Source organism: Tateyamaria sp. Alg231-49 (genome assembly GCF_900143535.1).
Lineage (GTDB): Bacteria > Pseudomonadota > Alphaproteobacteria > Rhodobacterales > Rhodobacteraceae > Tateyamaria.
The window spans coordinates 1-57,671 of record NZ_FRFA01000013.1; the positions used below are offsets into that span (position 1 = coordinate 1).

Genomic DNA, 57,671 nt, shown 5'->3' on the forward strand with positions numbered 1-57,671 from the left:
GTCTTGCCTGACCCGCCCTTGAAGTTGATCACGGTGATCACTTGCAGGTGGTTGTCGTCCCGACGGCCGGGCAGATAGGTGCCGGGGGATTTTGCCCCTTTTTCGAGCATTTGCCGCAAGCTGAGGATATCCTGCGGCGTGTAGTGCCGCCGCCCGCCTGCGCGAATTTCAGGTTCGGGGCCACGGCCATCCAGGTGCAGTTTGCGCAGGTATGCGTCCTTGACCCCGAGAAGGTCCGCGACCTCACCCGAGGTGAAAGTGCGCAGGGTGCGCTGTGCGTCGGGCGGAAAAAGTTGTTCGCGGTGCGCTTGCAACCGTTCAGAGAGCCACGCGGCATGCGCGCCGACAAGGGTGTCGATGCGAGTATCGATGGGTGTGACATGCTTTTGCATGCGTCTCCTGCCTGTTCCTGTCTGGTTCGGATTTGGTCCGAACACCTGCCGTGTTTGGGCGTTTTGCCGCCCTTTTGTTATTGTGCAGGTTTCCCTGCGGTGCCAGTGTTCCAGTGCCCGCATCCGCACGTTTAGCATCGGTTGGATTGCGTGAGTTACGCTGGAAGGCGTTTTATTCAGTCTCTAGCGTAAATGGTTTACGGGTTTTTACAATTCCCGCAAGGGTTTTCTAAATGTTGTGTTTTGACCCTGTGTTGCCCTTAGGGCAGCCAGTCCACACGCTAAACGGGTGCACATGCTCAAAGGTCACAGTTTAAATGGTTTTCTTGCCGCGAGGGACGTAAAAGATTTGCGACAAAGGGCCCAACATGGTTCTCTGCATTTAACTGAATTCTAATCAAATCCATATGGGTATTATAATGGCCAAGTTTGACTCCGATCTGATCCAAGCCGGTATTCGCCAACGCAGCCTGCGCAAACACTGTAGGGTGGGCCGGGCGACCGAACTGGTGTTTGTGTTGGCGACAGGGGTGATGCTGGCTGTTGGTGGAGGTGCGCAGGCGCAGGATTGGGACGGCTCTGTCAGTAATAACTTCGCAAACGCCAACAATTGGAGCACCAACACGGTGCCTGATTCATCGGGAATTGTGACCATTACCAACAATACGACTAACAGTACCCGTATTTCCACTGCCGAAGATGTGGACACAACAACGATTAGCGGGACAGGCGACCTAACCATCGCCAACTCTGGCTCGCTCGATTCAAGCACAACCGTTCAGGGCGGCTCTTTAACGGTGGCGGGCACCCACACAGGCAGCGTTACCGTTGAGACAGTTGGGACTGCCACCGTCAATGCAGCTGGGGTCGTAACCGACACGGTGAATAACTCTGGCACAGGAAGCAACGCGGGCGTCATCAACGCGTTGGACAATGATGGCGGCACCTTCACCAACTCCGGCACTGTGACCACGACCACCACGGTTGGCGGCGGCACGGTGACCAACACCGGCACTCTGACCGGAGCAACGACGGTGAGCGGCGGTACTCTGGACGTTGACGGCGGCACAGTCGGTTCAGTGATTGTGGACTCCGGCAACCTTGATGTGGACGGCGGCACCATTGCATCTTTGGATGTGAACGGCGGCACGCTCAACTCGGTTGCGGGTACGGCACAGGTGATCGGTGCGACGACAATTGACAATGCAACTTTGTTCCATTCGGGCGGTGCTACTCTAGGCGCCGTGACAGTTGGTGCGTCTGGCGGGGCGGGCTTGTACGACTTTGGCGACGGGACGGCGGCAACATTGAATATCCTGACCGGCGCAAATGCCCTTTTAGGTGTTAACGCCGATGTGACGGGCAGTGTGACAAACGCCGGCAGTCTGAGCTTTGGCCAAACTATGATGGGCTCTCTCGACAATAATACCGGCGGGGTTGTGACCGTTTTAACCGGTGGCACTGTTGACACTGGCGTGACAAACGCCGGTACCATAAATATCAACGGGGGCACGTTGACCGTAACGGCCGGCGGCACCACAAACGAAAGCGGCGGTGTCTTAACCATCGCCGACGGTGCGACCCTCGCCTCAGACACCACCAACCAGGCGGGCGGCGATCTGAATGTAGACGGCACGCTCACCGGCGACCTGAACACGGCGGGCGATGCGGATGTGGGGGCCTCTGGCTCTGTCTCTGGCACAGTGACCAACTCGGGCACCGGGTCCAGCAACGCGGGCACCATCAACGCGTTGGACAATGATGGCGGCACGTTCGACAACTCCAGCACTGTGACCACCACGACGACCGTCGATGGCGGCACCGTCACCAACACAGGCACGATGACCGGACTTGCCACCGTGAACGGTGGTACTCTTTCTTCCTCCGGTGCGTTGACGGCAGGCGCCAATAATAATGGTAGCGGCACGCTGAACATCACCGGCGGCACATCCGGCGCAATAGGAAACGCGGGCACTCTGGAACTGTCCGGCGGCACTACGGCATCCGTAACGCAACTCGCGGGCACCACCACAGCGTTTGGCAACGCAATTGTCTCTGGCGCAACCGCCATCAACGGGGGATCTCTGGAAGTTAACGGGACGTTTACGTCGAACACGGTAACCACCGCCGGCAATGTGAACATCATCGGTGGCGGCAACCTGATAGCGGCGACGACAGTCCAGAGCGGCGGTAATCTCTCCATTTCAAGCATCAGCACACACACGGGCAATGTGGTCGTCGAGTCAGGTGGCATATTTGGCACTTTTGGCACCATGGATGGAACCGTGGACAACAGCGGTACCGCGAGAATTGAAGGCGGTACGTCCGGCGACGTGACCAACGCGGGCAGTCTTGAACTGTCTGGCGGCACCACGGATTCGGTGACGCAAAGCGCGGGATCCACCACAGTGACCGGCGCCGCAACCGTCGCTGGCCTGACCGACATTACCGCAGGCTCACTGACCGTCAATGCGGGGCAAACTCTGACCGCAACCGGCGGCCTCAACATCGACAACGGTGCGACAGGCGCCATCAACGGCACCGTCGATATTGGAGCTTCGTCAATCATCGCCGGTGACGTAACAGGCACCGGCACATTGAATGTGGTCGGCGGCGGCACCACCATCGACGGGACCGTGACTGGCACCAACATGACCATTGCGCTGCTCGCGTCATCCACCAACAATGGGACTGTCGCCGCAGTCGGCAACGCAGGTGTCTTTATCAACAACGGCACTGCAGGTGCTGTGACAAACACCGGGGATCTCATCCTCAACGCCAGCACGACCGATAGCGTGACGCAGAATACATCAGGTGCCGCAACGACAACTGTGAACGGTGACGCGACAGTGAACGGCACGACGAACATCGACACTGGGTCGCTGACCGTGAGAGGCCCGAACACGCTGACCGCGACAGGTGGCGTGGACATCGCAGCCGCCGCCGCGCTGACCGTCCAAGCTGGAGCGACAATCGCTTCGGGTACAATTACCAATGCCAGCACCGCAGGTTCCACCAATGACGGGACCGTGGGTGCGGTCACCAACACAGGAACATTCACCAACACCAACATCGCCGGTGCTGTGAGCAACTCGGGCACGTTCGGGAACACCGGAACCGTGGCGTCGCTGATCAACTCGGGCGGCGAGTTCACCAACACCGGTGGAACCATCACAGGCACGGCAAGTGTCACGGGCGGCACGCTGGACATGGACGGTGGCGCAGCGGGTGCAACGACCAACTCAGGCGGCGTTGTGGAACTGTCAGGTGGCGCAGTTATGGCGAGCCTCACTCAGTCTGGTGGCGCGTTGACCACGATTGATGGTCCAGCCACAGTGAACGGTCTGACCAACATAACCACCGGCACTCTGGATGTTCAGAGTGGCCAGACCCTGATCGCATCGGGCGGGGTGGACATGGCGGGTGGCACCACATTGAACCTGCCCGGGACCATCACCGGCAATGTGACCAGCGCCGGTACAATCAATGCGACAGCGGGGGCCCCTACCGTCGCTGGCGACCTGACAAGTAGCGGCCAACTGAACCTGAGTGGGTCGTCAGCTAACTCAATCAGGGTAGACAACAATGCGGTGCTCGGGGGCAATATTACGATTGCTGCGGGTCCGGGCGCTGTGGTGAGCGGCCTCGATGTGGGCGGCAATATCAGCGGGAACGTTGCACTGACACTGGGCAGCAACGCTGGTGCAACCAGCCTCGACAACGCCGTGTTTGCTAACTTTGGCGGTGCAAGCAGCCTCAACGTCAATTCGCTAAACAATTTCCAAAGCGTCATTGGCGCTGGTCTGGATCTTGCAGTGATCGACAATGGTGCCGGGCAGTTGGTCTTCTCGGAAACTGTCAGTAACTCGGTCAACAGTGTTGCGGCGACTGTCGGCCTGACGCAAACGCTGGTCAACACGGTCGTGAACAGGCCTACCAGCCCATTTGTGGCGGACCTCGCGGCTGGAGCCGAAGAAGACCCTTGTGGCCCTGGTGTATGGACCCGTATCACCGGTGGTACTGCAGAAGCAGATGGTTCGTTTATCGACGTTGAAGCGGACGAAGCCGGAGAATCTCCGGTTAAACTGGACTACTATGGCCTGCAGTTCGGTGGTGACTTTGCCTGCTTTGGCGGTCACTACAACGGCTGGGACCTCGCCTTTGGCGGCATTGGTGGTTTCAACATCGGTGACAGCACAAGTACGGCCTTTGACAACAACGGTAATCTGGAAGGCACTCTGTCGAGCGACTTTACGCAACGATATGCAGGCGTCTACATGACTGCGGCGCGCGGTCGCTTTTTTGCAGACCTCCAGTATCGCTACGAAGACACGGAGCTTGAAAGCTCGAACGTTTCAAATGGCGGCAGTTTGGGTGACTTTAGCACAGAGTATGACAACAAGGGACAAACCCTGTCTGGCGCGGTCGGGTATTCTTGGCAGGTTGCGGATAACCCAGGCCTGACGTTTGTCTCGTCTGCTGGGTTCTCGTTGTCCAGAAACGAGACGGACGACGTTGATTTGGGAGGTGGCAACATCCTCACCTTTGAAGACGGCGACAGCCAGGTAGGTTTCCTTAGTGCGTCGATTGCGAACACAGTTATTCGTCCAGATGAAATCAGTCTGCTCAGCTATTTTGGCACTGCAACAGTTTACAATGACTTTGCCAGTGACAGGATAGCATCCTTTGGCGGTCGCGAGATTGCGATTGAAAACCTAGGCGCCTACGGCGAAGTCAGCCTCGGCGTGAACTACCTCACATTGCTGAGCCCCGGTCAGGCGGGCAATGCGCGTCAGTTGAACGCGTCGCTCCGTGTGGATGCGCGGTTCAGCAGCGACATCGAAAGCTATGGCCTCACAGGTCAGCTGCGCCTGCAGTGGTGATCAAACGACCATTGAGACAAAAGCGGGGCGTCCAGACAGGGCGCCCCGTTTTTTGTTGGCGACGGCATCGACCGAACTGATCATGGCCAAATTGAAGAACGGAGGGCATAGCGACCTTGAGGTTGATAAAGTGACCAAATCCCAATGCGGATTGCGCGCCCCGCAAGTAAGAGAAACGCGATAACTGTGGCTGAGGATTTCAAGTGATTCAGCTTTATGCTGCCATTTGGCGGGTCAGTGGGCCACGCCAGATCGTTCTTATCCTTCTTTCAGTGGCCATTGCAGCGCTTGCCGCTGCGCCATTGAAGTTTCAGCAGGATATCGTGAACCTTCTGACATATGGACCGTTTGAGACATCGAAGCTGTTTCTTCTTGGTGGCGGTATGATGGCCGTGATTTTGGTCAGCTTGGGTCTGAAGTGGGTCATGGGATATCGGTCTCAATTGCTTGGTGAGGATGTTATTCGTCTCATTCGGAGCAGGCTTCTTATCGGCGCGGCCAATGAAGAAAAATCGAGCGGCCGAATTCGCACCGGTACTTTGTCCACAGCCATTTCGGCAGAGGCTGAAGAACTTGGGAAATTCACGGGCGGAGCCTTTTCCGAACCTGTGATGCAAGTTGGCACTTTGATCAGTGTTATTGGGTTTGTTGCCTCCACCCAGCCCGGCCTAGGCTTGGTCGCGCTGTCGATGATCGCGCCTCAGGTCATTATCGTGCTTTTGACCCAGCGCAAGGTAAACGCTTTGCTGGCCGAACGCGTTCGTATTCTGCGTTGTGCGACGGACCAGATCACGGCGACTGAACTAAAAGACGCTGTACAGACCGTTCTTGGGGAATTTGATCAAATCTACAATGTCCGAAGAACAATGTTCAGGTGGAAGGTATCGACCAAGTTTCTTCTCAGTTCTATCAACGGAGCAGGTACTGTTCTTGTCTTCATGCTGGGTGGAGCGATGGTCATTGACGGAAAAACGGACGTCGGAACTGTTGTCGCCGCCACCTTGGGGCTTTCCAGACTTCAGGGTCCAACGACATATCTTATTTCTTTTTACCGGGAAGTCAGTTCAAACCGGGTCAAATTTGAACTTCTGAGGGGACTGAACTTGCATCAAGAATGATCCTCCCGCTTCATTCTGTAAGGCGGGGCCTGTAACCGGACAGGTATAGAACCATGATGGCGCTCGGCTGATCTGGCCTTGACCTAGAGCGAGTCCAGCGCCTGCGCGTAACGCCGCGAAAACGCATCAATGAAAGCATCCAGCATCCCGTTTTCGCCTTGCGCGGCGCGGGCAGCCCAGCGTTTTTCGTACTCTTCCCAAGACTTGCGTGCCCCGCTGCCCAAACGGCCGCCGCCCGCGTCTTTTTCGATTTCCTTTGGTGCCAGCCCTTCGAGCATGTCCGCGAGCGCGGGTTGGATCGCGGCCATCATTGCCTTTTGGTGCTGGCGGATGTCGGCGAGCGCGTTGTCGAACCCGTCGGGACCTGTCTGATAGCCATCACGCGGCTGCACGAACAGCGCCAGAAACGCTTCATCCGGGTCCGCCATGAACTTCATCGGGTTGTTGCCGCTGGCAATCCGCATGGTCCGGTCATCGTTGGCCACAAAGAGTTTCACCGCCGAGCGGTCCTGCAGCATGTGCATCATTTCCTGCGTGCCCATTCGCGCGCATTTGCCCAGCATCACGCCAAGGTCGTGAAGGTCAAATCCAAGCTGGTCGGCGTCAGGAATCCCGGCGCCTTCAAGGAACCCCTCAAGCAGTGCGTTGGTCGCAGGCTCTGGAGCGGGGGCCGGAACGGGTTCTGGTTTCGCTTCTACTGGGACGGGGGCCGGTGGCTCAGCCGCGATTGGGGCAGGGCGGGGTGCTGCGGTTTCGGCAAAGCGTTCACCCAACCCGCGCGGCGTCAGATCTGTGCGTTCGACAACAGGCTGGACCGGCGTCTCGACCGGATCCGGAAGAACGACCGGCGCGGCCGTGGGATCTGTGGGCAGAAAGGGGCTGGTCCGTTCAGGCGCGGGCGCTTCGCCTGTGGGCGTTGGCGCGGGGCCGGTTTGGGGCACCGGAGGGGCCTCGAACGCGGGAGCTTCATTGACCTGCGCCGGGGTTGGCGGCACAACGCCCGCGTCAACCGGAGCGGCGGCAGGCGGTGTGGGTTCCGGGGCGGCGGCTGGTTCTGCCTTGTCCGCTGTAGCCCCACCGGTCAAGCCCAGCAGATCATCATCAAAGTCGTCAGGGATCGGAGAGGCGGACGGGGCCGGGTTTGCCATAGGTGGCAATGACATCCCCGGTCTCTGCACACCGGCTGCACCCGTGCTTCCTCCCTGAAATCTGGAAAAGTCCGGGGCCTGAGCGCCGCTGCGTCCCGGTGGTGTGGATGAGGCCGCAGGTACATTGCGTGGTGGCATAGATGTCGCGGCGGGCACATTTCGTGGACCCGGGGTCGGCGGCATGCTCACCCCACCGCCACCTGTGGGCGGGGCCTGCACGCCTTGCGCGCCAGTGATCTGCGGTATCGATACTTCTTCGGTCGCGATATCAACTGCCACGATGTAGCTGCCGATACGGATGGTGTCGCCATTTTCCAGCGCGCGTTTGCCTTCGATCCTGGCCGTGGTCCCGTTTATGAAGGTGCCGTTTGTCGACACATCTTCAATCATGTAGCCCTCGCCTTCATAGGTGATGCTTACATGGCGGCCCGAGATAAAGCGGGTGTTGTCGGGCAGCGACCAGTCGTTTTCCTTTTTGCGCCCAATGCTGATGCCTTTGCCGAGGACAGAAATGTCTTCGGGCAAGTCCCCTGCCGCATCCGACCGGTTTTCGATTCGCAACGTCAGCCTGTCCATCGGGTGGTCGTATCCTTTGTGACGGGTGCGCGGGCCATGGCCTGCGTTAGTTGAGGCGGAACAGCCCTGCGGCTCGGTCCAGCACGAAATCAAGGCTTTCGGCCCGGTGTTCTGTGCGCATCTGCCCAACAGCACGCATCACGGCTGAACTGATTGCACGGGGCCCGCGCCAGGCTGGGACAGTGACCAGATCATTGGGCGCAAGCGGCCCGCCGGACCACCCCACACCAAGGCCCAGATACACAACCGGGGACCGGCGCGGGGCGAACATGGCCAGCTGCAGCGCGTTCCAGCGGTTTTCAGAACTGCCGTCGGCAACCCAGTCTGAAACAAGATTCATCAGTTTTGTGTCTTCGGGCGCCATGTCGGGGATCAGCGAACTCACGCATTCCATCCCCCATTTGACCCCAGCCTTGGCATCCAGCGCAAAGGCGGTGAATGTCACCGCTTCTTCCGGAGTGCTTGAGGCGCGCAGGCGTTCAAGAAACCCGCGATAGCCTTCGTCCGCTTCGGGTGCCGTTTCGATAAACTTGGCGATCTCTGGCATTTCTGCAAAGAGATCCCCCACCCTATCAAAGCGAATGGCCCGTGCCGGAGGCAAGGTTTGTTCAGAATTCAGATCGTCCATCGCGGCCGTCATATGAAATATTGCTTAATCACAAAGACAACTGTGCGATGCGCGCGGGCGCAGGTCAATGTTTTGAACACCGATTTGCCGATCAAAAGACAAGGAATGTGTTCAATCAGGCGGTTCACGCAGCATTGTTACATAGGAACGCCCCAAACGCATTAAAAGGTATGAAATACCCCCATAAGATTACACGTCCTTTCCCTAGCCATATCGATTTTCTGTGATAAGCTGTTTCTTGCTCAGATACTTATGAGCACAAATATTCACAACGGCTCGAGTGACGCTGGGGGATTTATGGACTTAGACGCGCTTCTTCAAAGTCATGGAGACGACGCACCGAGCGGCGAAGATCTGGAGTATGATCCGGTCTTTACCGAGTTAGAGATCGCGGCAACCCACGGCGAAGAACGTCAGATGGGCGACGAGATTCTTCCGCCCGAAGACCCCGACTATAAAGAAGTCGCCGCCAAGGCGCTTGAGATCATGGAACGCAGCCATGATCTGCGCGCCGGCATTTTTCTGGCCGAGGCGCAATTGCGTCTCAAAGGCTTTCCCGGCTTTGCTGATGCGACATCTTATGTTGCGCGCTGTCTGGATGAATACTGGTCGTCGTGCCATCCGCAACTGGACCCTGATGACGATGATGATCCCACCATGCGGATCAACGCCATCCTGACCCTGATTGACGACGCTCGCATCCTGCGCGGAGTGCGCCGCGCGCCTTTGACCCAAAGCCGCACCTTTGGCGCCATCAGTCTGCGCGAGATTGCGGTCGCCGATGGCGAGTCTACTCCGACTTCGGATATGGAAAACGTTGTCGATTCGGGCCAGGTCTCGGCTGCTTTTCAGGACACCGACGAAGATGTGCTGCGCGGCATTTCTGAAGCAGTCGGTCGCGCGTTGTCTAATGTCACCGCAATCAGCGCCAAGTTTGATGAAATGACACCGGGGCAGGGCCCGGATATCGACCCCCTTATCAAGTTGCTCAAGAAGGCCAACGGCAAGATTGCTGGCGCATTGGGCGAGCCTGCTGGTGATATGGGCAGCGAAGAAGAAGGCGACATGGATGCAGGCGGCGGTGGCGGCGGCCCTGCCCAACCTGTGAGCAGCGGCGGAACGGGTGCTATTAACACCCCTACCGATGTTCAGAATGCGCTTGACCGCATAATCAGTTACTATGAGCGTGCAGAACCATCGAGTCCTGTCCCGCTTTTGCTGGAACGTGCGAAAAAACTTGTCGGCGCGGATTTTATGACCATCGTGCGCGATATGGCCTATGACAGCGTAGATCGTGTCAACATGATCGGTGGGATCAGCGACGACGAATAGAGACGAATTGAACTGAATAAAACTTTGAACCCCGGTGTTAAGGGTTCAAGCAAAGCAAGAAGTTTGCGAAGGAGAAACGGGACATGGCGAGTTCACAGAAATTCATTGCGCGCAACCGCGCGCCCAGGGTTCAGATCGAATATGATGTTGAACTGTATGGTGCAGAGAAGAAGGTGCAGCTGCCTTTCGTGATGGGCGTCATGTCCGATCTTGCGGGCAAGTCCGAAGTGCCACAACCCGGCATTGCCGATCGCAAATTCCTTGAGATCGACGTCGACAACTTTGACGAGCGTATGAAGTCCATGGCCCCTCGTGCCGCATTCACCGTTCCCAACACGCTGAGCGGCGAAGGAAATATGGCTGTCGACATGACCTTTGAGTCCATGGACGATTTCAGCCCAGCCGCCATCGCGGCCAAGGTTGAGCCCCTTGCAGAACTGCTGGATGCGCGCACACAGCTGAGTAACCTTATGACATACATGGATGGCAAATCCGGAGCCGAAGACCTGATCGCCAAGATCACCCAGGACCCTGCTCTGCTCAAAACCCTTGCCGCCCAACCCGCCCCCAAGGCGGACAGCGAAGATCAGGAGTAAACGATGGCCGAACTTGAAACAGAAGCAGCCGGTGGTGAAGAGGCGACGGCCTTTGGTTCCTCCGACTTTGAGAATCTGCTGAAGAAAGAATTCCGTCCCAAGTCCGATCAGGCAAAGACGGCTGTGGAACAAGCGGTCAAAACGCTGGCCGAGCAGGCGCTGGCCAACACGGCCTTGGTTTCGGACGACGCCCTGCGCACCATCGAAAGCATCGTCGCCCAGATCGACCAGAAGCTGACCGAACAGGTCAACGAAATCCTGCACCACCCCGATTTCCAGCAGATGGAAAGCGCGTGGCGCGGTCTGCATTACCTCGTCAACAACACCGAAACCGACGAGATGCTGAAAATCCGGGTCATGAACATCTCCAAAAAGGACATGCACAAGACCCTGCGCAAATACAAAGGCACCGCCTGGGATCAATCCCCCATCTTCAAGAAGATCTACGAAGAGGAATTTGGTCAGTTTGGTGGTGAACCTTATGGTTCGCTGGTTGCTGACTACCACTTTGACCACTCTCCACCAGATGTGGAACTGCTGGGCGAAATGTCCAAGATCGCTGCTGCGGCCCACGCCCCACTGATCACCGGTGCCAACCCGACCCTGTTCCAGATGGACAGCTGGTCAGAACTGGCCAACCCGCGCGATCTGACCAAGATTTTCCAAACCCCGGAATATGCGTCCTGGCGTTCGCTTCGTGAAAGCGAAGATGCCAAGTATGTCGGTCTGGCGATGCCTCGTTTCCTCGGTCGGTTGCCTTATGGCTCCAAAACCGATCCGGTTGAGGATTTCGCGTTTGAAGAAGACACAGACGGGTCAGATCACAGCAAATATGGCTGGGTCAACGCGGCCTACGGCATGGCGGTCAACATCAACCGCTCCTTCAAGGAGTATGGATGGTGTTCGCGAATCCGCGGGATTGAATCCGGCGGTGCTGTCGAAGGTCTGCCAAGCCACACCTTCCCAACAGATGACGGTGGTATCGACCAGAAGTGCCCCACCGAAATCGCCATTTCGGATCGCCGCGAGGCGGAACTTGCCAACAATGGCATGATGCCTCTGATCCACCGCAAGAATTCGGACCTTGCCGCCTTCATCGGGGCGCAGTCACTGCACAAGCCCGCTGAATACGACGATCCGGATGCCACGGCCAACGCAAACCTTGCTGCGCGTTTGCCGTACCTGTTCGCCACCTGCCGGTTCGCCCATTACCTTAAGTGTATGGTGCGGGACAAAGTCGGCTCCTTCAAATCGCGTGGTGCGATGGAGGTCTGGCTGCAGGAATGGATCAACCAATATGTTGATTTCAATTCGGAGTCGTCTCCGGAAGAGGTCAAGGCCCGCCAGCCTTTGGCCGCAGCCGAAGTCGTCGTCGAGGAGGTCGAAGGGAACCCAGGGTATTACAGTTCAAAGTTTTTCCTACGGCCACATTACCAGTTGGAAGGTCTTAGCGTCTCATTGCGCCTGACCTCCAAACTCCCCAGTGAGAAGGGATAATCCTACTCACTTTTTTCTTAACGACCCGACCCTTAACTCTAAGAAAGGTACACTAACATGTTTGACGCATTCTGCTATTTCCTGGCGCCGCCCACCGAATGCAAAGGTGAAACCCAAGACGTGGATATGAAAGCAAAGGGTGCATTTGAAATCCTGAGCTTTGAAATCGGCGCGGAAAACAACATCAACATCGGTTCTGTGACCGCTGGCGGTGGTGCCGGTAAAGCGACGTTCAAGGAACTGACCGTCACCAAGAAAACAGACACGGCTTCCGCTGCGATGTTCAGCTCGCTGTGCAAAGGTGACCACTATGATGACATGATCATCGAACTGCGCCGCTCGGGTGGTGTGTCCGACACCGGCAAGTCCGGCAAGACATTCCTCAAGTGGGAATTCAAACTGGTCATGATCCAGGACATCAGCTGGTCCGGTTCGGACGGTGACGACATCTGCGAAGAGACTGTTGTGATGCAGTACGGCGCGATGAAAGTGACCTACACAGCGCAGGACAAGCAAGGCAAGGACGCCGGTGTCAAGACGGCCGAATGGAGCCGCGTCAAGAACCAGGCGAACCTCGCCGTCTAAGGTTCGCGCTTTTTGCGACCCCACAAGACATTGGCAGGCCCCGCTGTGGGCCTGCCTTTTCAAGAAAGACCATTGAAGGAGAGCCAGTGTGAGTGCCGAGGATCTATTAAAATCTGGTGATCTGGACGGCGCATTGGCCGCATTGCAGGACAGCATCCGCGCCGACGCCGCAAACCCTGCCCTGCGCATCTTTTTGTTCCAGTTGCTCAGTGTGCGCGGCGATTGGAAACGCGCAATCGCTCAACTGAAGCTGTCCGCCGAGATGAACGATCTCGCCACCCACATGGCGCAGACCTATCGCGAGGGCATCATTTGTGAGGTCTACCGCGAGAAAGTGTTCTCTGGCGAAAAAGACCCCCTGATTTTTGGCGAACCAGAAGAGTGGATCGCCCTGATGGTAGAGGCGATGAAGGCCAATGTTGCGGGCAACGCAGACCAAGCCGCCGAAATCCGAGCCCGCGCGTTCGACGCCGCCCCAACCGTATCAGGCCGTCTGAACGGAGAGCCGTTCGAGTGGATTGCCGATGCAGATATGCGTCTTGGCCCGCTTCTCGAAATTGTCGTCAACGGCCGCTATTTCTGGATGCCCTTTACATCCATCGCAAAGGCGAAGTTCGAAGATCCGATTGATCTGCGTGATGCCGTCTGGACCCCTGCCGAGATCAAGTTGGCCAATGGCGGTGATATCGTTGCCCTGATCCCGACCCGATATGCCGGCACTGTTGCCGAAGGGAATGACGTTGAAAAACTGGCCCGCGCCACACAGTGGAAAGATGTGGGCGCCGATACCTATGTCGGTTTGGGTCAACGCCTGCTGACCACCGATCTGGGTGATACGGCCCTGATGGATGTCCGCTTGCTGGAATTGGATGTCGAGATCCCCGAAGAGGCGCAAGCGCCCGAGGCGACCCAAGAGGACGAGGGCTGATCCATGTCTGACCGCATGATCGCCGAACGTCTGCAGCCCTCCTTGTTGGATCGGTTGACGGATGATGACCCGTTTGAGGTCAAGGAAACCCGCGACAGCCGGGTGATTGATCTGCGTCAGTTGCGCGACATCCTGCAACGCGACCTGAGCTGGCTGCTCAACACCTCGAACAATTCGAACATGATAGACGAAGAGACCCACCCCAACACTGCCAAGTCAGTGCTGAACTACGGTATCACCGATGTGGCCGGGGATTATTCGACCATCGAACGCGCACAATTGATGCGCAAGTCTATCGTCGCCGCAGTGCAAGCATACGAACCGCGCATCCACCCCGGATCGCTGACGGTCAAGCTGCGCGCCGATGAAGTAAACCGCCAGTCTGTTGTGTCCTTTGACATCCGCGCTGACATGTGGGCCCAGCCCCTGCCCATCGAGTTGTATCTGCGCAGTCAGGTCGATGTGACCACAGGAGAGCTTGAGCTGGAAAGGATCGGCTGACCGTTCATGGATACCAGACTGCTGAAACACTACGAAGGCGAACTGGCCTATATGCGCGACATGGGCGCAGAGTTCGCGCAGGCCTTTCCCAAGATTGCGTCTCGTCTGGGCATGGACGGTGTCGAGGTGGTCGACCCTTATGTTGAGCGCCTTTTGGAAGGTGTCGCGTTTCTGTCAGCGCGTGTGCAGCTTGAGTTGGAGTTGCAGTATCCGTCACTGACCTCGCATTTGCTGGAAATCGTCTATCCCCATTATCTGTGCCCGCAACCGTCCATGATGGTCACAGCATTTGAGCCGGATATGCAGAACGCGTCCCTTGAAGATGGCTACACCATCGAACGCGGGTCCGAATTGCGCTCTGTTCTGGGCGAGGATGACACCACCTCGTGCGTTTTCCGCACGTCATCGGATGTCACCATGTGGCCCATCAAGATCACCGAGGCCGAGTATATCGACGGGCGCGGTGAACTGGTCGCCGCCGGTGTGGCGCGCGAGACCGAGGCGCGTGCTGGCATTCGTCTGCGTCTGGCCCGCCATGCTGATCAGCCCATTTCCGAACTGTCTCTGGACAGCCTCATGCTGTTTCTCAATGGCTCGGAGGGCAAGAATTGGGAACTGCACGAATTGCTGAGCACGCAGGTGACCGGCATCCTTGGTCGATCAACCGACCGACGTGCGGACTGGGTTGCTGATCTGCCAAATGGTGCGGTGGTCCCGCGCGGATTTGAGCGGGACGAGGCCCTGTTGCCCACACCCCAGCGCAGCTTTGACGGTTATCGGTTGTTGCAGGAATATTTTGCAATGCCGGAACGCTATCACTTTGTCGAACTGACCGGCCTGTCTATGGCAATCGACAAGGCAAAGGGCGCAGATGTCGACATCTATATTCTGTTGCGCAATGGCGATCCCGAAATCGCATCGGGTGTGACACCCGAAGCATTCACCCTGAATGCGACCCCGGCCATCAACCTGTTCCGCAAGCGGTGTGACCGCGTTCATATCACCCCGGCCGTGACAGAACATCACGTCGTCGCGGACCGTACTGCCCCTCTGGATTACGAGATCTTTGCGCTTGAGGGCGTTGTGGGTGTGTCTGGGGAAGGCAAGGACGATGTGCCGTTCCGCCCATTCTATTCCGCCGATGATCTGACCGCCGCCGGAGAGACCCACGCCGCCTATTTCACCCAAACCCGCAAGATGCGTCAGCGTGCCGAGAAGGAGCGTTTGAAGGGTGTCCGCACCTCGTACCTTGGGTCAGAAACCTATGTCACATTGGTGGATGATCACCAGGCGCCGTTTGACGCGCAACTGGATCAGTTGGCAGTGCAGGCGATGGTGACCAATCGCGATCTGCCCTTGTTGTTGCCGACAGGTGCCAAGGATGTGTTTCACTTGCCCGGCGGTGGCCCGGTGGCCCATATCACGACGCCCGTCAGCCCGACGCGGCCACGCCCGTCATTGGGGCAGGGGGATACCGCGTGGCGTCTGATTTCGCATCTGTCGCTCAATTATCTTTCTATCGCAGACAATGATGCCAACAACAGCGGCGCCGCCCTGCGCGAGATGATCGGGACCTATGTGCCGGCAGGCGACAAGGTGCTGGAAAAGCAGCTTGAAGGCCTAAGTTCTGTGTCGACCCGCCCAATTGTGCGCCGCATGGCCGATGAGGTGCTGTCCACTGCCGTGCGCGGGCTGGAAGTGTCGATTACTTTCGACGAAAGCTTTTTCGAGGGCACCAGCGCCTATGCGATGGGCGCCGTGCTTGAACGTTTTTTCCATAAGTATGTCTCGTTGAACAGTTTTACCGAAACGGTGCTTGTCACCCAACAACGCGGGGAGATTACCCGATGGCGACCGGAAACCGGTCTGGGAAGGATTCTCTGACGCATCTTGAGCGGCTGACAGAGGCTCCTGAAAAGTTTCACTTCTTTCACGCCTTCCGGGTGCTGGAAGCGGCGTATCCAGACTCGGCCCGCATCGGCGAGGCCCGCCGTCCGCGTGAGGAACAGATACGCTTTGGGCAGGATGCCGACTTGCGCTTTGCGCCTTCGGCTATCTCAACCTTCGAACCCCCTAAGGGTAAAAAGCCCGGGCGTATGATCAACCGTTTCTTTGGGCTGTTTGGCCCGAATGGCCCGTTGCCTCTGCACCTGACTGAATTCGCGTCACAGCGCATTCGCCATCACCGCGACCCGACCCTCGTCTCTTTTGCAGACATGCTCACGCACCGCATAACGACGCTGTTTTATCGCGCGTGGCGGACGGGCCAACCAGCGGCCAGTTTTGATCGTAGCGAACGCGATGATTTTGAGTCCAAGGTTTCCGCTGTCGCGGGCTATCACGCCGAACAGATGCGTGGTCAAGACGCCATGCCTGACTTGGCCAAGCGCTATTTTGCGGGCCTGTTATCCCAAGGCACAAAGAATGCCGAAGGTTTGCAATCTATTCTTCAGGCCTTCTTTGGCGCACGTGTCGAGGTGATCCAATTCGTGGGGTGCTGGCTGGACCTTGAACCGGATGATCGCTGGCAAATGGGCGCCCCTGCACAACTCGGCCGTACCGCGTCGATCGGAGAACGGGTCTGGACCCGGTCGGCCAAGTTCCGACTGCGCATCGGCCCCCTCAGCTATGATGAATATCAGCGCTTGCTGCCCGGCACCGGGTCACTGGAGCGCTTGCGCTCCATTGTGCGCAACTATGTGGGCGACGCGCTGGACTGGGATGTGAACCTTGTGCTGCGCGCCGAAGACGTGCCCGAGCCCAAGCTGGGCCAAACAGTACGGCTGGGTCAGACCAGTTGGGTTGGAAATACAAAAAGAAAAAAGGACGCGGATGAATTGTATCTGGAGCCAAACGCCCAGACCGCGCCGATGATGGAAGGGACAACACCATGACAGAAATCAGCCGCGTTGCACTATTCGGCAAGCTGAACACGCTTGGATACAAGGCCATCGAGGGCGCCACTGTGTTCTGCAAGATGCGGGGCAACCCGTATGTCGAGGTTGTTCACTGGATGCACCAGATTCTGAACAATCAGAACAGCGATGTTCACATGATCATCAGCCATTACAAGTTGGACCCCGCCAAGATCGTAGAAGAGATCACTGCCGCCCTTGACGCGCTACCGCGCGGTGCGAGTTCGGTCAGCGATTTGTCCTCTCACCTTGAGGACGCGATGGAGCGGGCTTGGGTGTGGGGATCCCTTCTGTATTCCTCCAATCAGGTTCGCACCGGTCACATCATTCTGGGGATGCTTGAAACGCCGAGCCTCAAGAACATTCTGACCTCGATTTCGCCGACCATTGCCAGCATCAAACCTGACGATCTGGCTGATGACTTCCACAAGATCACCGATGGCTCACCTGAAGACGCGATGCGCCCGCAGGATGGATCAGTCACCGGTGGTGGCGCTGAACCCGGCGAAGCCTCTGGTGCATTGAAGCCCGGACAGGACGGCGGCGAGGCGCTCGATCAGTTCTGCACGGATCTGACCGAACAGGCCCGTAACGGAGAGATTGACCCCATCGTTGGTCGCGACGAGGAAATCCGCCAGATCGTCGACGTGCTGATGCGCCGCCGTCAGAACAACCCGATCCTGACGGGTGAGGCTGGCGTCGGGAAAACGGCTGTGGTCGAGGGATTTGCTCTGCGCATTGCCCGCGGTGATGTTCCGCCTGCTTTGCAAGACGTGCGATTGCTCGTGCTCGATGTAGGTCTGCTGCAGGCCGGAGCGTCCATGAAGGGCGAATTTGAGAACCGCCTGCGTTCAGTCATTGATGAGGTGCAGGCATCGACCACACCGATCGTGATGTTTGTCGATGAAACGCACACGCTGGTCGGGGCAGGGGGCGCTGCCGGAACCGGCGATGCGGCCAACCTGCTGAAACCTGCGCTGGCGCGCGGGACACTGCGCACAATCGGTGCGACCACTTGGGCCGAATATAAGAAACACATTGAAAAAGACCCCGCCCTGACCCGCCGTTTCCAGGTGGTGCATGTGGAAGAGCCCGATATTCCCAAAGCGATTTTGATGATGCGTGGCATCGCGGGCATGCTCGAAAAGCACCACAAAGTGCAGGTGTTGGACGAAGGCATCGAGGCGGCCGTGACTCTGTCCGCCCGCTATATCCCCGCACGTCAGTTGCCGGATAAATCCGTCAGCCTGATCGACACCGCCTGTGCCCGCGTGGCCGTCAGTCAACATGCGGTCCCCGCCCAAGTGGACGACAGCCAGCGACGGATTGAAGCGTTGAGCACTGAGTTGGACATCATTGGCCGCGACGAAACTGCCGGCTATGACGTGGGCGATCGTCGCGCTGCCATCGAAGCAGTCAAGGCCGAAGAAGAAGAGCGTTTGGTTGGTCTCAAGGCCAACTGGGAAGCGGAAAAGGCGCTTGTCTCTGAGATCATCGATTTGCGCGCCAAACTGCGCGCTGCCGGACAGCCGGTGGATGAAACGCACACGCCAGAAGGCATCGCCGCTGATGAGGCCGCAGAGACAGAAGTCCCTGCCGAAGCTGCCATGTCGGATGCAGATCGCGACGCGATCATGGCCAAGTTGAAGGAAAAGAATGCTGCCTTGATTGAACAGCAAGGTGACAACCCACTTATCCTGCCCATCGTGGATCATCAGGCCGTTGCGTCTGTTGTCGGCGACTGGACCGGCATCCCCGTGGGTCGCATGGTCAAGGACGAGATCGAGGTCGTTCTGAACCTCGAAGAGCATCTGGCCAAGCGCGTCATCGGGCAAGACCACGCGATGAAGATGATCGCCAAGCGCATTCAGACATCACGTGCTGGCCTTGATAACCCGTCCAAACCGATTGGTGTCTTCATGCTCGCCGGGACGTCCGGTGTGGGTAAGACGGAAACCGCGCTGGCACTGGCTGAGGTTCTCTATGGTGGTGAGCAGAACGTGATCACCATCAACATGTCCGAGTATCAGGAGGCGCACACGGTGTCCTCGTTGAAAGGGGCGCCTCCGGGCTACGTCGGATACGGCGAGGGCGGCGTGCTGACCGAAGCGGTGCGGCGCAAACCATATTCCGTCGTTCTGTTGGACGAGGTTGAAAAGGCGCACCCCGACGTACACGAAATCTTTTTCCAAGTGTTCGACAAGGGTGTGATGGAAGACGGCGAGGGCCGAGTGATCGACTTTAAGAACACGTTGATCCTGCTGACCTCGAATGCGGGCACGGACCTGATCATGGATATGTGCGCTGATCCCGAATTGATGCCTGACCCAGAGTCGATGGCCAAGGCGCTGCGCGAACCACTACTGAAAGTGTTCCCGCCTGCGTTGCTGGGCCGCTTGGTCGCCATTCCTTACTATCCGCTGTCCCCAGACATGATCGGCAAGATCACAGTGCTGCAACTCAACCGCATCAAAAAGCGGGTTGAGGCCGCGCATGGGGTCCCGTTCGAGTATTCCCAAGCCGTCGTCGACGAGATCGTGGACCGCTGTCAGGAACTGGAAAGCGGTGGCCGCATGATCGATGCCATCGTGACCAACACGATGCTGCCCGACATCTCGGCCGAGTTCCTACGCAGGATGATGGAGGGCGGTACAATCGACAAAGTCGCCATCGACGTCGAAGACAAGGTTTTCACCTACAGTTTCGAATAAGTTCAGCAGCCCAAGCGTTACAGTCGAAAGGAAAGCCCAATGCCCAAACATGTCGCAATGAACTTTGAGATGGCAACACTCAGGGTCAATTGTCTGGAGATGGGCGCGACGGACTTGGACTTGGGCGCCGCCGTTGGTGAATGTGTCTTTAACTAAGTGTCCAGTATGGACCTTAAAAAACTGTTTTTGACGCGGTTGGATGCCGGGTCACTCTTTAAATACTGAACAAAAGGGAATTCTGATATGGCAGCCGACGGCAACAAGAAGATGAACGCCAATTTGGAACTCAAATGGCGTGAAGAGATGCGCAGTGATGTGATCAAATGGATCCAATCCGAAAAGGACATCATCAAGCTGTTCCCGAGAACGATCACTTACTCCAAAAAAGTCGAACTGAACCCCGACAAATGGAACGAAGGTAAATTGAAAAAGGCGCTGCCCCGTCTGTTTCGCCAAGAGTTAAAGAACTTGGCCAACCGAATGTCGGACGCCATGAAACAGGCTGAAAAGTCAAAATCACCCAAAGAGCACAACAAGCTCATCACCACTGTAAAGAATGCAATCTCCGATACCAAAAAAGAGATTATAGAGAAGTGTGACCAGCTTTTGGACGATCTGGAAACCGGTGCCGGCGATGCCAAGGCTGGCCTTGCTCTGGGTAAAAAAGCCATGGCCGAGGTCAACAAGCTGGATGCATCCAAGGTGTTCAGTGAGCCTTTGGAAATTGCGATGGGCACTGCCAAGGTCATCCACATGGCTGAAACCAAAGGAGCTGACATGGCGGCAGCGCTCGACAACGCCAAAAAGGAAATCGTTGTCGCGCTAAAATCGCTGAACGAGACTGGAAAAACTGCTCAGAGTGTCGCCAAATACCTTGCGTCCAATGGCAAGAAGATGGCCGATAACCCCAAGGGCGAAGTATCTGCCTTTGGCAAGAAGGTCATGGATAAAAGCGTTCTGGGACCTCTCCAGGTACTCGACAAGAACATCGACAAGCTTGAAGCAGCCTTGGTGTCTTATGCCAAGGACCTCAAGGACGGCAAAGTTGATGGTCATAAAGCCAAGATGCAGGCCTCCGAATTCGAGAAGATGAAGGGGCTGCAAAAGTCGGCTGATGTTGCCGTGGCCGAAATGAAAAAGCTGCAAGTCGCCTTCAAGAAAGTCCAAAAGGACCTGAAATAGGCCCCAAACCGAACCTACGGAGATCCCATGACTGACGGATCAGGCAAAACTGAAGAGCTGGCGACAGACCCTCACGATGGATCGGTGCGCGCGCGCTTGCGTGTATTCTTGGAGCAGGATCGTGTCGTAAACGCGATCATGGCGTTGATCATTTTCAACGCCATTACGCTTGGCATCAGTACGTCTGACTGGGCGCAGGCCAACTTTGGAACGTTGCTGAACATCATCGACAAGACGGTGTTGACCATCTTCGTGATCGAATTGCTGCTCAAACTGTACGCATATGGTCTGAACTTTTTCCGCAACTCGTGGAATATCTTTGATCTGTTCGTGGTCTCGGTTGGTTTGTTGCCGTCGTCGGCGGGTTTGTCTGCCTTGCGCGGTTTGCGCGTCATTCGTGCACTGCGTCTGTTGTCTGTCATTCCGCAAATGCGGGCTGTGGTTCAGGCCTTGCTGGATGCCTTGCCGGGCATGGGCGCGGTCATCGTCATGATTTCCATTGTGTTCTACGTCTTTGGCGTGATGGCCACGATCATGTACGGCGCTGCCTTTGACGAATGGTTTGGTACGCTGGGTCGATCCCTCTATTCACTGTTCCAGATCATGACACTGGAATCGTGGTCCATGGGGATTGTCCGCCCAGTGATGATCGAATTTCCGATGGCATGGGCCTTTTTTGTGCCCTTCATCGTTATTACCGCCTTTTCGGTTCTTAACCTGTTCATCGGTTTGCTGGTCAACACCATGCAATCCGCGGTGGAGGCCGACACAGAGGCTGAGTTCGAACAGCTGCGCGCCCTTGTGCGCGAAGAGACCGATCAGGTTGATGCCCACGTGCTTGAGCTGAGTGCACAACTCAAAGAATTGCGCGAAGAACTAGCCAAAGCCCGGGAGGGTGGCGCATGAGCAGTCAGAAGTTTATCGCCCGCAACCGCGCACCCCGCGTTCAGATCGAATATGACGTGGAACTGTATGGCGCGGAAAAGAAGGTGCAGTTGCCCTTCGTGATGGGTGTGATGTCTGATCTGGCTGGCAAGTCCGAGGTGCCCCAACCTTCCATCTCTGATCGTAAGTTTCTTGAGATCGACGTCGACAACTTCGATGAACGGATGAAGTCGATGGCGCCCCGCGCCGCCTTTACTGTGCCCAACACACTGACGGGCGAGGGCAATCTGGCCGTCGATCTTACCTTTACCACGATGGACGATTTCAGCCCGGCGGCGATTGCGGCCAATGTGGACAGCCTCAAACCCCTGCTTGAGGCCCGCACCCAACTGTCCAACCTGATGACGTACATGGATGGCAAGGCCGGTGCCGAGGCCCTGATCGAAGAAATCCTGGGCAAACCTGAACTATTGCAATGCCTGTCCGCTGGGATCAGTTCGGCAGCCGCCACAGAAAACACGCTGGACGCCCTTCGCGATGCCGCACCAGAGGACACTCCAGAAGAAGACGTCGCCGCAGATGTTCTGGCCGGGATCGAGCGCGTCGAAGACGCGCCGGAGGAGGATACTACCGCCGACGTCCTCGCAGGCATCGAGCAGGTCGAGGACGCACCGGAGGAGGACACGACCGCTGACGTCCTTGCAGGGATCGAGCAGGTCGAAGACGCGCCGGAGGAAGATACGACCGCCGACGTCCTCGCAGGCATCGAACAGGTCGAGGAGGCACCTGAGGAGGACACGACTGCTGACGTCCTTGCAGGGATCGAGCAGGTCGAAGACGCGCCGGAGGAAGATACGAACGCCGACGTCCTCGCAGGCATCGAACAGGTCGAGGAGGCACCTGAGGAGGACACGACTGCTGACGTCCTTGCAGGCATCGAACAGGTCGAGGACGCGCCGGAGGAAGATACGACCGCCGACGTCCTTGCAGGCATCGAGCAGGTCGAGGATGCGCCGGAGGAGGATACGACCGCCGACGTTCTCGCAGGCATCGAGCAGGTCGAGGATGCGCCAGAGGAAGATGCGACCGCTGATGTTCTCGCTGGCATCGAACAGGTCGAGGACGCGCCTGAGGAGGACAAAACCGCTGACGTCCTTGCAAGCATCGAACAAGTCGAAGACGCGCCGGAAGAAGACACGGCCGCTGATGTTCTGGCTGGTATCGAACAGGTCGAGGATGCGCCGGAGGAAGACACTGCCGCTGACGTCCTCGCAAGCATCGAGCAGGTCTGGGATGCGCCGGAGGAAGACACCGCTGCTGACGTCCTTGCAGGCATCGAACAGGTCGAGGATGCACCTGAGGAAGACACGGCGGCTGATGTTCTGGCTGGTATCGAGCAAGTCGAAGACGCGCCGGAGGAAGATACGACCGCTGATGTTCTGGCTGGTATCGAACAAGTTGAGGACGCGCCGGAAGAAGACATTGCCGCTGACGTCCTTGCAAGCATCGAGCAGGTCGAGGATGCGCCGGAGGAAGATACGACCGCTGATGTTCTGGCTGGCATCGAACAAGTTGAGGACGCGCCGGAAGAAGACACCGCTGCTGACGTCCTCGCAAGCATCGAGCAAGTCGATGAGGCACCTGAGGAAGACAAAACCGCTGATGTCCTCGCAAGCATCGAACAGGTCGAAGAGGCGGTCGAGGACGGCGATGATCTGGACGGCATTCTGTCCGAACTGGACACGCCGCAAGACGCCGAGGATGATACCGATGACGTCGGCGATGTGCTGGCCGGGATCGAAGCTGCAACATCGGAACCCGAAGCAAAGGATGATCTGGACGACATTCTGTCAGGGATCGACACGCCGGAGGACGGAGAGGATGATGCCGACGATGTCGGCGACGTTCTGGCTGGGTTGGAAGCCGCTACTCCGGAGGAAGAGGAAGGCGAAGACCTCGATGACATTCTGTCCAGCCTCGATACGCCGGAGGATACAGAAAGCGACACTGGGAATGTCGGCGATGTTCTGGCTGGACTGGAAGCCACCACTCCGGAGGAAGAGGATGGCGACGATCTCGATGACATCCTGTCCGGACTGGATACGCCTCAAGACGCCGAGGATGATACCGATGATGTCGGCGATGTGCTGGCCGGGATTGAGGCTGCGAAACCCGAGGCGGACGACGATGGCGATGACCTGGATGATATCTTGTCCGGCCTCGACACGCCCGAGGATGGCGCGGAAGAGGACGGTGACGATCTAGACGACATTCTGGGCACTCTGGAAACGGATGCTTCCGAACCCGAGGCGGAAGACGATGACATGGACGCACTTTTGGCGAGCTTGGATGCACCTGAAGCCGATGAAGAGCCTGCGGATGAGACGGCCGATGTTCTTGCAAGTCTGGAGACTGCCGAAACGGATGCTGCGGACGACAGCGATGATCTGGACGATATTCTTGCCGGGTTGGAGACAGCCGATGCCGAGATCGAGAGCGCAGAAGATGATGTGGATGCGCTCCTCGCTGGCCTGGAAACGCCAGAAGAAGAGACTGGGGGCACAGACGATCTGAACGACATCCTTGCAGACCTTGATGGCGATGACACCGACGCTGAAGAAAGCGCCGGCGACGATCTGGATGCCGTTCTTGCCGGGTTTGAGGACAAGACCGAGGCCCCCGCAGATGGCGATGATGACCTCGATGCGTTGCTCGCCGGGCTGGACGATGACGATACCGGCGAAGCGGACGAAGGCGACGATATGGACGCGTCGCCCGCTGGGCTGGAAGGCGGCGACGACGACCTTGATGCGTTGCTCGCGGATTTGGATGACGACGCCGAAGAGGACTCTGGTGCGGATGACGATCTGGATGCCCTCTTGGCCGGCCTGGACGACGAAACCGATGACGCGAGCAACGATGGCGACGACGACATGGATGCCCTGCTTGCCGAACTGGATGGCGATGATGCCAACGAAGACGCAGGCGGGGATGATGACCTTGATGCATTGCTCGCGGGACTGGACGATGACGCCGATGAAGACTCCGGTGGAGATGACGATCTGGATGCACTCTTGGCGGGTCTGGACGATGATGATGACGGGGACGCCGACGAGGATGGCAGCACGGATGGCGACAGCGCGGAAGCGGCCGAAGCACCTGCGGAACCAGCTGAACCCGTTCAATCGCCCTTTGGGCTGATCAGCCAACCCCGTCCAAGTCGCGCTGATCTGAACCGGACCAAGTTCCGCATGGCCGTCTTTGGCGACTTCACAGGCCGTGCCGCGCGCGGGTTGATGGAAACCGGGGATGCGCTGGCCAGCCGCAAGGCCATTCCGCTGGATGTGGACACCATTGACGAGATCATCGAAGGCTTTGGCACCACGCTTGTTCTACCCATCGGTGCAGATGGTGCTAGTGTCGAAGTCAAGCTGGGCGAGATGGACGACCTTCACCCGGACGAACTTTATGACAATGTCGACCTGTTCGAGGCCATTTCGGGCGTGCGCCGTCAGTTGGGCGTAGGTTCGATGGCGGATCGCGCGGTCGATCAGCTGAAATCTTGGTCAGAAACCTATTCCACCCCGATCAAACTGCCAAAGACATCGGCAGGGGCATCGATGCCCGCCAACCTCAAGCTAAGTGATTTTCAGGCCCTGATCGGTGACACCCGCGGCACCCTGACCCAAGCGACACCCGCGGATGAAATGATCGCCCGGATCATCGGCCCGCACGTGGTCAAAGCCCCGGATGCGGGCGCTGCTGCCATGCAAGCAGCAGTGGATGAGGCGCTGAGTTCGGCGATGAACCTGATCCTTCACCACCCCGAGTTCCAGGCGATTGAAAGCCAGTGGCGCAGCCTTGATCTGCTTGCACGGCGGATCGAAACCGACGTGAAGCTGGAAATCGTGCTTTATGATGTGTCCGCCGGGGAACTGGCAGCCGACCTGGCAGCCCAAGAAGACCTGAGCGAAAGTGGGCTCTTCAAACTGGTCACAGACGTGCTTGAACCTGAAGAAGGGGCAGGGGGTTTTTCCGCCCTGTTCGGCATGTACACCTTTGAAGAAACACCGCCCCACGCCGAACTTCTGGCCCGGATCGGACAGGTTGGGTTGCATGTGGATGCGCCCTTCTTTTCAGCGATTTCGCCCAGCTACCTCGATACAGCCCCCGAAGATCGCCACCCGCTGGTGGCCAAGACATGGGACACGCTGCGCAAGATGCCCGAAGCGGCCTATGTTGCGCTGGCGGCTCCGCGGTTCCTGCTGCGCCAGCCGTATGGTGCCAAATCGGATCCGGTGTACGCGTTCGAATACGAAGAGTTTTCGCCGCAAGAGGGCCTGAAAGGCATGTTGTGGGCCAACCCCGTCGTGCTAACCGCGATTTTGCTTGCTGGGACATACAAGAGCGTTGGCAAGGCTGCAGGCATGGACCTTGGGTCGATGATGACCCTTGGGGACCTGCCGTTCTACTACGTCAATGACCGATATGGCGATCAGGTCGCGTTACCGTGTACCGAACGCAACCTGACAACAGACCCCGCACAGGCTACACTGACACGTGGGTACATGCCTGTGCTCTGGATGAAGGGGCGCAACGACATTCGTCTTGGATCCTTCCGTTCGCTTGGAGGAGACACGATTGCAGGGCCATGGCAGGAAGACGTGCCCAAACCGCGCAAATCGCCCAAGTCCGCTGATCTGGATGTAGAGATCGACGTATCTACTGATGACGACGACGCAGACGAGGATACATCGCTTGACGATCTGCTTTCGGGCCTTGAGGATGATGCGTCGGACGACGATGATGATGATATCTCGCTGGACGATTTGCTAGCGGGCTTTGACGACGATGATGACGACGCGTCGGGCGATGACGACGACGAGATGGATCCGGAACTTGCAGCCTTGCTGGAGGGCCTTTGAATGAACGCACTGAACGGAATACCAGGCGACGGCCCCAACGAAGGGGACGAACCCCCCATCATTTTGTTGGGAATCGAAAAACGCAGTTATTACGTGTATAAGGGTGACGAGTTTTTGAACCAGCTTTTACTGGCGGATGGGGAGTTTCCTACGCCCATCCTATGCGTAAACTTTGAAACGGTTTTCGATGCAAAGCGCGTGATTGGCGAAGATTTTTCGCTGGCGTCCTATTGGGTGATCCACCCGGAGATTATCGCCAGATTGCGTGCCGACAAGTTTTTGATTGAAGCGGACGAATAGGGCCCGGTTTTAGGGGGCCAAGGAGTAGCACAATGGCAGAAGGTGATCTTGAACTTGAGGGCCGTAAGGTCTGGATGGAGGGCACGTATTCCTCCAAACCGGTCAACCTGAAAAACGCCCGAGTGATCGAAGGTCTGAGCATGCTCACCGAGACCACGATCGAGTTCCTTTCCTCAGACGAGGCGCTGGACTTGCAGGACATGCTGGGCTCGACCATCCACTTGTGCCAAAAAGACGAGGAAGACAAAGACCGGTTCTTTACCGGTATGTGTGTCTCTGTTGACTATGTCGGCCTTTATCAGGGCCTGTCTCATTTCGTCGCCCAAGTCCGCCCTTGGTTGTGGTTCCTCACCCGCACGATTGAAAACCGCGTTTTTCAGGAGATGAACGTTCTTGATATCATTCAGGAAGTCATGTCGCCCTACGGGTTCTGGTCAGACGTCAAGAAAGAAACGACGGCAACCTACAAGCCTCGCACTTACTGTGTGCAATACAATGAGACGGATTTCGACTTCATCTCGCGCCTGATGGAAGAAGAGGGGATTTACTACTTCTTTGTGCAGGACGAGAAAAAGCTGAAAATGGTGCTGGCAGATGGCATCAGTGCGCACAAACCAACCCCAAAGATCAAGGAAGGCAAGATCGACTTTGCCTTCAAGGAAGGCGGCGAGTACCGCCGCGACAACGACCACGTTTTTGACTGGAGCGAAACCACCGCGGTGACGACAGCAAAGGTCACGCTTGAAGATTACGATTTTGACCAGCCAAAGAGCCAATTGAAAAAGGCCAAGTCGATTCCAAAGGGGGATCACTCCAGAAAGTCCAAGTTCGAACACTACGTGTATCCCGGTCACAACAGACCGGAGACCCACAATGTGGACGATGCCTTTGTCAAAGTGCGGATGGAATCTGAAGCGGTGCGTCACAAGCTGTCCCGCGGTGCCGGGAACGTGCGCACATTGGGGGTCGGTCAGACGTTCAAGTTGAAAGACCATCCACGCAAATCCAACAACGTCGACTATCTGGTCACACGGGCCGTCCATCATTTGCAGATCGAAACCGACTACGAGGATGCAGAGACCAAAAAACCGCTGTTTCCCAGCACGCTCCCTGTCGATGAGGAAAACTCTGACACCTACCGCATCGTCTTTGATGTGATCCCCAAGACCGAGCAATTCCGCGCCCCGCAGGTCACTCCGTGGCCCCGGTCCATGGGCCTGCAAACAGCCGTTGTCACCGGCCCTTCGGGCGAGGAAATCTACACCGACAAATATGGCCGCATCAAAGTGCAGTTCCACTGGGACAGGCTGGGTTCGAAGGACGAAAATACCACCTGCTGGGTACGCTGCGTAATGCCGTGGACAGGCAAGAACTGGGGTATGATCTCTGTCCCCCGCATCGGGCAGGAGGTCGTGATCCAGTTCGAGGAAGGCGACCCTGATCGCCCCATCTGCACGGGCATGCTGTATAATGCAGACACGATGCCGCCTTACGCTCTGGATGCAAACAAGACTCAGACTGGGATCAAGACCCGCTCAAGCAAGGATGGTGCAGCCAGCAACTATAACGAGCTGGTCTTCGAGGACAAAAAGGATGAGGAATTCATCCGCATGCACTCGGAAAAGGACTACTTTCAGACTATCGAGAACAATGCGGTCGTGGAAATCGGGTTGGAAAAGAAGGATCCTGGCGATCTGACCCAGACCATTCACCACACCAAGACCGAGACGATCAAAACTGGTGACCACATCTTTACTGTCGAAGAGGGCAACCAAGAGATTTCGATCAAGACGGACCATACCGAGAAAATCGAAGGCAAAGCGACCCAAACGATCACCGAAGACTATACCCAGACCATTGAAAGTGGAGACGTCACCCGAAATGTTGACAGCGGTAGCGAGACGTTCACCATCGCTTCAGGGGATTACACGGTTGACGTTTCGTCAGGTTCAATTGCCATAACAGCGGCGGTAGAAATCTCGCTGTCGGTGGGCAGCAATTCGATTGTCATTGATAACAGTGGCGTTTCCATAAGCGGTATGATGATCACCATTTCAGGCGAAGCAAGCGCCGATATGGATTCACCCTTGACGACAGTATCGGGGGAGCTCGTGACGATTGACGGCACCTCCACGATGATCAACTGAGGAAAATATGTCCAAGCGCTTTGAAAACCTCAAAAAGATCCCTGATGAGCCCGCTGTCCGTCTGCTTTCAGCAGCCAATGCCAAGCTCAAAACCAAGTTGAAATCGCCGGCCAATGCGTCGGTCCAAACTGTTCTGGAAGAGCTGGAAGCTGCTGAAGCACCTGTGGACATGCTGCGGCTTCTGTCCGTAGCTTTGCCGCCGCGCGAATGTGTGTGGTGGGCGTGCATCGCTGGGCGCGATATTTTACCCGAAGACGAAAAAAGCGCCTGTCTGACTGCATCCGAAGCTTGGGTGTTCGATCCCAGTGTCGAAAACCGCGAACGCTTGCGCCTTGTACTGGAAAATGAATCCTCAGGCGACAAAACCGCCGCCTGTGCCACCGCTGCCTATTATGCACCCGGAAATCTGGGCGAAGGCGATATGGCTGACATTGCCGCACCCGTTGGGGTGGTGTCTGCCTGCTGCTTTGGTATGAACCTCAAGACTCTCAAGGTCGGTCCTCTCCCGGACCGGTGTTTTGAAGTAACAATCGACCGGGCGCTCGACATTGCACGTGGCGGCAATGGCAAGATACAATTGGTCGAAGAGAAAAAGACGGAAGGAACTGACTGATGCCTGGCCCACCCCAAGCCCGCCTTGGCGATATGCACTCCGGCCCCTGTACGTTGGCCTCGCCGTTGCCGATTTTGCCGCCCTGTTGCCCCACAGTACTGGTTTGCAAACAGCCTGCGGCCAGAGTGGGAGACATGTGCACCGGTTTGATCGCCCCACCGGCCGCCAACTTTCCGCCCCATCCAATTGCCAAAGGGTCGATGACTGTTCTCATCGGCAAGATGCCCGCCGCCCGCATCGGCGACATGTGCAGCCTTGGTGGCGCGATCGTGGCCGGTGCTCCGACAGTTCTGACGGGCGGCTGATACAAGAATGGCGATAACACTGCGCTTTCAGTCTACCGGTAGCATTCCGGGTAATGGCGATCCCATCGTGATGAATGGTCCAAGTCTGACGCTTGGCCGTGGCAACGAGAACGATGTTGTGTTGCCTGATCCCAACCGCGAGTTGTCCAAACGGCATTGCGCGATTGAGGATCACAACGGCAACGTGATCGTGGTCGACTTTTCGACCAACGGCACATTTTTGAACTATGGCAAGCTCGCCCTTGGGGCGACCCCAACGCCTCTGAACGACGGCGATATCCTGTCCGTCGGCCCTTATGAAATTCTGGTCAGTATCGCTTCACAGGATACCGGGGACTTTTTGGCTGACCCGGTGGCTGACACGCCAGTGTCGCCCGGCTTTGCGACCAATGCGCCCAGCAATGCAGATTTGCTGGATGCCCCGGGCGATGGCGGCGATTTTCTTGACGATTTGCTGGTGGGTCGCGGCGCGCCTCAGGGTCCCGGTGTTATGCAACGGGACGAAGTGGGTGACGACGGGCTACTGCCGCCTCTTGGCGAAGAAGAAGGCCTTTTGCCCCCCGCCGATGATCCTTTTGCAGGGCAAGGAGCCAGCGCAGGATCAAATCACGCAGCAGGCCAGGACCACTTTTCAGTTCCCAGACATGCTGCTGCGTCATCATCTGCAATCCCAGATGACTGGGACGATGACTTCTTGTCGCCGACACCGCCTGCGGCTGCCGCCGTTCCGAATGATCCCTTTGCCGCTCCGATGGAGCCTGCACCGATGCCGCCCGCTGCCGCGCCGCCTGCTGGGCGGGCACATGTGGCCCCTTCGCCGATGCCTGTTTCACCAATGCAGCCGCCGATGCAGCAACCGCCCCAAGCCGCACCTGCGGCCGTGGGTGGGCCAGATGCCGCGTCGCGTGCGTTTCTGTCAGAATTGGGTGCGGGTTCCCTTGGCGTTCCAGATCATGACCTTCCCGCCACGATGGGCAAACTTGGGACTGTGCTGCGCATCGCCATTGAGGGTCTGCGCGAAATCCTGATGACCCGCGAGTCCATCAAATCCGAATTCCGCATTGAAAAGACCATGTTGCAACTGGGCGGGAACAACCCGCTTAAATTCTCGCGCAGCCCGGATGAGGCGATCGAGGCGATGGTTCTGCCCACGCAACGTGGCTATGTTGAGGCGACCGAGGCGGCCAGCGAAGCCCTGAAAGACATCAAGGCCCACGAAGTAGCGATGCTGACAGGTATGGAAGCCGCGCTCAAAGGTATCCTCAAAAAACTAGACCCCGCTGTGCTCGAAGAGAAGATCAGTGCGGATAAGAGTCTGAGTGGAATGCTGAAAAGCCGGAAAGCCCGTTATTGGGAAATCTACGAAAGCATGTATACAGAAATCTCAGACCAGGCTGAAAACGACTTTCAAGAGCTCTTTGCCAAGGAATTCGCCCGCGCCTACCAAGAGCAACTGGACAATTTGAAATGACCGACGCCAACGATAAGAGAGACACCTGATGGGTTGGGACAGCAAAGTGCTGTGGACCGAGGGTTTGTTTTTACAGCCCCATCACTTCCAGCAGGCCGACCGCTATACCGAAAGCCTTGTGGCGGGTCTGGCCCGCCGGGTGTCTCCGTACGTCTGGGGGGTCAACAAGCTTGAGATCGATCAGGAAGTTCTGAAGTTTGGCCAGTTCGCCATCACGTCCTGCTCCGGCCTGACGCCAGATGGCACCGTGTTCCGAGTGCCAGAAGCCGAGGATCATCCGCCTGCACTGGATGTGCCCGAAGGCATCAAGGACTGCGTTGTCTACCTAACTGTGCCGCAACGCCGTCAGGGCGCGCTTGAGGTCGATATGACCGGTGCCGAACTGTCCGCTGCGCGCCTGCGTCCGGGCGAATTGGAAGTGACCGACGTTACCTCGTCTGGCAAAAAGGCCGTGACAATGGGCGTCGGCAAGCTGCGCTTGCAGTTTGCTTTGGGTGTGGATGACCTTGCTGACCGGCTGTGCATCCCGATCGCCAAGATCATCGAAGTAAAGCCTGACAAAGAGGTGATGCTCGACACGGGCTTCATTCCGTCCTGCCTTGATATTCAAGCTGCCGGACCACTGACTGCCTTTGCGCGCGAGTTGGACGGCCTGCTGAACCACCGCAAGAGTGCATTGTCCGGTCGCATGTCCGAAGGTGGTAGCACCAAAGGCGTGGCCGAGATCACCGATTTCCTACTGCTTATGTGCGTGAACCGGATGCAGCCGATCATCGAACACATGGCCGGCATCGAAAACGTGCACCCAGAAGAGATGTATCGCACCTGCATCGGGCTTGCGGGAGAACTGGCGACCTTCATGGCAAACGACAAGGCAGCGCCCGAGTTTCCGCCTTACGCCCACGACGATCTGACCGAGACGTTCAAGCCCGTGATCCGTATCCTGCGTCAGTACCTGTCTTCGGTTCTTGAGCAGACGGCGATCTCCATTCCGCTTGATCCGCGCAAATACGGCATCAGCGTCGGGATCATTGCGGATCGCAAGCTGCTGTCAAACGCAGGTTTCGTTCTTGCCGTTCAAGCCGACATTCCTGCCGAAAACGTGCGCCGTCACTTCCAGAATCAGGCCAAGATTGGCCCGGTCGAGGAAATCCGCCAGTTGGTCAACTCGGCCCTGCCGGGTATCCCGCTGCGCCCGCTGCCTGTTGCTCCGCGCCAGATCCCGTATCACGCAGGTGTCGTCTATTTCGAACTGGATGGTGACAGCACCCATTGGGGCAAAATGTCGACCTCTGGCGGTATCGCCGTTCATGTATCCGGGGAATTCCCCGGCCTGAAAATGGAATTGTGGGCCATTAGGCAGGGCTAAGCGCCAACAAACTGGGGAACCTCACGGATGTCCGACAACGACCCATTTGCAGAACCAGATGACGCCGACCGCACGGTCATTCGGCCCAATCCCGGTGGCCGTCGCAATGTGGCGCCCACGCCTGCTGCGACACCCGCGCCCAGTTACGCCGATCCGATGGCCCCGCCAGCGGCACATCAGCCCGCCGCTCAACCGATGGGCATTCCCACCTCTCAGGCACGCGAAGCCAGCCTGACAGAACCCAGCGTCGAACAGGGCATGACCGGCATGAACCGGATCAATGCCGCCGGGGCCACGCTGTTTTCGCTGGTCAGCCGCATCCGCAACCGCGCCCAGCACATGGATCCGGAAAAACTGCGCCGCTCAGTTGTGGCCGAGGTACGCGAGTTCGAAAACCGCGCCCTGCAAACTGGTGTCGATGCGCAGGACGTCAAAATCGCACGCTACGCCATCTGCGCCACACTCGACGACGTGGTGCTGAACACGCCGTGGGGTGGTCAGTCGATCTGGGCCCAGCAATCCATGGTCGGCACCTTCCATAAGGAAACTGTAGGCGGGGATCGGTTTTTCGACCTTCTGGCCCGGCTTGAAAAAGAGCCCGCCAACAATATAGATCTGCTCGAATTCCTCTATATGTGCCTTTCGTTGGGATTCGAGGGACGTTTGCGCGTTGAACAACGCGGCACCGAAAAGCATCTAGAAATCCGCGCCGGGCTTGCCCGCATCATTCGCGGCCAACGTGGTATCGTTGAAAAGGACCTGTCGCCCCACTGGAAGGGCGAGGACAAGCCGCACAAGGTGTTGTCGATCTGGAAACCGCTCTGGATCACATCCGCCACCGTCGCACTGATCCTGCTGACTGTGTTCCTGTCCCTCAGTTGGGTGCTGAACCGGTCCACTGACCGCGTTCTGGGCCAATTGTCAGTGCTCGATTCCGGCACTGTGGCCGAACTGTTCCGCCGTGCACCCCCGCCACCGCCACCGCCACCACCGCCGGTCGAGCAGTTGAACCGGGTCATCGGTTTCTTGGAAGACGAAATCGAAGAAGGGATTGTCGAAGCGTTTCAGGATCAGCAGACGATCACAGTGCGCCTTGCTGGGTCAGGCATGTTTGGCTCAGGTTCGGATTCCTTGCAGGATTCTTTCCGCGAACCGCTGGAAAAAGTTGCCGCCGCTCTGAACGACACCGGAGGTCCCATCATCATCGTGGGGCATTCTGACAACGTGCCGATCCGCTCGTCGCGCTTTCCGTCGAACCAAAGCCTGTCGCTGGCACGGGCCGAGGCCGTCATGAACAAACTGGCGGACCAGCTTGCAGACCCCGACCGCCTCACTGCTGAGGGGGTGGCCGACAAGAGTCCCATCGCAGACAACGCCACGGCCGAAGGTCGGGCCAAGAACCGCCGGATTGAGATCGTTCTCGTTCGGGAGGATGCCACATGATTCTTCGCAGACTTTTCCAATTTGGCGCAGGTATCAACATCACCCTGTTTGTCGCCATTGCCTTTGGTCTTCTGGTCTGGTTCGCCGGACCATTCCTGACCTTGGGCGAAAGCGCACCCTTTGCCAGCGTGCTATCCCGCCTGATCACCATTGCCATCATCATGCTGCTGGCGCTGACCACGATCCTTTTGATCATCATGCGCCGTGCCAAGCGTGAAAAGCAGATGGCCGAGGATATCGTTGAATCCGTCGATGATGATGACGACGATGAAAACGAACTGGTCAAAGCCGAGTTGGGCGAGCTGAAAGGCAAGATGCGCGAAGCGCTCGCCGCGCTGCGCAAATCCAAGCTTGGGAAACGCTCGCTTTATGAATTGCCGTGGTATGTGATCATCGGCCCCCCCGGAGCGGGCAAGACGACGGCGCTGGTAAACTCGGGGCTGAACTTTCCATTGGCGAAATCCACCGGCAAGGCCAGCATTGGCGGGGTCGGGGGCACACGCAATTGCGATTGGTGGTTCACCAATGACGCCGTTCTGATCGACACCGCGGGCCGCTACACCACCCAAGACAGTGGCGAGTCAGAAGACAACGCAGGCTGGCTTGGCTTTCTCAAGATGCTCAAGAAGCACCGCAAACGTCAGCCCATCAACGGCGCGATTGTGGCCGTTTCTCTGTCCGACCTGTCCTTGCAGGACGAAGACAGCCAAAAAAGCCACGCCGCCGCCATCCGCCGCCGCCTTCATGAGTTGCGCGAAAAACTGGGCGTACGTTTTCCCGTCTACATCATGTTCACAAAGTCCGACCTGATCGCCGGCTTTACCGAGTTTTTTGACAATCTGGGCAAGGAAGAGCGCGAACAGGTCTGGGGCTTTACCTTGCCACTGCCGAAAAAAACCAAGGCCGAAGTTTCTCCTGTCGCCGCCTTTGACGAGGAATTCAGTGCGCTGCTTGCCCAGTTGAACTCGCAATCGCTGGAACGGATGCAGCAGGAAACGGACCACCAGCGCCGCGCGCTGATTTCCAGCTTTCCGGCGCAGTTTGCATCTGTCCGCCAGACCGCGCGCGTGTTCCTGAGCGAGGTGTTTCAGGACAACCGGTTCGAAAAACGGCATCTGCTGCGCGGCGTTTATTTCGCCTCGGGCACACAAGAAGGCACGCCCATTGACCGTCTGATGATGGGTATGGCGCGCACCTTCGGTATCGGTCGTCAGGCCATTGGTACGGGGCGGGGCACAGGACGCTCATTCTTCCTTACCCGGTTGTTCCAAGGGGTGATGTTCCCCGAGGCCGGGCTTGTCAGCGCTGATGACAAGGTCGAACGCCGATACAAGTGGACCAAACGCGTTGCCATCACAGCCGCCCTTCTGGGCGGCGTTGGCATGACAACCGTCTGGGCGCGCAGCTATATCGGCAACGCCGAATTGCTGCGAAACGCCTCTGAAAGCGTCGAAAACTACCGTGCCGCTGCATCGCAAATTCCAGGCAGCCCGATTCAGGACAGCGATCTGCCCAGCATCGTGCCCGCTTTGGATATCCTGCGCGCCATGCCCGCAAACCCTGCCGCTGGCGATCCAGAACCCGAACGCTCGCTCACCTGGGGGCTATATCAGGGCAAGAACATCGGCAATCAGGCCAAACAAACCTACAAGGCCGCGCTGAACGAACACCTGTTGCCCCGCCTGCTTTTGCGTCTCGAAGATCAGATGCAAGCCAACATGAACAACACGGACTTTCTCTACGAAAGTCTCAAAATCTACCTGATGCTCGGGCAGCAAGGACCAATGAACACGGACCTGATCAAAGAGTGGATGGCGCTTGACTGGTCTGTCGCGTTTCAGGGCAGCACACGCGATCCACTGCGCAACAGCCTGACCTTGCATCTTGAGGCGATGCTGGAAGCGCCGCTGGACCAAATCGCGCTGAACGGTCCGTTGGTTGAGCAGATTCAGGGCGTGCTGTCTGAAATGCCTCTGGCGCAGCGGGTCTATAACTCGATCATCAATTCGCCCCGCGCGTCGGCCTTGCCGCAATGGCGTCTGACAGACATTGGCGGCCCTGCGATCAGTCGCGTGATCGTGCGCTCTTCGGGCAAGCCGCTCAATGATGGGGTCGAAGGCATCTTTACCCATGACGGGTTCAACAACGTGTTCCTCGATGAGGCCCTTGGAGTCGCGCAACGACTGCAAAGCGAAAGCTGGGTGCTGGGTGCACGCGGCGAAGCGGAGCAAACCGAAATCGCCCTAGTGGCCATGAGCCGCGATGTGCTTGACCTGTATTACACCGATTTCATCTCGCGCTATGATCAGATCCTCGGGGACATCGACATCATTCCCATGGAAAGCCTGAGTCACGCGGTTGAAGTCACCAACGTTCTGTCCGGGCCAACCTCGCCACTGGTCAACATTCTGAACGCGATTTCGGATGAGACCAAACTGACAGAGCCGCGCGGCGTCGGTCTTGATACATCCGGTCTTGCCGAAGGGGCTGCGAGTGTTGGTGCACTAGAAGCGCAGTCCTTGCTGTCCAGCCGTGCACAATTGCTGCTTGGCACCTTGCAATCCAGCGTCAGCACGGGTGGCGATGCAGGCCCACCACCCGCAGCACCCGGCGAGTTTGTCGAAGAACGGTTTTCGTGGTTGCATGACCTGACCGAAGAAATCGAAGGCCAGCCTTCGCAGCTTTCTGAACTGATCTCGCGCCTGACCGAAGTCTATCAGGAACTGAACAAGCTCAGCTTTGCCGGTGGCGTAGGGGCAGGGGCCGCAGAGGCCAATGCCATTGTACGCTTTCAGGAACTGGCCAACCGTCTTCCCGGCCCGATCCAGCGCTGGTCGACACAAATCTCGTCCGGATCTTCTGGCATCACGGCAGACGGCACGCGCGCTTCCATCAACGCGCAGTGGCAGGCACAGGTCTTGCCCTTCTGCGAACAGGCCCTGACCGACCGGTATCCGTTCACGCGCGGCGCCAAGGCAGACGTGGCCATGGCAGACTTTGCACGCCTGTTTTCGCCCAACGGCCTGATCGACGGATTCTTTAACGAGAACCTGCGCGATTACGTGGACACCCGCGCACGCCCGTGGGCGTGGAAACGGGTGAACGACACCGATCTCGGGATCAGCCCGGCCGTGTTGCAACAACTGCAATACGCCGCCGAAATCCGGGATGCGTTCTTTGCCGGGGGCGCGACACCCGCCGTCAACTTCCAACTCACCCCAGAAGCTTTGGACCCCAAGGCGCAGGAAGTGTTGCTGGACGTCGATGGGACAGAAGTGAAATACGCCCACTCTGCCGCACCCAAACCCGCGGCGATCACATGGCCGGGTGCCGTCGGCTCGGCCCGCATCATCCTACAACCGGTCGTCGACGGGACGTCAAACGCGATGACACGGGATGGCCCGTGGGCGTGGTTCCGTCTGCTGAGTGCGGCCGAAGTGCGCCGCACCAATGTCAGCGACCGCAACCGTGTCGTGTTCAACGTCGGCGGGCGCATCGCAATCTTCCAACTGCAATCCGGATCGGTTCTGAACCCCTTTGCCCTTCCGGCCCTGGGCAAATTCAGCTGCCCCAAGTCGTTCTGATGACAGTTGGGTTTGGCGCATTTGGCAAGTTTCCAGGCATGGGTGATTTCCTGCGTGTTAACCTTCCTGTCGCCTTTGTGCAGGCTTGGGATACGTGGTTGCAGCAAGGCATGCTGGATGTTCGGGAAAACCTGGGAGCCAGCTGGAACGAAGCCTATATGTCGGCCCCCATCTGGCGCTTTACTCTACCTGCTGGGGCGGCGGGACCTCAGGTGGTGACTGGCATCCTTATGGCCTCGGTTGACAGGGTAGGGCGGGAGTATCCCCTGACACTCGCCACATGCCATGACGCACCCAACACTGTGGTTTCGCATCTGGCGAACGGACGCACTTTTGATCAGCTTGAAAACGTTGCCCTTGATGCGCTGGAAGACAGCGCGACCCGCGAGAGTGTTACAAGCGCCCTAAGCAATGTTCAGCTGATCCCGACGGGCCAGCCCACGCCTGCCAGCCTGCCTTATGCCGGGCCAATTCCGTTTTCAAAGGCGTTTGCAACGCATGCGCTGACCCAAAGCCACGGGCCCACGCCCGCAATATGGTCCACCATGATGCAAGACGATTTTCGCATGCTGGCCACCTCCGCCTTGCCCGAGGGACGTGACCTGCGCGCGCTCTTCGATCTCTCCCCAGCCCTATGGAGCGCATCAGGCGTCATGGCTCAAGTATGACTTCAATTCGCTATTCCGCATCCACCCATGTGGGTCACAAACGCAAGGTAAACGAGGACAGCATCCTCGCCTTGCCTGACCAGAACATCTGGGTTGTTGCTGATGGTATGGGTGGGCACGCCGGGGGGGATTTTGCATCTCAGACGGTGGTTGATTCCGTGGCCATGATTGATCCCACTCTGGAACCGGTGCAGTTGCTGCACGCCCTGCGGGACATGCTGTCCAAATCCCACCAACGGATTCAGGCAGAGTCCGCAGCACTAGGTGGCGTTACCATTGGTTCAACAGTGGTCACCTTCGCCATCGCTGAGGGCCACTTTGCCGCCTTCTGGGCCGGGGACAGTCGCCTTTACCGTTTGCAAGCGGGCGAGATTGAAATGCTGACCACCGACCATTCCTATGTGGCCGAGCTGGTTTTGGCCGGTGAATTGTCATGGGACGAGGCCGAACAACACCCCCAGTCAAATGCCATTACCCGGGCTGTTGGCGTCGGCGAAGAACTGGAACTGGAAAAGATCCGCGGCCAGATTCTACCCGGCGACAGGTTCCTGCTGTGCTCGGACGGTCTGACCAAATACGCGACCTTTAACACGCTGAAAAAGATACTCAGCTCTGAGCCAATCGAAACCGTGGCCGAGACACTATTGCACCTTGCGCTTGAAGGCGGTGGGGCGGACAATATCTCGATCATCGTGATCGATATTAACTAGGGCGCACGCAGGCATAATGGAAAAGGGTGTCATACCAATCATTCTGGGTGTCATGGGCGTCATCGTCGTTGGCCTTGGTGTGCTCGTATATCTGCAACTGCGCCCGGCACCAGACGTGCCTCGCTATGCATCGGATGGAGATGCTGAGTTCGCAGGTCCCGCCATCGACAGTGGTGCACGTATCGAAATCGAAGTCCTGCGCGCCCAGATCGAGGCGCTCGGTGTTCAGATCGAACGCCTTGAACAGAGGATCGCCGAGAACCGTGGCCCCACCAGCACTGGCCCGGCTGATGGGGTACAAGAGCAGGGCCAGTTCATCACCGATGGCAATGACTCGATCAGCGGATCACATGCGCAGGTCGTTCTGATCGCCAACCGGCGCAACCTGAACGAGGGACTGCGGATCGCCTCTCCGTCTTACCTCGAAAGTGTATTTGGCAGGCCGCGCGAAAACCTGACCTCCACCTGTCAGGGCATGACGAACGAACGTCTGGCCTCCAAGCTAAAGACGCAACAGGTCGGCCCAGTGCGTGTGCGGATGCTACAACCGGCACTGGATTCTCTTGGCCGTGTGTTTGATCAGATCCAGGCGACCGATCCGAACCTCTATTCTCGGATCAATACCGCGGGCGCACTTTGCGTGCGACATATCCGTGGCGCGCCGGGGCGTACATCCACACATGCCTTTGGCCTGTCACTGGACCTGAACATTGATGGCAAGCTGGATCGACTGGGCGACGGGAAAACGCAACTTGGTCTGACCATCATAAAAGACTTCTTTCTGGCCGAGGGCTGGTATTGGGGCGCAGGCTTTAGCCGAGAAGACAGCATGCATTTCGAAGTTAGCCGCGATCTGGTCGAAAAGTGGATTGCGGAAGGCTTGCTATAGCACCTGCTTGGGACGACCAGATCATCTGAATGATCCCTGCTCTGGGCGCCTTGATTGTCTTTTCCTAGTTGATCCATTTCCGAGGAGCAGGGGAGTTGGGACAACACATGCAATGCACCCCGTTCAATCCTCAAAACTATTGCCTTTGAGCATAAGCGGAACGATTGTGTTGGTCTCAAGATTGTTCATCACGAACCAATCGGGGCAAACGACAGAGTAGAAATATGATCTTTCAAGATGTTCTTCACAGTTACCGCACTGCACTCGCACGGTGGCTCCCGTTCCTTGCGGCACATCTTTTCATTCGCCTGATCGTGACGTCCCTGATGGTGCCATTGATCGCGGTCGCTCTAACGGCGACCCTGATGTTTTCCGACCAGACGTCGTTGACAGATCAGGACATTGCAAAGTTCTTGTTCACTCCAGCGGGCATTATCGGGGCTTTCGTCATTCTCTGCCTGCTGATCACGGCACTGGTTCTCGACGTGGTTGTCGCCACAGGAATACTGCGGCAACACTCTCGAAATCCCATTGACGCGCTCAGGCTGGCCACGGGTTTCGTTCTGCATTCCGTTCCGCGACTATTTCCGTTCATCTTCCAGTTTCTGGTCCGGCTTTTGATTATCATTGTGCCCTTCCTTCTGGTTGGGGGCGCAATTGCGTTCTTCCTCATCACTGAGCACGACATCAATTTTTACCTCACACAAAGGCCACCCGAATTTCTGACGGCTGTGGCGCTGATCGGAATTGTCGTTGTCGCGCTGGCCTTTATCTTGCTCCAGAAACTCAGCGGATGGGCGGTCGCGCTGCATTTGTCATTGTTTGACAAGATGGCTGCGTCGCAGTCTTTCGACGCAAGCGCCCAACACATGAAAACCAGACGCCTCGCCCTGATCGGGCGGCTATTGGGGTGGTTCGCCCTGCGCTTGGCTGCGTTGGCCGTAGCAGGTGCACTGGCCGCTCTTGTCATGACGTGGATATTGAACAAGCAACCAGACAGCCTGCGCGTGCTTGCGGCATCCATGATGGCCAGCGGCATTGTCTATTCGGTCTGCCTCGCATTTGTGAACGCTGTCTCAAACGGTGCACTGGCCGATCTTTTGAACGAAGAGTTCGAGGAGGTTTTGCAAGGACGCAAACCTGCACTCGATGTCTCCGAAATCAAAGACAGCGCCCGGACACGAGGGCTGACCCGTATCGCAGTCGCCGTTCTGGGGATTGCGTCGCTTGTGGGGATAGGAACGGGTGGACTTCTCGTGGAACGCGCCAAGCAGGACGCCGAGGCAGAAATCATAGCCCATCGCGGCGCGGCCGCCGTAGCACCTGAAAACACGATGGCCTCCGTCATGCGCGCCATCGAAGACGGGGCCGACTGGATCGAAATCGACGTTCAGGAAAGTGCGGACGGCGAAGTGATCGTGGCCCATGACAGTGATTTCATGAAAGCCTCCAAAGTGCCCACCAAAGTTTGGGATGTAACGGCCGCCGAACTTGAAGAAATTGACATCGGCAGCTGGTTTGATCCGACGTTTTCCCAAGAGCGTGTTCCGCTTCTTGAAGACGTTCTGCTGGCGGCCCGCGACAAGGCCAATGTTCTCATCGAGCTAAAGTATTATGGCCATGACGAGGATCTGGAACGCCGGGTGGCCCAGATCGTAGAAGACGCTGGCATGACAGATCAGATTGCGACCATGTCGCTAAAATACCCGGCCGTTCAAAAAATGCTCGCACTTCGCCCCGATTGGGAAACGGGCGTTTTGGCTGCCACGTCGATTGGGGATATGAGCGGACTTGAGGGCGATTTTCTTGCGCTCAATCAGGCATGGATTAATCCGATTTTGGTCGAACGGGCCAATGCAGTGGGCAAGGACGTCTATGCCTGGACTGTCAACGACCCAGTGACAATTGTGCGCATGCTCTGGATCGGCGTGAACGGGCTGATTACCGATGATCCGGCGCGCGCGCGCGAGGTTATGAACAACTACAACGAGCTTTCTGTCGGCGAGCGCGTGATTTTGGCGCTCAGCGATCGGGTGCGCAGCACAATCGATCTTGGCAAGGTTGAGGAATTGCGTCCCTGATGCAATTAGGGTGGCGATGAGAAGGTTTACATTGACCACATAACGTCAGTTATGTGAAATTTTTTCTTGGTTTTAAACAACCCCAGCCTTCCTAATCATCATCCGGTCAGCGCTGTTATTTGCAGCCTTTTGCACCGCTCGCACGTACCCAATCTCTGACAGCTCGAATATCACAGTACTCAGCGTCTTACTGCGGATGTCCAGAATGATCCGCCCGTCTTCCACCACCGATCCAAGGAAAAATTCCCGATAGGTGTGCCAGGGAAAGTGAAATCCGCAGGAGATAAAGCTGAAGGCATAGTCGAGCCCTTCAACTTTGTGCGTGTCCTCAGCAGAAGGGTTCAGCGTTTTGACCAACTTGGCGGGTACACCGTTTCGGGTCAAAAGCGATTTGGCGACCTTGAGGCTGGAATAGGCCGCACCTTCGTCTGCGAAGCCGAAGTGCCGGTTCTCGTTCGTTTCGAGATCAATCAGATGGAGTGAACATTTGAAGTCCTTCGCAAGAAATAAATCAAATAGCGCGTAGCCACAGCCGATATCAGCAATGGCCTTGGGCGGCTTAGCCTCAAAGATTGGGCGCAGTTGCAGATACTCTAGATACACAAAGGCCGCCGCCCGCCGCACTAAGACGTCAGCGCCGATCTGATTGATAAGGTCCAGAACAGGGGCCGTATTGCCATTCATCCATGCGCGAATGTATCGATTGTATCTCGGTTGATCCCGGATAATTTCAGACCGCTGCAGGATCAAGTTAACCACATCTTCCACATTTAGAGCATCAACATTCAATCCGGTAATCTGTTCCAGATCAGTCGCCTGCATCGCCTCTTCAAACGTGATCATGTGCCCGCCGGTTGTGTAAATACATCAAGTGGAGTTGCTTTCTTTGAGCGGATTCCCCTTTGTTAAACGCACCGTACTTAAATTACATTCTCATTAATAGTACATCCTCACGAAAGTCCTTCGTACAACTTGATCTACAAAAGGCACGACACACCCCGTTTACCTTACATTCCAAATTTAGACCCGCTAGAATCCTTCACAGAGATAACAACAAGTGCCCTATCCCACATATGTCAGCCGCGACCATTTACTCAGTAACACGACGACGGCCATCGCATGCCCAGTGATGTCATGCAGCGCAGGTTGGCGGGGCTAGAGCTAAAAAGTTGCGCGCTGATAGATGCGGTAAGTGTTGGCGCCGACGATACCCGCCAGATCACGCTCTACTTTGACGCCCGGATCGCTCCCAAAGATGTGGAACCGCCTGAGGGTGCGACGCTGCGCGCAACTAAGAGCATCGGTGACGGCCCCATCCTGTCCTACTCAGTTCCCGAAAACACCGAGCTAAAGTTCACCATCGCGGGTCAGAATGTAGTTGTCGCGCCGGGGCAGGATGAACGCGGCCACTTTGACGGGCTGAATTGCTTTGCCTCTGTGCGCAATGGGGAAAGTGCCGACACTGTGCTGGCTTGGATCGCCTATCATGCCCAGCATCACGAGTTGGAAGGCGTCGTCCTGTTGGACCGGGCCAAACCGGGGACTGATGACCGCTTTTCCGCAGACCTTCAGGCAGGGATGACGGCCCACGGCCTGACTCTGCCAGTGCTGATCCTGTCCAGCAACGTACCCCTTGGCCAACCGGACCAACCGGCCGAGGCACACCCGTTCAGCGTGCCCGGCGCACCGGGTAAAGATCGCATGAAAGTGCCCGCGCCTGACCCGTGGTCGGCCCCCCTCGGCGTCTTCAGCATCTATGAAATCATGCGGGAACGGTTTCTGCACTCTGCCCGCGCCGTGGCCAATATCGATGTCTACGATCTGATCACGCGCGGTGATGACACTGTGTTTGACATGGCCGTGCGTGCACAAGGGGGCGTTGTCCAGTTGATGGGCGAACAGTGCTACCCATGGCGCATGCGCGATGGCGACCCCATTCGCTTTGGCGATCATATCTGTGTGCAGTTCGACCACACCAAGATGCGCAAACGGTTCTGCATCGCGCCTGACCGAGCGCCTGACACAGCCGTTTGGCGACTGGTGCGCATAGGCAATGCAGAGCCGGACGAAAACGTTAATGGCCATTTTTTCCGCCACATGTCTCTGCGCCATCCATCGCCGGCCGTGTCAAAGATCGTGCCCAAAACGTCCCTGATCGAAAACGAAGCCCTCTTGGCCCGCGCCAGGAACATGTTCAACCACGACCCCGTGCGCATGCCGAAGGACAAGCTGGACAAAGTGCCCAAAGGCAGGGGCCGCTGCGCGATCGTCACCACGATGAAGAATGAGGGGCCATTTATCCTCGAATGGCTCGCCTATCATCGCGCCATCGGGTTTGATGACATCATCGTTTACACCAACGATTGCTCCGACGGCACCGACACCATGCTTGAGATGTTGCAGAACAAAGGGGTCGTACAGCACCGGAACAACAACTTTCAGGACATGGGCCTGAAACCGCAACACGCCGCCCTGCAATCTGCCGAAGGCGAACAGGTGATCCAAAAGGCCAAGTGGGTCACCTGCATCGACGTTGATGAGTATGTGAACATCAAGGTCGGCGACGGGACGCTTGATGCGCTTTTCGCTGCCGTGCCGGATGCCAACATGATTTCGATGACATGGCGGCTTTTTGGCAATGGCAACGTGCATGAATTTTTGGATGTGCCTATCACCGAACAGTTCACCCAATGCGCGCCCGAACTGGCCCGCAAGCCACATCAGGCATGGGGGTTCAAAACGCTGTTCCAGACCAACGGGATTTTTAAAAAGCTGGGGGTACATCGGCCCAAAGGGCTCAAGCCGCAGTTCTGGGATCAGATTAACTGGGTCAATGGATCGGGCCAAGCGATGCCGCCCGACATGTACCGCAACGCATGGCGTTCAACGACAGCCACCTACGGCTATGATCTGGTGCAACTCAACCATTATGCAGTGCGCTCTGCCGAGAGCTTTCTGGTCAAACGTGACAGGGGCCGCGTGAACCACGTCGATCGGGATCAGGGCCTCGCTTACTGGTTCAGGATGAACAACAACGCCGAAGCCGAAACCTCGATCCTGTCGCGCCTTCCCGCGATGAAGGCGGAACTGGCCCGCCTCATGAGCGATCCGGATATCGCGGCGGCACATGCGCACAGCGTGGTCGCTCACCGGGCTAAGATTGACGCCCTGCGCGGCACGGAAAACTACGCGCAATTCTACGCAGAACTGACCAGCCCGCGGATGCAAAAGCTGTCCACGCTGCACACTCATTTCGGGGCCAATGTGTTCCTGTCCGGTCCCGGCGTTGTGCCGGACGATATCGTTGACCGCGCACAAGGTGACGACTGGTTCTTCACGGTCGAACAGCAGGGCACGACGCAGCACTGAAGGTTTGGACTTGAAGCGGTTTCGCCGATCTTGCGAGTGTCCGTTTTTGCGGACTAAGTGGACGACGCGCTGACGCTATGTAGAATGGTCTCGCAGGTGCAGATACAACCGAACGCAAAGCTTCCATCATACGAAAACGCGGGCGATTACATAGGCCGCTTGAGAATTGCTGCGAGAATAGAGAGGGTCGATCCCGATGGCCTAACTGCAAATGCAGCAAGGGAAAACCCAATCGACGACAGCTTGATTCAACAGAACACTGCACCTCATGTTACGACTTCTCGAAGACGTACTTGGTGCACCCAATGGGTGATAAATCACCCACCTTGTGTAATTTCATAAAGCGCAAAAGTGTTTTTTAAACCAATTCCTCCAATCAGATGGGTGTCGTAAAAAGGGGTTGTGTAAAAGTTGAACTGTTTTTGTGAGTAACAAGTATGAACTGTCGTAGAAGTGGCGCGAGTTGGGCCGGCATTTCCGTTTGGAATGCATCCAATAGTTTGAACAACTCTCCTGAAGTCTGCACTAAATTGTTGTCCCTTGAAGACCTTGCGGAAAGGCGAACCAGACGCGACGTGCTGGTCACGAGCTCTGCTTCAATCGCCACAATTTTTGCAGCTGTAAGCCTCCTGAGGGCTTAAGAATTTGCCTCGGCCGCGGCTCACGCCCGCGCGCCAGCAAAAAAATACGCATAAAAATTCCGACCTGACGTCGGACGATTGACTGTCAATTTAACTCTGGGTGGGGGCACCACCAAGGAGTTAGTTAAATGGTACCCGCCTGTAATAAGTATACTTCGATCGGCTCAACATTGCTCTTCGCGGCCCTCTTGACGGGTTGCACGAGTTCAGACCAATTCCAAGTGACGCGAGTCTCCCAATTGGTTCAACTAATGGCTTCTGAAGACACCCAAGACTGCCGGTTCAAGACCATTCGAACCGACGTGTACTCAGAAATCTTTGCTCGCGATGACAGCGTTTCTTTCATCAAGAATTTGGAAGACCTTTGCCCGACAGTTGGTTTTGCACTGTCAGAGGCCGACCCAGCGCTGGGATCGCAATCGGCATTTTTTGATGTCACGAATGAAGAAGAACCCTCAGGCCTTGGGTCTTCGGGTGGCGGCACGCGGAGTGCAGGAAACGGGACTAGCGGCAGTTCAGGCGGTGGAAGCACCGGAGACGGAAGCGATGGCGCCGGAAGCAACACAGGGGGAGAAAGTACAGGCGGAAGTAGTGGCGGCAGCGCCGGCGGCGATGACAGTAGCTCCGGTGGCGGCAGTAGCGCAGGCGGCAGCGGCAAAGGCGGCGGCGGCAAAGGCGGCGGCGGCAAAGGCGGCAAAGGCGGCGGGCGGAATGGAAACAATGGTGGTGGTAACGGACCTGAGGGTGCAAGTCCCGGTAAGGGGCACCGCGCAAACTTTGATGAAAACGGCACTTAAGCCAGACCTTTGTTGGGCACTGTCAAAGGAAACCGGCCAATGGCTGAACAACGGATCGGAGAATTCAGACCTGCCGTTGTCACAACGAGAACGGGCCATGCTGCGAGTCAGGCGCCTGCGAAGTTTGCAGAAATTCGCAGGCGTTCACGGCTCATTCCGAACGGTTGTTGAAGACAGACCGAACCATGTCGAAAAGTTGTCAGGTTGGCCCGCCCCTTCTTGCTAGACCTGCAAGGATGTTGATTGCGTGCGTAACATGACATGAGGGGAGGTGCGCGACCATTGGCTTTTGGCTGGGTCTACATTGGGCTCAAACCCGCCCTTCGCCGCATGCCATCTGACCCCAAGGTGGTGAAGAAACTTCTCCACGTTGTCCATTTTCCGCCACATTGCCTGTTTACAAAGTCGACGAGGTACCCGTGCACGGCCAAGAACTGTTTCAAAAACAGAAACAAAGTGCATAATGCGGCCAAAAGAGCCGTGTCGACAAAAGAGCAGCGCAGGAAAGACCCGTCTCAGATGGCAAAGTCCGAAGAGAAAAAGCGAACTGAACGCGAGGCTTGGCGCTCATCCCTTGCCGAGCGCGCAGCGGCCGAAGGGTTTTTTGAAGAAATCGGCCCTCTGCACAAGGCGATCCACATTCCCGAAGACGGCGAGCTGGGCAAAACCCTCGTAGTGGTCTTCGACAATCTTGATGACATCCGCCAGGATCCCAACCGCCTGCCATGGGCTGTGGACTTTATCAGCTCGCAAGGCTGGTCCTCACTTGGCGTCATGGCGCACGGACCGACATGGTATCGTGACGCGCACATGTTCGCGTTCTTTGACCGGCTAAGGGACGAAAAGTTCTTTGATAAATTCGACCGTGTTGTGTTTTACGGCACTTCGATGGGCGGCTATGCCGCTGCATCCTTTTCCGCCGCCTGCCCCGGGGCGACTGTCGTCGCCATCAGCCCACAGGCCACGATGGACCGGGACCGCGCGGGTTGGGATCACCGTTACAAACGCTCTTGGATACACGACTATGACGGCCCCTATGGCTATGCGCCGGACCTGTCGGCGGCAGCGGAAAAAGTCTGGGTGTTCTACGATGCGCGCATGCCCCAAGACGCCATGCACGCCTCCCTTTTTCGAGGGTCAAACGTGATCGACATGGGTTGCCCGTTCATGGGCCACGGCATGCTGACCATGTGGCGGGACATAGGTGTGCTGAAACCGATCATTTCTGGCGTGATCAATGACACACTGACGCCCACGAGCGTACGCCGTTTGCTGCGAGCACGACACCAGTCAAAGATGTATCAAAAAGCGTTGCTCCAGTATCTTGAAGGCACCACAAAACACCGCCTGTTGATCCGCTACTGTTTCGCCATCCTCAAGACGCGCCCGGCCCCGCATTTCCGAAATGCCGCGCAACGCGCACGCCAGCATCTGCGGGAAAACGCATGAAGCCGCTGCCCAATATCGCCTCGCTCTGGATCGGCGGACGGTTGTCGTGGCTGGAACAGCTGTGCCTGAAATCCTTTGCCGATCAGGGCCACCGCACCACGCTTTACAGCTATTCGCCCATCCCGAACCTGCCCGAAGGCGTGCACGCCGGTGATGCAGAGGAAATCTTTCCCTCCAAGCCAATGCTCATCCACGCCCGCAACGGCAGCCCCGCGATCCACGCTGACATGTGGCGCCTGCATCTGTTGGCCAAGACGGACAACATCTGGGTCGATGCGGACATGTACTGCTATCGCCCCTTCGATTTTGACAGCCCCTACGTCTATGGCTGGGAAAAGCCCGGACAGGTCTGCAACGCGGTTTTGGGCCTGCCGCCAGACTCCAAAACCCTTATCGGTCTGCTCGACTTCTTCAAAGACGAATACGCAATCGCGCCGTGGCTGAAGAAATGGCAGCAAAAGGAACTGCAGGCGGAAAAGAACGCAGGCAACCCTGTGCACATGACCGAACAGGCATGGGGGTTCACGGGCCCCGCCTCGGTCACGTATTTCCTCGAACAAACAGGCGAGATTGAGCACGCAGAACCGCAAACCGTGTTCTACCCGATCTCGTTTCCTGACCGGAACCACATGATCATGTCCCGCTTCAACATCGAAGAGCGGCTGACAGAACAGACCCGCGGGGTACACTTCTGGGCCCGGCGGATGAAACCGCGCCTTGAGGAAAAGGAAAATAACACCCCGCGCCGGGGCAGCTTCATGGACGGCCTGATCACCAAGCACGGGATTGACCCCGCCGCCGCCCCGATCCCAGCGAAAAAGAAAGTGTCGAACGCCCCCGTCATGGATCCAGAATTTCAGGCCAAAATCGGGATCGAGGCGCTCAAGGGCGAGGCCTCCTTCACCAAAATCTGCCGCGATCACCTTGTCGATAAGCAATTCGTAAAATCCTGCCGCGACACGATTGTGAACAATGCCGCAACGCTGTTCGCACCCAAGACGGACAAAGGAACATGAACAAACGCGTCAAATGGGCCGACACACTGGCCGAAATGGGCGAAGAACGCGGGTTCTTTCGCCAACTGGGCGACCAGCACAACGCCCTTTTCATCAAGGGTGACAACACGCTGGTTGTAACCTTTGACAACCTCGATGACGTCCGTCAGGACGTCGAAGAAAGAATGCCGTGGGGCAGCCAGTTCATCTCATCGCGCGGCTGGTCCTCGCTTGGCATCGGGGCGCATGGCTGGACGTGGTACCGGGATGAGGCGGTGCACGACTTCTTTGACGAATTGCGCGACACCGGCTTTTTTGACCAGTTTGACAATGTGGTGTTTTACGGCACCTCGATGGCCGGGTATGCGGCCACGGTGTTTTGCGCCGCCGCTCCGGGGGCCAAGGTGCTGGCCATGAACCCACAAGCCACCCTTGAACGGCGCATCACACGCGGCTGGGAAACCCGCTATCATCGCTCATGGAAACAGGATTTCTCCGGGCGCTATTCCTACGGACCCGACCAGTCGGCCAGCGCAAATATCGTCTACCTGTTTTTTGACCCCTATGTGGTCGAGGATTCAATGCACGCTGCCCTTTATCAAAACGACAACGTGGTCAAAATCCGATGCCGCCACTTTGGCCACGGCCTTACCAGCGCCTTCAACCGCATCGGCAAGCTCAAGGAACTGGTCGAAATGTGCGTGAACGGCACGCCCGAAGACCACCAGATTTACAAACTGATGACGGCGCGCAAGGACTTGCCCCGCTATCAGAAATCCGTGCTCAACAAGCTACTTGAACGCAAGCGCCCGCTGCTGATCCACCGCTGGTGTCGCCGCGTGATAGAGATGTCTGGCGAAGGCCAGCGCCCCCATTTCCGCCGCGCCATGAACCAGGCCGCGCGCGCATTACGCCCTGATCAGGTGTGATGACAACTGCGCCCCCTCCCCTGCCCGCGTGGTACGCCGAACTTCCCGAAAGCGACCGCAGCGAGGATTTTCACCAGCATGTCGGCGCGGCAGAAATCTTGCTGTGCGAACGCGACTCTAAACAACTGATCATCAGCTTTGGACTAAGCGAAGAAACAGATCACCCCGAGCTTGACTGGCCCGCTTGGACAGACCGGCTGGCGCGCACCAAGGGGTGGAGCCATATGGCGATCATTGCCCCCAAAGGTACGTGGTTTCGCGATGCCCACCTGATCCAAACGCTGGAACAACTCCGCGATCTGGGCTTTTTCAAAAGGTTCAAAAACGTAGCCCTGTTTGGTGCCGCCCATCCCGGTGGCGGGTTTGCCGCCCTTGCCTTTGCCCCGCTTTGTCCGGGCGCGACTGTGATCGCCTTTGATCCGCAATCGACCTTGCGCGCGTCCTCTGCCCCGTTTGAGGATCGGTTTGAACCGCAAGTGCCAAGCCACTGGGCGCGCCCGTTTTCGGATGCATCCCGCGCCCTGACCCACACATCGCGGGCTTACGTCGCCTATGATCCCTTTTGCCGTCACGCGACACAGCATATCGCCCGCTTGCCAGCCAAACGGATCACGCCGCTGCACGCCTACGGGCTCGTCGATGACATCGGCGTGGCGCTCAAACGGCTCGGTCTGCTCAATGACGTCCTGATTGCTGCTGTCGAAGGCACGCTTGAACCTGCCGCGTGGTATCCGGCCCTGCGCACGCGGCGTGATCTTTATGTCTACCGACGCGGCATGGAAGGCCATTTGCAGGCGCGCGGCAAGGAAGTGTTGTCTGCTGCCTTCGTGGCCGCCTTTCGCAAACGCAACCGCGCGCGCAAGGCGGCGGAACAGCAACCAGCACCTGCGCCCGACGTACCGAAGGACCTTCCCCCATCCTTCCCGGATGCCCCAACCGCTCCCGCCCTCGCCGGGCGGCGTTGGCCGCGCACCCTTGGCAATGTCTGGGGCCTGCGCGATGAACCGACCGGTTTTCGCTACATGTCCGATCAGTACGATGGGCGCGTTATGGGGTTCGAAGAACGGCGCGAAGTCACCCTTGGCGAAACCCACCCATTGGCGCTCGGAATGGGCGCGCTCGGTGGCCGCGCAGGCATTCCCCGCGCCCTGCCCGAGGACTTCCGTTTTCACGTTGTTGACGAAGCGCTTTCCGGGCGCGGCGCACCGACCCAGGCCAAATCCCACGGCGTGGCTGCACAGCGCCTGGCCGCACAACAGCGCCACGCATACCGCACCGTCATCGCCCTGACAGAGGCCCAATCAGGGATCACCGAAGCCGAAGCGCTGCCCGACAGCCCGCATTACCAGTCACTGATCGAACGGATCGCGGCTGCGCGCGAGGCACTGGCGGGCTGGAACAAAACTCTGTTCGTCGACCGCATCGCCTTGTCACTGTTATCCGGTGCGCCCGATATGCCCCAAGCCGAAGCCCTGCAACACTACGGCGACGTCGCCCACGCCATCCGCACCGATGCCGCACGCGCCGCCGGGCAAGCCAGCCCGCCGCATATCGTGGTCTCTCAAAGCGCAGGCACCGCCACCGATGGCACGTCAGACGTGATCCTAGCCGAAGGACAACTCGACATCACCCACCCCGCCCTTGGGATCATCGTGGCCACGCCGACCTACCCGTTCGCATTGATGGATGACATGCCCGCAACGCTTGATCCGCAATCCGCAATGCTGGTTGACGAATTAGAAGCGCTGGCCATTGCAGCGGTGCAGGACAACACCCGCTGGTTCTGCCCCTCGCTGCGCTCAGCCCAAAGCAACGGCCGCACCATCAAGGCCACCTTCTCGGCTCTCGGCAATCTAGAGATGGGCGATGGCCCGCACGGTTTTGCAATCACTTGCGCAGGGGCAACACCCGCCATCACAAACGTATCGGTGCAGGGCCAAGACGTGATGCTCCAACTCGACAGCGACGTGCCAGCAGACGCCCACATCACCTATGCATGGGGCGCGTCAGCCAAGAAAACCACGGGGCGCTTCGCCAACGCGGGCAGCTTGCGCGATCAATGGTCCCGTCCCAGCGTCATGGCCCCCGGACAGACACTGCACCGCTATGCACTTGCGGGCCGCGTCGCCATCACGCCCGCCGGAGGCCCGGCATGAGTACGCGCAAAAACATCCTGCTGATCAGCCTTGATGACGCCTTTTCCTACTGGAAATACCGCTCCGCCTTTGGCGCAGAGCTGAAAACACCAAACCTCGATCGCATCTGTGCGGAATCCTCCGCCTTTCGGTCCGCCTATTGCCAAGTGCCGGTTTGCGGTCCTTCCCGCTCCAGCTTCATGTCCGGGCTCACCCCGCATCAGCTTGGCATCTTCGACAACTACACCAACGTGTTCGAAGTCTTGCGCCCCGAACAAATGTGGTCCTACCGGCTGAAACAAGACGGCTACTATTGTTCCAACGCGGGCAAGGTGCACCACCGCTTCAAGCCGCTGCCCGACCACATCCACAATGTGCTTTATTCTCACCCGCCCGGGTTTCTGAACATCGGCCCCGGCAAGAACGCCAAGACCAAGAACTACGGCGGGCTGATGAAGGGGCACGGCACCACCGATCCGGCCTACGATAACAGGTACTATGACGCTCAAAGCGCCACATCGGCCGTGAAATTCCTCACTGACTATGACCGCGCAGCCCCGTTTTATCGCGAGGTGGGTTTTTATCACCCCCACTCGCCCTACAAGACCCCCGCCCGGTTCAAGGACATGTATGACGAGGCGTCGTTCCTTCAGCCCGAAGCGTGGACGGCGCATGACAAGAATGCATTTGCTGACCAGTTCATGGCCGAGAACATGGACAATTCCGACGTAGATCTATGGCGCAAAAGCGTTCGGAACTACTTTTCCGCCTTTTCCCACGTAGACGAACACTTGGGGCGGGTCTGGGACGCGCTGAAGGCGTCCAAACACGCCGACAATACGGTGGTGATCCTGCTGTCCGACCACGGATATCATCCGGGCGACAAAAACAGGTTCCGCAAATATACGCTTTATGAAGAGGCGGCAGGCGTGCCGATCATCATCCACGATCCCAGCACGCCTGCGGCGCGCGAGATCACCGATCCGGTCGCCCTGCTCGATATCGGACCCACCGTGCTCGACTACGCCGATTGCGCGCCATTGCAGCACGCAGTTGGCACCTCACTGCGCCCCCAAGTCGAAGGGGCAGACGTGCCCGACCGCGCCGTACCCACCTTCTTTTTCGGCTCTGCCTCGATCCGCAAGGGCAAGTATCGCTACACTCGATATCAGGACGGCTCGACACAACTTTTCAACCTCGATGACGACCCATGGCAGCTGCGCGATCTGTCAAACAGCGACCCCAAGGCAGCGAAATTGCACCGCATTCTTGTTGAAACCAGCAGCCAGTATGGCCTCGAAATCATCGACTCCACAACGGCCAGCCCCGCCCCCAATGCCTACACAAGCGTCACTCAAGGGGTCCTGCCCCCGAGTACGCTCACAGGGCAAGGGGCAATCACTGTCGGAAACCTAACAAACCATGACACCAGCCCCGGCTTTCGCAAACAGTTCGCCACGCTCAGCGAAAACGGAACGATCGGCCTGCCCGAAGGGGTGCGCGCGCTCTATCTTGCCGCCGACTACAAAACGGCTGCGAATTACTACGGGGTCACGGGCAACGACCGTGGCAACACGGTAAACTTTGTCGGCGGGCACAACCGTTGCCTACTGGATATCGACTGCGGGACAGGGAACGATACCATTCTGGGCCATCTCGACCAAATGCGCGCCCGGCTGAATGCGGGTAACAACACTGTCGTCACCGGACACACTGGCGCCGAAATCTACGCCGGTTCTGGACACGACCGGATCGAGACGGCGGATGGACACAACCAGATTATCGGCGGCACTGGCGATATGGAGGTCTTCACTGGCGGCGGACATGATGTGATCACCACGCAAGCTGGCAAGAACCGCATCCTGTGCACCGATGGCAGCACCGAAGTCATCGTCAAAGGCGGTCAGAACAAGATCGAAATCTTGGGCGGCGACGTTACGGTGCGCGTCCACCGCACCGGTCTGCCTCAGACCATTCTAGGCCTGAACGACGGCTACATCGACCTTAGACATTGGGACGTCCTTGGCCCGATCACCGTCGCACTCCAACCGGGCGGCGACACCTATGCCTGCGCAGGCGGCGAATTCATCCGTTTTGTCGCGACCAAACCCGACATCGTCAAAAGCGCAATCATGGCAGGTCCGTTATGATCGCCCGAGCAGAGACAAAACCATGCCCAAACTGATCATCCACATCGGCTCGCAAAAGACCGGATCAACCTCGATCCAGACATTTTTAACGCAAAACCCGGACAAGATGGCCGAAGCCGGCCTGTCTTATGTCAATGCAGGGCGCGGACCGGCAGCGCATAACAAGCTGGCGTTCAAACGGGATACCGAACAGTTCCCGCGCATCATGAACCGACTGGTGAACGAAGTGCAAAGCAATCCGGACAAGACCCATGTGATCTCTGCCGAGATGCTGTTTACGACCCGCATGGGCCGCGCGATGGCTGAATTTTTGCCCGACGATCTGCGGGCCGAAACACAGATCATCGCTTATATCCGCCGTCAGGACAAATTCCTTGAGGCGATGTACAAACAGGTCGTCAAAACGGGTCGCTTTAAGGGCACAGCGCAGGAATATGCAAAAAAGCGCGAAGCCGCACTCATGTATTCAAAAATCCTCGGCGTCTATGCCGACGGGTTCGGGGCGGACAACGTGACCGTTCTCCCTTACGAGCGGCCAAGGTTCAGAGACGGCGACGTGATCCTTGATATGTGCGCCCATCTGGGCATGGACAATGTCACGCGCGACGACTTGCCCGAAAAATTCTCGAACATCACTCTATCACGCGAAGTGTCCGAAATGCTGGGCCTGATCTCAAACACCACAGACATCAACATCGCCGAACTGATCCGTGTGATCATCCGCAACGATGCCGCAGGGGCGTTCTATTCAGGCGACAGCTACTCTCCATTGGAACGGCGTGAGATTGCAGACAAGTATACAGACGACAACGAGGCCGTGCGCGCCCGCTTTTGCCCCGATCTGGAACACCTCTTTGACCTCAGCGATTTAACTGGCGATCTCGATAGCGCAGGCATCCCGCCGGCAGAGCAATTGCTGCGGCTCCGGCAAGCTCAAACTGCAGTGTTTGAGGCAATCGGGCAGTCCCACACATCGAAATGCGAACCGGCCTAAGCCCATGATGACGCTGGTCCGGCCACAAACGTTTACATACGCACAGCGCGGGCAAGCCTCCCTTGATCTTGACCTTTACCATCCGGGCGGCGGCCCTGCCCCATTGGTGCTTTTTGGTTATGGCGGCGGGTTCACCAAAGGCTCAAAGGATGCGAATGTGCACCAGCCGCTCGCGCAACGTCTATGTGCGGCTGGCTTTGCGGTCGCCCTTCCGGACTATCGGCTGAAAACGTCGCCCGAACACGTCGACCCCGAAACGTTCGCTCAGATCACGCGCATCGCAAACCGGGTCGAACGGCTTGGCTGGGGCGTAAAACGTAAGCTGTTCGATGTCCGACTCTATACAGCCTGCGAAGATCTGTCAGACGCCCTGAAATTTTGTCGTGCGCACAGCGACCAAATGCAGATTGCAGGCAGCAAAATTGGGATGATGGGAATCTCAGCAGGCGGACTGGCGGGCAATACCCTTTGCTATGCTCCGCGCCTGTGGCGCAACCGGTTCGATAGCCCGGATGTCATGGTTTCTCTTTGCGCGCCAGTGGTGCACCCTTGGCGTATCCGGGAAAAAGGCGTGCCTACCTACGTCCTGCACGGACGCAAAGACCGGATCATCCCCGTCGCCTCCAGCGCCACCACCGCAGAGACCGCACAGGTCACCGGGGCACCGATCACTGTTACCATGCCACCGGACGCGCCGCATATCGGCATCGATACTTATGTGCTCAGCAGACACAGTGCCTCAGGTCAGCTCTATATTGATGATATCGTGGACCATCTGCGCAAGCACATGGGTGTCAGAGGCCGATAAAGGTCACACCCTCGATCCCGGCAACGGCGCTCAGATCATCAGCGAAATGCTCATCCATCCGCGCCTGCGCTGTCGCATCCCATCCAGGCAACACGATCTCGGGGCGTACCGCATCTTTGTGCGGAAACCGTTTCAAAAAGATGGAAATCACCTGCGCACGCAAAGCATCCGGCATGCCCTCGTGACCATCAAGGTATTGAGCGAGGCGTGTCGCGCCCTCTTCGTTCATCATATTCCGAGCCGCCCGAATTTTGGCCGCCTCAGAAAAAGACGCCTCCCGCTGAACCGCAGCCTCTATGATACTTCCCCAGACCATCGGGGCTTCGTCGGCGTTCCACGCGATAATGGACGCGTCGGGGCAACTGTCACGCAGAGCACGCAACACGACCGCCCATTGCAGATCAAATGGATCAGGCGCAATCACTTCGATCCCCGGATAGGCCCTGCTTGCCACCGCCTGAGACAACAGATGGGCCGGGTTGCACAACGAAATCATGAAGGTGACCGGAGCAGGCGCAAGAGCCGCACAATACCCGGCAGCACGGGGTCCAATTTCATAGAACCAATCGCCAGCAGGGCAGAAATTGGCCGACGGTTGCATCAGTTCCAACACGCGCAGAACGCAGTGCAAATCACGTGGGCCCTCAACCTGTTCCAATCCGAACATGGCATCTATTGTATCCGGGCTGATGGGTGCGCCCCCGGATTGCGCCGCATAGGCGGCCAGCAAGCCGCGATAATGCTTGGGGCGAGGAACAAGCACACCTTCGACGCCTTCAGCCATCAGGCTCCAGATCAGGGGTGCGCCCCCGTCAAACCGTGTCCCGATCTGTAGCGTAAAAGACAATTGTCGCGTCACAAACAAACCCCGGATCGTCACTTACCTGCCGAGGCGCGCGATCGCCCCACTCCAAGGCAACGAGTTACGATATCTGAACTGTTCTGACCAGACGCATGGCATTCAAAGGTATGCGGCTCAGGCGGCTTCGCTCAAGAGGGCGCGTACTTTGCCAAGCGAATCG

General features: G+C 57.6%; 41 protein-coding genes and 1 pseudogene (1 of these 42 running past the window's edge). 36 read left to right on the forward strand and 6 right to left on the reverse strand.

The genetic code is table 11. The annotated features are described in order from the left end of the window. On the reverse strand, window positions 1–392 hold a 392-nt coding region (locus DHN60_RS16840), incomplete at its 3' end, for a MerR family DNA-binding transcriptional regulator (RefSeq protein WP_159089255.1). A 419-nt stretch (window positions 393–811) separates the two neighbouring features. Between DHN60_RS16840 and DHN60_RS16845 the strand changes: the two genes are divergently transcribed. Together DHN60_RS16845 and DHN60_RS16850 are read left to right on the forward strand one after the other, a co-directional pair. After that, window positions 812–5,275, forward strand: coding sequence for an S-layer family protein (locus tag DHN60_RS16845; RefSeq protein WP_108838497.1), 4,464 nt, complete (start codon window positions 812–814; stop codon window positions 5,273–5,275). Window positions 5,276–5,478: 203 nt separating this feature from the next. Further along, entirely contained in the window at window positions 5,479–6,393 is a 915-nt protein-coding gene (locus DHN60_RS16850) for an ABC transporter transmembrane domain-containing protein (protein ID WP_108838498.1), read from the forward strand. Window positions 6,394–6,476: 83 nt separating this feature from the next. On the opposite strand, the gene tagH (DHN60_RS16855) is transcribed toward DHN60_RS16850, so the two are convergent. Next, window positions 6,477–8,117, reverse strand: a complete 1,641-nt coding sequence (gene tagH, locus DHN60_RS16855; RefSeq protein ID WP_108838499.1) for a type VI secretion system-associated FHA domain protein TagH — start codon at window positions 8,115–8,117, stop codon at window positions 6,477–6,479. Between the two features lie 46 nt (window positions 8,118–8,163). After that, window positions 8,164–8,745, reverse strand: a complete 582-nt coding sequence (locus DHN60_RS16860) for a hypothetical protein (RefSeq protein WP_159089256.1) — start codon at window positions 8,743–8,745, stop codon at window positions 8,164–8,166. A gap of 252 nt (window positions 8,746–8,997) precedes the next feature. Here DHN60_RS16860 and tssA point away from each other — a divergent pair, with 252 nt between their 5' ends. The 25 genes and pseudogenes from tssA to DHN60_RS16980 all read left to right on the forward strand — a co-directional run bounded on the left by tssA (window position 8,998) and on the right by DHN60_RS16980 (window position 42,382). Then, complete coding sequence (tssA, locus tag DHN60_RS16865) at window positions 8,998–10,077, forward strand: type VI secretion system protein TssA (protein ID WP_306416016.1); 1,080 nt, start codon at window positions 8,998–9,000, stop codon at window positions 10,075–10,077. A gap of 83 nt (window positions 10,078–10,160) precedes the next feature. Further along, on the forward strand, window positions 10,161–10,673 hold the full coding sequence (tssB, locus tag DHN60_RS16870; protein WP_108838501.1) for a type VI secretion system contractile sheath small subunit: 513 nt from the start codon (window positions 10,161–10,163) through the stop codon (window positions 10,671–10,673). A 3-nt stretch (window positions 10,674–10,676) separates the two neighbouring features. Beyond that, window positions 10,677–12,170, forward strand: a complete 1,494-nt coding sequence (gene tssC / locus DHN60_RS16875) for a type VI secretion system contractile sheath large subunit (protein ID WP_108838502.1) — start codon at window positions 10,677–10,679, stop codon at window positions 12,168–12,170. Between the two features lie 57 nt (window positions 12,171–12,227). After that, window positions 12,228–12,755, forward strand: a complete 528-nt coding sequence (locus DHN60_RS16880; RefSeq protein WP_108838503.1) for a type VI secretion system tube protein Hcp — start codon at window positions 12,228–12,230, stop codon at window positions 12,753–12,755. A gap of 88 nt (window positions 12,756–12,843) precedes the next feature. Next, entirely contained in the window at window positions 12,844–13,683 is an 840-nt protein-coding gene (locus DHN60_RS16885; protein WP_108838504.1) for a type VI secretion system accessory protein TagJ, read from the forward strand. Between the two features lie 3 nt (window positions 13,684–13,686). Continuing rightward, a complete protein-coding gene (gene tssE, locus DHN60_RS16890) occupies window positions 13,687–14,184 on the forward strand; it encodes a type VI secretion system baseplate subunit TssE (protein WP_108838505.1) in 498 nt (165 codons plus the stop codon). A gap of 6 nt (window positions 14,185–14,190) precedes the next feature. Next, on the forward strand, window positions 14,191–16,068 hold the full coding sequence (gene tssF / locus DHN60_RS16895) for a type VI secretion system baseplate subunit TssF (protein WP_108838506.1): 1,878 nt from the start codon (window positions 14,191–14,193) through the stop codon (window positions 16,066–16,068). Continuing rightward, complete coding sequence (gene tssG, locus DHN60_RS16900; protein ID WP_108838507.1) at window positions 16,032–17,078, forward strand: type VI secretion system baseplate subunit TssG; 1,047 nt, start codon at window positions 16,032–16,034, stop codon at window positions 17,076–17,078. The genes tssF and tssG overlap by 37 nt, the downstream gene beginning before the upstream one ends. Further along, window positions 17,075–19,810 carry a type VI secretion system ATPase TssH gene (gene tssH / locus DHN60_RS16905; RefSeq protein ID WP_108838508.1) on the forward strand — a complete coding sequence of 912 codons (2,736 nt, stop codon included), beginning with the start codon at window positions 17,075–17,077 and terminating at the stop codon, window positions 19,808–19,810. Before tssG ends, tssH begins: the two co-directional genes overlap by 4 nt. A gap of 243 nt (window positions 19,811–20,053) precedes the next feature. Beyond that, on the forward strand, window positions 20,054–20,992 hold the full coding sequence (locus DHN60_RS16910) for a hypothetical protein (RefSeq protein WP_108838509.1): 939 nt from the start codon (window positions 20,054–20,056) through the stop codon (window positions 20,990–20,992). A gap of 27 nt (window positions 20,993–21,019) precedes the next feature. Next, window positions 21,020–21,898: an ion transporter gene (locus tag DHN60_RS16915; protein ID WP_108838510.1), complete on the forward strand. Its 879-nt coding sequence runs from the start codon at window positions 21,020–21,022 to the stop codon at window positions 21,896–21,898. Further along, window positions 21,895–22,365, forward strand: a pseudogene (gene tssB, locus DHN60_RS22695) (type VI secretion system contractile sheath small subunit); the annotation flags it as partial. The gene DHN60_RS16915 and the pseudogene tssB (DHN60_RS22695), both read left to right, overlap by 4 nt. Beyond that, window positions 22,348–26,802 (forward strand): type VI secretion system contractile sheath large subunit, encoded by a 4,455-nt coding sequence (locus DHN60_RS22980; protein ID WP_368773172.1) that lies wholly within the window; start codon window positions 22,348–22,350, stop codon window positions 26,800–26,802. The pseudogene tssB (DHN60_RS22695) and the gene DHN60_RS22980, both read left to right, overlap by 18 nt. Beyond that, window positions 26,803–27,102, forward strand: coding sequence for a hypothetical protein (locus DHN60_RS16925; protein ID WP_108838512.1), 300 nt, complete (start codon window positions 26,803–26,805; stop codon window positions 27,100–27,102). A 32-nt stretch (window positions 27,103–27,134) separates the two neighbouring features. Next, a complete protein-coding gene (locus DHN60_RS16930; protein WP_108838513.1) occupies window positions 27,135–29,249 on the forward strand; it encodes a type VI secretion system Vgr family protein in 2,115 nt (704 codons plus the stop codon). A gap of 7 nt (window positions 29,250–29,256) precedes the next feature. Further along, window positions 29,257–29,862 carry a hypothetical protein gene (locus DHN60_RS16935; RefSeq protein ID WP_108838514.1) on the forward strand — a complete coding sequence of 202 codons (606 nt, stop codon included), beginning with the start codon at window positions 29,257–29,259 and terminating at the stop codon, window positions 29,860–29,862. After that, window positions 29,862–30,167 carry a PAAR domain-containing protein gene (locus tag DHN60_RS16940; protein ID WP_108838515.1) on the forward strand — a complete coding sequence of 102 codons (306 nt, stop codon included), beginning with the start codon at window positions 29,862–29,864 and terminating at the stop codon, window positions 30,165–30,167. Before DHN60_RS16935 ends, DHN60_RS16940 begins: the two co-directional genes overlap by 1 nt. 7 nt (window positions 30,168–30,174) lie before the next feature. After that, window positions 30,175–31,638, forward strand: coding sequence for a type VI secretion system-associated FHA domain protein TagH (gene tagH / locus DHN60_RS16945; RefSeq protein ID WP_108838516.1), 1,464 nt, complete (start codon window positions 30,175–30,177; stop codon window positions 31,636–31,638). Window positions 31,639–31,666: 28 nt separating this feature from the next. Further along, window positions 31,667–33,007 (forward strand): type VI secretion system baseplate subunit TssK, encoded by a 1,341-nt coding sequence (gene tssK, locus DHN60_RS16950; protein ID WP_108838517.1) that lies wholly within the window; start codon window positions 31,667–31,669, stop codon window positions 33,005–33,007. A 27-nt stretch (window positions 33,008–33,034) separates the two neighbouring features. Then, window positions 33,035–34,450, forward strand: a complete 1,416-nt coding sequence (gene icmH / locus DHN60_RS16955) for a type IVB secretion system protein IcmH/DotU (RefSeq protein WP_108838518.1) — start codon at window positions 33,035–33,037, stop codon at window positions 34,448–34,450. Beyond that, entirely contained in the window at window positions 34,447–38,034 is a 3,588-nt protein-coding gene (tssM, locus tag DHN60_RS16960; RefSeq protein ID WP_108838519.1) for a type VI secretion system membrane subunit TssM, read from the forward strand. Before icmH ends, tssM begins: the two co-directional genes overlap by 4 nt. Next, window positions 38,034–38,702 carry a type VI secretion system-associated protein TagF gene (tagF, locus tag DHN60_RS16965; protein ID WP_108838520.1) on the forward strand — a complete coding sequence of 223 codons (669 nt, stop codon included), beginning with the start codon at window positions 38,034–38,036 and terminating at the stop codon, window positions 38,700–38,702. The genes tssM and tagF overlap by 1 nt, the downstream gene beginning before the upstream one ends. Next, window positions 38,699–39,412, forward strand: coding sequence for a PP2C family serine/threonine-protein phosphatase (locus DHN60_RS16970; protein ID WP_108838521.1), 714 nt, complete (start codon window positions 38,699–38,701; stop codon window positions 39,410–39,412). The genes tagF and DHN60_RS16970 overlap by 4 nt, the downstream gene beginning before the upstream one ends. 52 nt (window positions 39,413–39,464) lie before the next feature. Then, entirely contained in the window at window positions 39,465–40,301 is an 837-nt protein-coding gene (locus tag DHN60_RS16975; RefSeq protein ID WP_234423681.1) for a M15 family metallopeptidase, read from the forward strand. A 224-nt stretch (window positions 40,302–40,525) separates the two neighbouring features. Continuing rightward, window positions 40,526–42,382 (forward strand): glycerophosphodiester phosphodiesterase family protein, encoded by a 1,857-nt coding sequence (locus DHN60_RS16980; RefSeq protein WP_108838523.1) that lies wholly within the window; start codon window positions 40,526–40,528, stop codon window positions 42,380–42,382. Window positions 42,383–42,454: 72 nt separating this feature from the next. On the opposite strand, the gene DHN60_RS16985 is transcribed toward DHN60_RS16980, so the two are convergent. After that, window positions 42,455–43,225: a class I SAM-dependent methyltransferase gene (locus tag DHN60_RS16985; RefSeq protein WP_108838524.1), complete on the reverse strand. Its 771-nt coding sequence runs from the start codon at window positions 43,223–43,225 to the stop codon at window positions 42,455–42,457. A gap of 276 nt (window positions 43,226–43,501) precedes the next feature. Between DHN60_RS16985 and DHN60_RS16990 the strand changes: the two genes are divergently transcribed. The 9 genes from DHN60_RS16990 to DHN60_RS17030 all read left to right on the forward strand — a co-directional run bounded on the left by DHN60_RS16990 (window position 43,502) and on the right by DHN60_RS17030 (window position 56,649). Next, window positions 43,502–45,751, forward strand: a complete 2,250-nt coding sequence (locus DHN60_RS16990; protein WP_108838525.1) for a glycosyltransferase family 2 protein — start codon at window positions 43,502–43,504, stop codon at window positions 45,749–45,751. Window positions 45,752–46,719: 968 nt separating this feature from the next. Next, window positions 46,720–47,415, forward strand: coding sequence for a hypothetical protein (locus tag DHN60_RS22705; protein ID WP_234423682.1), 696 nt, complete (start codon window positions 46,720–46,722; stop codon window positions 47,413–47,415). Window positions 47,416–47,708: 293 nt separating this feature from the next. Then, window positions 47,709–48,638: an alpha/beta fold hydrolase gene (locus DHN60_RS17005; RefSeq protein ID WP_159089257.1), complete on the forward strand. Its 930-nt coding sequence runs from the start codon at window positions 47,709–47,711 to the stop codon at window positions 48,636–48,638. Next, entirely contained in the window at window positions 48,635–49,654 is a 1,020-nt protein-coding gene (locus DHN60_RS17010; protein ID WP_108838527.1) for a hypothetical protein, read from the forward strand. Before DHN60_RS17005 ends, DHN60_RS17010 begins: the two co-directional genes overlap by 4 nt. Next, window positions 49,651–50,562 (forward strand): phosphoadenosine phosphosulfate reductase, encoded by a 912-nt coding sequence (locus DHN60_RS17015; RefSeq protein ID WP_108838528.1) that lies wholly within the window; start codon window positions 49,651–49,653, stop codon window positions 50,560–50,562. Before DHN60_RS17010 ends, DHN60_RS17015 begins: the two co-directional genes overlap by 4 nt. Beyond that, window positions 50,562–52,718 carry a hypothetical protein gene (locus tag DHN60_RS22360; RefSeq protein ID WP_159089258.1) on the forward strand — a complete coding sequence of 719 codons (2,157 nt, stop codon included), beginning with the start codon at window positions 50,562–50,564 and terminating at the stop codon, window positions 52,716–52,718. The genes DHN60_RS17015 and DHN60_RS22360 overlap by 1 nt, the downstream gene beginning before the upstream one ends. After that, window positions 52,715–54,847: a sulfatase-like hydrolase/transferase gene (locus DHN60_RS17020; protein WP_159089259.1), complete on the forward strand. Its 2,133-nt coding sequence runs from the start codon at window positions 52,715–52,717 to the stop codon at window positions 54,845–54,847. Before DHN60_RS22360 ends, DHN60_RS17020 begins: the two co-directional genes overlap by 4 nt. A gap of 22 nt (window positions 54,848–54,869) precedes the next feature. After that, window positions 54,870–55,841, forward strand: a complete 972-nt coding sequence (locus DHN60_RS17025; RefSeq protein ID WP_108838530.1) for a hypothetical protein — start codon at window positions 54,870–54,872, stop codon at window positions 55,839–55,841. Between the two features lie 4 nt (window positions 55,842–55,845). Further along, window positions 55,846–56,649, forward strand: coding sequence for an alpha/beta hydrolase (locus DHN60_RS17030; protein ID WP_108838531.1), 804 nt, complete (start codon window positions 55,846–55,848; stop codon window positions 56,647–56,649). Here the strand turns inward: DHN60_RS17030 and DHN60_RS17035 are convergent. Continuing rightward, the gene (locus DHN60_RS17035) at window positions 56,636–57,508 is read right to left on the reverse strand and encodes a hypothetical protein (protein ID WP_159089260.1); all 873 of its coding nucleotides are present in this window, start codon (window positions 57,506–57,508) and stop codon (window positions 56,636–56,638) included. The two genes, DHN60_RS17030 and DHN60_RS17035, sit on opposite strands and share 14 nt — an antisense overlap. A 117-nt stretch (window positions 57,509–57,625) precedes the next feature. Further along, window positions 57,626–57,671, reverse strand: the 3' end of a protein-coding gene (locus DHN60_RS17040; protein WP_108838533.1) for a hypothetical protein. 1,553 nt of this gene lie beyond the right edge of the window; only the last 46 of its 1,599 coding nucleotides appear in the window; its start codon lies off the right edge, out of view; the stop codon is at window positions 57,626–57,628.

Excerpts from the sequence above, each read along its gene's own strand:
- tagH (WP_108838516.1), top strand. The coding sequence starts at position 30,175 with ATGGCGATAACACTGCGCTTTCAGTCTACCGGTAGCATTCCGGGTAAT.
- tssH (WP_108838508.1), top strand. The coding sequence starts at position 17,075 with ATGACAGAAATCAGCCGCGTTGCACTATTCGGCAAGCTGAACACGCTT.
- tagF (WP_108838520.1), top strand. The coding sequence starts at position 38,034 with ATGACAGTTGGGTTTGGCGCATTTGGCAAGTTTCCAGGCATGGGTGAT.
- DHN60_RS16925 (WP_108838512.1), top strand. The coding sequence starts at position 26,803 with ATGAACGCACTGAACGGAATACCAGGCGACGGCCCCAACGAAGGGGAC.
- DHN60_RS16915 (WP_108838510.1), top strand. The coding sequence starts at position 21,020 with ATGACTGACGGATCAGGCAAAACTGAAGAGCTGGCGACAGACCCTCAC.
- icmH (WP_108838518.1), top strand. The coding sequence starts at position 33,035 with ATGTCCGACAACGACCCATTTGCAGAACCAGATGACGCCGACCGCACG.
- DHN60_RS17010 (WP_108838527.1), top strand. The coding sequence starts at position 48,635 with ATGAAGCCGCTGCCCAATATCGCCTCGCTCTGGATCGGCGGACGGTTG.
- DHN60_RS16845 (WP_108838497.1), top strand. The coding sequence starts at position 812 with ATGGCCAAGTTTGACTCCGATCTGATCCAAGCCGGTATTCGCCAACGC.
- tssF (WP_108838506.1), top strand. The coding sequence starts at position 14,191 with ATGGATACCAGACTGCTGAAACACTACGAAGGCGAACTGGCCTATATG.
- tssM (WP_108838519.1), top strand. The coding sequence starts at position 34,447 with ATGATTCTTCGCAGACTTTTCCAATTTGGCGCAGGTATCAACATCACC.
- tssA (WP_306416016.1), top strand. The coding sequence starts at position 8,998 with ATGAGCACAAATATTCACAACGGCTCGAGTGACGCTGGGGGATTTATG.
- DHN60_RS17005 (WP_159089257.1), top strand. The coding sequence starts at position 47,709 with ATGGCAAAGTCCGAAGAGAAAAAGCGAACTGAACGCGAGGCTTGGCGC.
- DHN60_RS17025 (WP_108838530.1), top strand. The coding sequence starts at position 54,870 with ATGCCCAAACTGATCATCCACATCGGCTCGCAAAAGACCGGATCAACC.
- DHN60_RS16930 (WP_108838513.1), top strand. The coding sequence starts at position 27,135 with ATGGCAGAAGGTGATCTTGAACTTGAGGGCCGTAAGGTCTGGATGGAG.
- DHN60_RS16860 (WP_159089256.1), bottom strand. The coding sequence starts at position 8,745 with ATGGACGATCTGAATTCTGAACAAACCTTGCCTCCGGCACGGGCCATT.
- DHN60_RS16880 (WP_108838503.1), top strand. The coding sequence starts at position 12,228 with ATGTTTGACGCATTCTGCTATTTCCTGGCGCCGCCCACCGAATGCAAA.
- tssK (WP_108838517.1), top strand. The coding sequence starts at position 31,667 with ATGGGTTGGGACAGCAAAGTGCTGTGGACCGAGGGTTTGTTTTTACAG.
- DHN60_RS16970 (WP_108838521.1), top strand. The coding sequence starts at position 38,699 with ATGACTTCAATTCGCTATTCCGCATCCACCCATGTGGGTCACAAACGC.
- DHN60_RS17020 (WP_159089259.1), top strand. The coding sequence starts at position 52,715 with ATGAGTACGCGCAAAAACATCCTGCTGATCAGCCTTGATGACGCCTTT.
- DHN60_RS16940 (WP_108838515.1), top strand. The coding sequence starts at position 29,862 with ATGCCTGGCCCACCCCAAGCCCGCCTTGGCGATATGCACTCCGGCCCC.
- tagH (WP_108838499.1), bottom strand. The coding sequence starts at position 8,117 with ATGGACAGGCTGACGTTGCGAATCGAAAACCGGTCGGATGCGGCAGGG.
- DHN60_RS16935 (WP_108838514.1), top strand. The coding sequence starts at position 29,257 with ATGTCCAAGCGCTTTGAAAACCTCAAAAAGATCCCTGATGAGCCCGCT.
- tssE (WP_108838505.1), top strand. The coding sequence starts at position 13,687 with ATGTCTGACCGCATGATCGCCGAACGTCTGCAGCCCTCCTTGTTGGAT.
- tssC (WP_108838502.1), top strand. The coding sequence starts at position 10,677 with ATGGCCGAACTTGAAACAGAAGCAGCCGGTGGTGAAGAGGCGACGGCC.
- DHN60_RS17030 (WP_108838531.1), top strand. The coding sequence starts at position 55,846 with ATGATGACGCTGGTCCGGCCACAAACGTTTACATACGCACAGCGCGGG.
- DHN60_RS22705 (WP_234423682.1), top strand. The coding sequence starts at position 46,720 with ATGACAGCGTTTCTTTCATCAAGAATTTGGAAGACCTTTGCCCGACAG.
- DHN60_RS17015 (WP_108838528.1), top strand. The coding sequence starts at position 49,651 with ATGAACAAACGCGTCAAATGGGCCGACACACTGGCCGAAATGGGCGAA.
- DHN60_RS16910 (WP_108838509.1), top strand. The coding sequence starts at position 20,054 with ATGGCAGCCGACGGCAACAAGAAGATGAACGCCAATTTGGAACTCAAA.
- DHN60_RS22360 (WP_159089258.1), top strand. The coding sequence starts at position 50,562 with ATGACAACTGCGCCCCCTCCCCTGCCCGCGTGGTACGCCGAACTTCCC.
- tssB (WP_108838501.1), top strand. The coding sequence starts at position 10,161 with ATGGCGAGTTCACAGAAATTCATTGCGCGCAACCGCGCGCCCAGGGTT.
- DHN60_RS16975 (WP_234423681.1), top strand. The coding sequence starts at position 39,465 with ATGGGCGTCATCGTCGTTGGCCTTGGTGTGCTCGTATATCTGCAACTG.
- DHN60_RS16980 (WP_108838523.1), top strand. The coding sequence starts at position 40,526 with ATGATCTTTCAAGATGTTCTTCACAGTTACCGCACTGCACTCGCACGG.
- DHN60_RS16985 (WP_108838524.1), bottom strand. The coding sequence starts at position 43,225 with ATGATCACGTTTGAAGAGGCGATGCAGGCGACTGATCTGGAACAGATT.
- DHN60_RS16990 (WP_108838525.1), top strand. The coding sequence starts at position 43,502 with ATGCCCAGTGATGTCATGCAGCGCAGGTTGGCGGGGCTAGAGCTAAAA.
- tssG (WP_108838507.1), top strand. The coding sequence starts at position 16,032 with ATGGCGACCGGAAACCGGTCTGGGAAGGATTCTCTGACGCATCTTGAG.